General features: G+C 33.0%; 44 protein-coding genes (1 of these 44 running past the window's edge). 21 read left to right on the top strand and 23 right to left on the bottom strand.

The window, feature by feature from the left end:
* Positions 1-1,669, bottom strand: a 1,669-nt coding sequence (locus IRZ83_RS18650) for a SusC/RagA family TonB-linked outer membrane protein (RefSeq protein WP_194570670.1), incomplete at its 3' end; no start/stop codon positions are given.
* Positions 1,670-2,364: 695 nt separating this feature from the next.
* Between IRZ83_RS18650 and IRZ83_RS18655 the strand changes: the two genes are divergently transcribed.
* Positions 2,365-3,024: a ribonuclease HII gene (locus tag IRZ83_RS18655; RefSeq protein WP_194570671.1), complete on the top strand. Its 660-nt coding sequence runs from the start codon at positions 2,365-2,367 to the stop codon at positions 3,022-3,024.
* A 106-nt stretch (positions 3,025-3,130) separates the two neighbouring features.
* Here IRZ83_RS18655 and IRZ83_RS18660 read toward each other — a convergent pair whose 3' ends face one another.
* The 6 genes from IRZ83_RS18660 to IRZ83_RS18685 all read right to left on the bottom strand — a co-directional run bounded on the left by IRZ83_RS18660 (position 3,131) and on the right by IRZ83_RS18685 (position 8,015).
* Entirely contained in the window at positions 3,131-3,982 is an 852-nt protein-coding gene (locus IRZ83_RS18660; RefSeq protein ID WP_194570672.1) for a nuclear transport factor 2 family protein, read from the bottom strand.
* A gap of 166 nt (positions 3,983-4,148) precedes the next feature.
* Positions 4,149-4,748: an NAD(P)H-dependent oxidoreductase gene (locus tag IRZ83_RS18665; RefSeq protein ID WP_194570673.1), complete on the bottom strand. Its 600-nt coding sequence runs from the start codon at positions 4,746-4,748 to the stop codon at positions 4,149-4,151.
* Positions 4,749-4,829: 81 nt separating this feature from the next.
* On the bottom strand, positions 4,830-5,645 hold the full coding sequence (locus IRZ83_RS18670) for a DUF6597 domain-containing transcriptional factor (protein ID WP_194570674.1): 816 nt from the start codon (positions 5,643-5,645) through the stop codon (positions 4,830-4,832).
* Between the two features lie 18 nt (positions 5,646-5,663).
* Positions 5,664-6,365 (bottom strand): lipoyl(octanoyl) transferase LipB, encoded by a 702-nt coding sequence (gene lipB, locus IRZ83_RS18675; protein ID WP_194570675.1) that lies wholly within the window; start codon positions 6,363-6,365, stop codon positions 5,664-5,666.
* A gap of 5 nt (positions 6,366-6,370) precedes the next feature.
* Positions 6,371-7,126, bottom strand: a complete 756-nt coding sequence (locus tag IRZ83_RS18680; RefSeq protein WP_228520734.1) for a hypothetical protein — start codon at positions 7,124-7,126, stop codon at positions 6,371-6,373.
* A 172-nt stretch (positions 7,127-7,298) separates the two neighbouring features.
* On the bottom strand, positions 7,299-8,015 hold the full coding sequence (locus IRZ83_RS18685) for a hypothetical protein (protein ID WP_194570676.1): 717 nt from the start codon (positions 8,013-8,015) through the stop codon (positions 7,299-7,301).
* 285 nt (positions 8,016-8,300) lie between these two features.
* On the opposite strand from IRZ83_RS18685, the gene lysS reads away from it, so the two are divergent.
* The gene (lysS, locus tag IRZ83_RS18690) at positions 8,301-10,001 is read left to right on the top strand and encodes a lysine--tRNA ligase (RefSeq protein ID WP_194570677.1); all 1,701 of its coding nucleotides are present in this window, start codon (positions 8,301-8,303) and stop codon (positions 9,999-10,001) included.
* 80 nt (positions 10,002-10,081) lie between these two features.
* Here lysS and IRZ83_RS18695 read toward each other — a convergent pair whose 3' ends face one another.
* Both IRZ83_RS18695 and IRZ83_RS18700 read right to left on the bottom strand, forming a co-directional pair.
* The gene (locus IRZ83_RS18695) at positions 10,082-10,684 is read right to left on the bottom strand and encodes a hypothetical protein (RefSeq protein WP_194570678.1); all 603 of its coding nucleotides are present in this window, start codon (positions 10,682-10,684) and stop codon (positions 10,082-10,084) included.
* A gap of 27 nt (positions 10,685-10,711) precedes the next feature.
* On the bottom strand, positions 10,712-11,737 hold the full coding sequence (locus tag IRZ83_RS18700; RefSeq protein ID WP_194570679.1) for a 2-hydroxyacid dehydrogenase: 1,026 nt from the start codon (positions 11,735-11,737) through the stop codon (positions 10,712-10,714).
* A gap of 191 nt (positions 11,738-11,928) precedes the next feature.
* On the opposite strand from IRZ83_RS18700, the gene IRZ83_RS18705 reads away from it, so the two are divergent.
* The gene (locus IRZ83_RS18705; protein ID WP_194570680.1) at positions 11,929-12,366 is read left to right on the top strand and encodes a hypothetical protein; all 438 of its coding nucleotides are present in this window, start codon (positions 11,929-11,931) and stop codon (positions 12,364-12,366) included.
* Between the two features lie 164 nt (positions 12,367-12,530).
* On the top strand, positions 12,531-13,277 hold the full coding sequence (locus IRZ83_RS19570) for a hypothetical protein (protein WP_228515192.1): 747 nt from the start codon (positions 12,531-12,533) through the stop codon (positions 13,275-13,277).
* 46 nt (positions 13,278-13,323) lie between these two features.
* On the opposite strand, the gene IRZ83_RS18715 is transcribed toward IRZ83_RS19570, so the two are convergent.
* The 5 genes from IRZ83_RS18715 to IRZ83_RS18735 form a co-directional block, all read right to left on the bottom strand.
* On the bottom strand, positions 13,324-15,804 hold the full coding sequence (locus IRZ83_RS18715) for a zinc-dependent metalloprotease (protein ID WP_194570681.1): 2,481 nt from the start codon (positions 15,802-15,804) through the stop codon (positions 13,324-13,326).
* A 176-nt stretch (positions 15,805-15,980) separates the two neighbouring features.
* Positions 15,981-17,267: a glutamate-1-semialdehyde 2,1-aminomutase gene (gene hemL / locus IRZ83_RS18720; protein ID WP_194570682.1), complete on the bottom strand. Its 1,287-nt coding sequence runs from the start codon at positions 17,265-17,267 to the stop codon at positions 15,981-15,983.
* 73 nt (positions 17,268-17,340) lie between these two features.
* Positions 17,341-18,228, bottom strand: a complete 888-nt coding sequence (locus tag IRZ83_RS18725) for a glucosaminidase domain-containing protein (protein ID WP_194570683.1) — start codon at positions 18,226-18,228, stop codon at positions 17,341-17,343.
* Positions 18,221-19,117 (bottom strand): 1-aminocyclopropane-1-carboxylate deaminase/D-cysteine desulfhydrase, encoded by an 897-nt coding sequence (locus IRZ83_RS18730; RefSeq protein ID WP_194570684.1) that lies wholly within the window; start codon positions 19,115-19,117, stop codon positions 18,221-18,223. Before IRZ83_RS18730 ends, IRZ83_RS18725 begins: the two co-directional genes overlap by 8 nt.
* 6 nt (positions 19,118-19,123) lie before the next feature.
* Positions 19,124-19,459 carry a hypothetical protein gene (locus IRZ83_RS18735; protein WP_194570685.1) on the bottom strand — a complete coding sequence of 112 codons (336 nt, stop codon included), beginning with the start codon at positions 19,457-19,459 and terminating at the stop codon, positions 19,124-19,126.
* 115 nt (positions 19,460-19,574) lie between these two features.
* On the opposite strand from IRZ83_RS18735, the gene IRZ83_RS18740 reads away from it, so the two are divergent.
* From IRZ83_RS18740 to ilvA, 4 genes are all read left to right on the top strand, one after another.
* Entirely contained in the window at positions 19,575-19,751 is a 177-nt protein-coding gene (locus tag IRZ83_RS18740) for a DUF5522 domain-containing protein (RefSeq protein WP_162789336.1), read from the top strand.
* 321 nt (positions 19,752-20,072) lie between these two features.
* Positions 20,073-22,049 (top strand): urocanate hydratase, encoded by a 1,977-nt coding sequence (locus tag IRZ83_RS18745; RefSeq protein ID WP_194570686.1) that lies wholly within the window; start codon positions 20,073-20,075, stop codon positions 22,047-22,049.
* Between the two features lie 52 nt (positions 22,050-22,101).
* Positions 22,102-22,641, top strand: a complete 540-nt coding sequence (locus tag IRZ83_RS18750; RefSeq protein WP_029273411.1) for a DUF4136 domain-containing protein — start codon at positions 22,102-22,104, stop codon at positions 22,639-22,641.
* A 270-nt stretch (positions 22,642-22,911) separates the two neighbouring features.
* Entirely contained in the window at positions 22,912-24,156 is a 1,245-nt protein-coding gene (gene ilvA / locus IRZ83_RS18755) for a threonine ammonia-lyase IlvA (protein WP_194570687.1), read from the top strand.
* Between the two features lie 79 nt (positions 24,157-24,235).
* Here ilvA and IRZ83_RS18760 read toward each other — a convergent pair whose 3' ends face one another.
* A complete protein-coding gene (locus IRZ83_RS18760; protein ID WP_194570688.1) occupies positions 24,236-26,383 on the bottom strand; it encodes an RICIN domain-containing protein in 2,148 nt (715 codons plus the stop codon).
* Between the two features lie 379 nt (positions 26,384-26,762).
* On the opposite strand from IRZ83_RS18760, the gene IRZ83_RS18765 reads away from it, so the two are divergent.
* Together IRZ83_RS18765 and IRZ83_RS18770 are read left to right on the top strand one after the other, a co-directional pair.
* Positions 26,763-27,173, top strand: coding sequence for a group III truncated hemoglobin (locus IRZ83_RS18765; protein WP_194570689.1), 411 nt, complete (start codon positions 26,763-26,765; stop codon positions 27,171-27,173).
* A gap of 150 nt (positions 27,174-27,323) precedes the next feature.
* Positions 27,324-29,099: an aromatic amino acid hydroxylase gene (locus IRZ83_RS18770; RefSeq protein ID WP_194570690.1), complete on the top strand. Its 1,776-nt coding sequence runs from the start codon at positions 27,324-27,326 to the stop codon at positions 29,097-29,099.
* Positions 29,100-29,288: 189 nt separating this feature from the next.
* On the opposite strand, the gene IRZ83_RS18775 is transcribed toward IRZ83_RS18770, so the two are convergent.
* The 4 genes from IRZ83_RS18775 to IRZ83_RS18790 all read right to left on the bottom strand — a co-directional run bounded on the left by IRZ83_RS18775 (position 29,289) and on the right by IRZ83_RS18790 (position 38,651).
* Entirely contained in the window at positions 29,289-29,918 is a 630-nt protein-coding gene (locus IRZ83_RS18775) for a DUF4230 domain-containing protein (protein ID WP_194570691.1), read from the bottom strand.
* A 103-nt stretch (positions 29,919-30,021) separates the two neighbouring features.
* Entirely contained in the window at positions 30,022-32,340 is a 2,319-nt protein-coding gene (locus IRZ83_RS18780; RefSeq protein ID WP_194570692.1) for a BamA/TamA family outer membrane protein, read from the bottom strand.
* Positions 32,324-37,426, bottom strand: a complete 5,103-nt coding sequence (locus tag IRZ83_RS18785; RefSeq protein ID WP_194570693.1) for a translocation/assembly module TamB — start codon at positions 37,424-37,426, stop codon at positions 32,324-32,326. Before IRZ83_RS18785 ends, IRZ83_RS18780 begins: the two co-directional genes overlap by 17 nt.
* Before the next feature lie 265 nt (positions 37,427-37,691).
* Complete coding sequence (locus IRZ83_RS18790; protein WP_194570694.1) at positions 37,692-38,651, bottom strand: GSCFA domain-containing protein; 960 nt, start codon at positions 38,649-38,651, stop codon at positions 37,692-37,694.
* Between the two features lie 194 nt (positions 38,652-38,845).
* Between IRZ83_RS18790 and IRZ83_RS18795 the strand changes: the two genes are divergently transcribed.
* Positions 38,846-39,994 (top strand): matrixin family metalloprotease, encoded by a 1,149-nt coding sequence (locus tag IRZ83_RS18795; RefSeq protein WP_194570695.1) that lies wholly within the window; start codon positions 38,846-38,848, stop codon positions 39,992-39,994.
* Between the two features lie 47 nt (positions 39,995-40,041).
* Here IRZ83_RS18795 and IRZ83_RS18800 read toward each other — a convergent pair whose 3' ends face one another.
* Together IRZ83_RS18800 and IRZ83_RS18805 are read right to left on the bottom strand one after the other, a co-directional pair.
* Positions 40,042-40,800: a hypothetical protein gene (locus tag IRZ83_RS18800; RefSeq protein WP_194570696.1), complete on the bottom strand. Its 759-nt coding sequence runs from the start codon at positions 40,798-40,800 to the stop codon at positions 40,042-40,044.
* Between the two features lie 332 nt (positions 40,801-41,132).
* Positions 41,133-41,918, bottom strand: coding sequence for a hypothetical protein (locus IRZ83_RS18805; RefSeq protein ID WP_194570697.1), 786 nt, complete (start codon positions 41,916-41,918; stop codon positions 41,133-41,135).
* A gap of 187 nt (positions 41,919-42,105) precedes the next feature.
* Here IRZ83_RS18805 and IRZ83_RS18810 point away from each other — a divergent pair, with 187 nt between their 5' ends.
* Positions 42,106-43,851: an ABC transporter ATP-binding protein gene (locus IRZ83_RS18810; RefSeq protein WP_029273399.1), complete on the top strand. Its 1,746-nt coding sequence runs from the start codon at positions 42,106-42,108 to the stop codon at positions 43,849-43,851.
* Positions 43,852-44,287: 436 nt separating this feature from the next.
* Here the strand turns inward: IRZ83_RS18810 and alaS are convergent, their stop codons facing one another.
* A complete protein-coding gene (gene alaS, locus IRZ83_RS18815; RefSeq protein WP_194570698.1) occupies positions 44,288-46,924 on the bottom strand; it encodes an alanine--tRNA ligase in 2,637 nt (878 codons plus the stop codon).
* A gap of 282 nt (positions 46,925-47,206) precedes the next feature.
* Here alaS and IRZ83_RS18820 point away from each other — a divergent pair, with 282 nt between their 5' ends.
* The 9 genes from IRZ83_RS18820 (at position 47,207) to IRZ83_RS18860 (ending at position 55,938) form a co-directional block, all read left to right on the top strand.
* The gene (locus IRZ83_RS18820) at positions 47,207-48,184 is read left to right on the top strand and encodes a peptidoglycan DD-metalloendopeptidase family protein (protein WP_029273395.1); all 978 of its coding nucleotides are present in this window, start codon (positions 47,207-47,209) and stop codon (positions 48,182-48,184) included.
* A gap of 47 nt (positions 48,185-48,231) precedes the next feature.
* Positions 48,232-48,564, top strand: coding sequence for a MerR family transcriptional regulator (locus tag IRZ83_RS18825; RefSeq protein WP_026985753.1), 333 nt, complete (start codon positions 48,232-48,234; stop codon positions 48,562-48,564).
* Positions 48,565-48,601: 37 nt separating this feature from the next.
* Positions 48,602-49,192 (top strand): LemA family protein, encoded by a 591-nt coding sequence (locus IRZ83_RS18830; RefSeq protein ID WP_194570699.1) that lies wholly within the window; start codon positions 48,602-48,604, stop codon positions 49,190-49,192.
* Positions 49,193-49,301: 109 nt separating this feature from the next.
* Positions 49,302-49,739: a TPM domain-containing protein gene (locus IRZ83_RS18835; RefSeq protein ID WP_029273393.1), complete on the top strand. Its 438-nt coding sequence runs from the start codon at positions 49,302-49,304 to the stop codon at positions 49,737-49,739.
* A 3-nt stretch (positions 49,740-49,742) separates the two neighbouring features.
* The gene (locus IRZ83_RS18840; protein ID WP_029273392.1) at positions 49,743-50,579 is read left to right on the top strand and encodes a TPM domain-containing protein; all 837 of its coding nucleotides are present in this window, start codon (positions 49,743-49,745) and stop codon (positions 50,577-50,579) included.
* 96 nt (positions 50,580-50,675) lie between these two features.
* The gene (locus tag IRZ83_RS18845; protein ID WP_029273391.1) at positions 50,676-51,089 is read left to right on the top strand and encodes an RrF2 family transcriptional regulator; all 414 of its coding nucleotides are present in this window, start codon (positions 50,676-50,678) and stop codon (positions 51,087-51,089) included.
* Between the two features lie 246 nt (positions 51,090-51,335).
* Entirely contained in the window at positions 51,336-53,897 is a 2,562-nt protein-coding gene (locus IRZ83_RS18850) for a TonB-dependent receptor (protein ID WP_194570700.1), read from the top strand.
* A 165-nt stretch (positions 53,898-54,062) separates the two neighbouring features.
* Entirely contained in the window at positions 54,063-54,806 is a 744-nt protein-coding gene (locus tag IRZ83_RS18855; protein WP_194570701.1) for a DUF2490 domain-containing protein, read from the top strand.
* 115 nt (positions 54,807-54,921) lie between these two features.
* Positions 54,922-55,938 (top strand): hypothetical protein, encoded by a 1,017-nt coding sequence (locus IRZ83_RS18860; RefSeq protein ID WP_194570702.1) that lies wholly within the window; start codon positions 54,922-54,924, stop codon positions 55,936-55,938.
* Here IRZ83_RS18860 and IRZ83_RS18865 read toward each other — a convergent pair whose 3' ends face one another.
* Positions 55,939-57,671, bottom strand: partial view of an outer membrane beta-barrel protein gene (locus IRZ83_RS18865; protein WP_194570703.1) — the 3' portion only. It continues 1,018 nt past the right edge of the window; 1,733 of the gene's 2,751 nt are visible here — the last part of the coding sequence; its start codon lies beyond the right edge, outside the window — the gene reads right to left on this strand; its stop codon occupies positions 55,939-55,941.

Raw genomic sequence — 57,671 nt, forward strand, 5'->3', positions numbered from 1 at the left:
TTGTTACAAGGTTTTGATCGTAAAAATCACTTAATAAATCTGTTCCTTGTCCAAAGAAATACTGATATTTTTGTTTTTGATACTCAGCAACAGCTGTAGCAGCTAAATTATGATTTTCAGCAAAAGTGTGCTTGTAGTTCAAAATATTTTGCCAGTTCCATCTTAAATATTCAGTATTGTCATTCAATAAATAACCATTTCTTGAACGTCCATCACCGTGGATTGGATTCCAATATTGGAAACCACCAGTAATTGAATTATCCGAACTTACTTGTAATTTATAACTTAAGTCTGAAGTAATTTTTGCATTTGCAAAAACATTTGCCAATGTTCTATTTACTTTAGAGTAATATTTATTATGATCTAATACATAAACAATGTTAGTGATGTTATCCCCTACTGGATCTGTATTATCCCATTTTCCAACTGTATTGGCACTTAATGGTAATGTCAAGTTATATCCTGTTGGATTGTTTGCATCATAAATTGGTACGTTAGGCAACTGTCTTGTAGTATTAAAAATATTACCAGAAAGTGAACTACCACCTGTATTTAATCCATTATACTCTGTTCTTGTAACACTTAAATTTGTTCCAATACTCAACCATTTGTTGATATCCTGATCGATATTAGCTCTGATAGAATATCTTTTCATATCATTAGCTTTATTAATACCTTCTTGATCTGTTAATCCTAATGACAAGTAGTATTTCGTTTTATCAGAACCACCACTAAAAGATACATTATGATTTGATTGAGGAGCATTTCTTAAAACTGCACTTTGCCAATCTGTATTGTATGCACTACCAACAGCCCAAGGAGCTTGTCCTGCATTAGTTCTTTTTTCATTAGAAATTACTAAAAAGTCAGGAGTTTGTAATAAGTCATACTTTTTAGCAGCACTAGCTACACCTAAAGTACTAGAAAAGTTAACTTTTAAAGTTCCTTTTTTTCCACTTTTAGTTGTAATCAAAATAACTCCATTTGCAGCTCTAGAACCGTAAATTGCAGTTGCAGCACCATCTTTCAATACATCAAATGATTCAATATCAGCAGGGTTAATATCTGCTAAACCATTTGTATTTGCTACACCTCCAATATCTCCACTAAGAATTGGCATACCATCAACAACAATTAAAGGATCAGTTCCACTAGAAATAGAAGCAATACCTCTAATTCTAATTTTTGGAGCAACACCCACAATACCTGAGTTAGTTACAACTTGAACTCCCGTAGCTCTACCTGCTAATACTCCTTCAAAACTTGGTGTAACTAAGTTAGCAATGTCACTACCCGCAATTTTAGAAATAGAACCTGTTACTTCTTTTCTTTTCTGAACACCGTAACCTACAACCACAACCTCATTCATTAATTGAGCTTCAGACTCTAAAGTGACACTTACTGTATTAGAAGTACCAACAGTTACTGATTTGCTATTCATACCTACATATGAAAAAACTAATACATCACCTGTTTTTGCTTTAATAGAGTAACTTCCATCAAAGTCAGTTGCTGTATTTACTTTTGTTCCTTTTACAAGAACATTAACTCCTGGAATAACGCCTGTTTGGTCAGACACCTTTCCAGTTACAGTTCTCTCCTGAGCAAAAGAAAACTGCATAGACAACGCTACTAAAAGCGTAAAAATCCATTTAAATTTTAATTTCATTTTAATTTATTTTGAATTAGTATGCGACAAACATCTTAATTATTTCTTAAAATAACAAACTATTTCAATTTAAATTTTCTTTAGATTATTAACAAAACCTTAATATATCCCTTAAAAATCTAACTAAATATAAAATTTAACACTACTTTTCATTCTATTTTAATCTTAAAATTATTTTTGACCCTATTAAAATGTTAAACAATTTTAACATTTTAAAAATTCACCTAATTAAACCGATAAAAAAAGTCGACTACTTTTATCAACTTCATTAAAATAACCGACTTTTTTGAGGTTTTGATAAAACCAAGCTTAAAATCTCAGAAAAACATTGATTTTTGTTTTCCTTTGATTGATTTGGTTTAAAAAAACCAAAAAAAAAAAATATGCCGAATAAATTTTATTAAGATAAAATTTAAAAACTCTGACAAAAAAACTAATTATACAGTTAAATCTTTAGCGATAATGCCTTATTTTTTGAACTTAAAACATGAAAAATAATTTGAAATTTGACAGCAAAATCAAAATGATTTGAATTTTATGTTGAAAACATATTAAAATCTATTAAGAGTGAATTGAAATTTTCTAAAAACTCTTGCTTTTGCTTGATTTTTGCTAAATCAAATAATTTCATTTGTTAATCATTGTTGATTTAGAAGAAAATTTTTAATATTTGTCAATTAAAAAATTCAACATAAATGCTTGAAAGAAATTTTTCTGGATTTATTTTAGAAACTGGAACAGATGAAGCTGGCCGTGGCTGTCTTGCCGGGCCTGTAACTGCCGCAGCTATAATGCTGCCGGCAGATTTTGAACATGAAGTTTTAACTGACAGTAAACAATTATCTGAAAAAATAAGATTTCAATTAAAACCAATTATCGAACAACATGCCGTTTGCTTTTCAGTTACTCATTTATTTCCTGATGAAATTGATGAAATAAATATTTTGAATGCCTCGATGAAAGGAATGCAGGAATGTATTTTAAAACTAAAACATGTTCCTGAATATATTATTGTAGACGGAAACCGATCGTTGAACGCGAAATTAGGTTTAAAAAATAGTTTTGGAAAACAATTTTCTGTCGAAGAAATCGAACTGTTAAAATCGATACCAAATCAAAGTATTATAAAAGGTGACGCAAAATTTTTGAGCATTGCAGCTGCTTCCATTTTGGCAAAAACCTATCGAGACGAATATATGGATCAAATTCACGAAGAATTTCCAATGTATAATTGGAGACAGAATAAAGGCTATCCCACAAAAGAGCATCGTGAAGCTATTCAAAAATATGGCACGACAAAATACCATAGAATGAGTTTTAGACTTTTACCCGAACAATTAAAACTGGAATTCTAAAACAACACAACAGGCTTTTCAAAATTGAAAAGCCTGTTGTGTTGTTTTACCTATATAAATATATTTAGTGTCAAAATAGGAAAATCAATGTAATTATGATTACATATTATTTTCTGCTTTTTAAAAATTCTGCAAATTGTTTGGTATCAAAATAAAATGGTCTGATTGCAGTTATTTTTCCATTTTTTAAATCAAAATGTTCTGAAATTGGCATTGAAAGTGTTTTCCCAGATTTTTTTGCTTTGCATTTTATGGTGAAATAAATAATCACTTCATTTTTTACTGCATTGCTAAAATAAGTTGGTTCTTTTTCTATTTCTAAATCAAAAAACTCACTAGATTTTGTATACATCTTTGTCCACTCATTAAAACCTACATAAGTTCCTCCGTACGGCAATCCTTCAGCTTGACTGTAAATTGCTCCTTCCTCAATTATAGATGCTATTCCAGTAAAATCTCTAGTCTTAAAAAGAGATTCAAAATATTTTGCTACAACTTTATAATTATCATTTTCTAAATTTTGTAAAATTTCAGATTCAGTTAAACTAACTTCCGAATTCCAAAAACTAATAATTTTACTTACTTGACCTTTGCCATTTAATCTGGCAAACTCACGTCCTCTCATTATAAGTTTGTTTTTTGAATCTTGAATTTTCCAATCCCAGCTCACATAATTATCTTTCGTAACTTTTGGTCCCGAAATTAATACTGCATCAGGAAATTTTTTATAAAATTCATTGACCACATTATTAAATGCCACCGATCCTTTTATTGATGCAGAAGGATCTTCAAAAGTACTGTCTTCGAGCCAAATTGTTTTAATTAATTTTAACCTTGCATCACTATTGTGCTCTTGCCATACTTTTTCATAAACCTCTATTGGAGTTAATTTATCCTTCTTTTGAGAAAAAAGAATATTCATCATAAGAAGGAAGCAAATAAAGTAGATTTTTCTCATAAGTCATTAAATTAGATTTAGTTAAGCTTTCAATAAAAGTATATAACCAAATTTAAGATAAAAAACGCTACAAAACCATCAATCTTCCATAATTTGCTGTCAATTTAAAATCTTGATTCACGACAAATCATTTTTACATTTTCTACATTTTATTTTAAAATAAATTCTATCCAACAACAGAGACTTCATCTTTGAATTTAAAAGCCAATTTAATTTGATCTTCCCATTCTGAAATATTTTCTGCCGAAGCTCTATCTGCTTTATCAAAATAAAAATGCTTTTTGATTTCTAATCCGCAATAGTTGAAAATCCCAGTGTCTGAAGTTAAAACCAAGGCTTTATCCATTCCCATGGCCTCATATTCTGCATTCGATTTTCCGTGAGAATTTATGATAATAGTCTGTTTTGCGGTTAGCAAGCCTTTCTGAATGCCTTGATCGTATCGATAAGCAAATCCGTAACTAAAAACGCGATCAATATAACCTTTCATAATTGCCGGCATTCCTGTCCACCAAATTGGGTAAATAAAAATAATTCGATCTGTCCAGCTAATAAAATCTTGTTCTGTTTTTACATCAGCGCTAACCTTTCCCATTCTTTGTCCGTTCATATCTTCGAGAGATAAAACCGGATTAAAATTCATTTCATTTAAATCACGAACAATAACTTCTTGTCCAGATTCCTGAAGACTTTCTAAAACCGTTTGTTTAAAAAAATAATTTAAACTTGCTGGATTTGGATGTGCGTAAATAATCAAATTTTTCATGTTTTCTATTTTTAAGATTGAACATGACAAATGTAAAACGAAGCTTTTGGCAACAATTGTAAGAAAACGAAATCGCTATAATTATCCTTTTGAGCTGCAGATATCGCTCTGGAATTTCAGGAATTTTGTTGGTGAGATATTCATGTAATATTTAAAATCATGAATAAGCTGACTTTGATCATAATAACCAAATTGATCCACAATCGTCAGCCAATCCGTTTTTGAATCGTTAAGTATATTTTGCTGTATTTGATTGACTGTTTTTAAAAACCGATCATAGCGATTGATTTCTTTAATGGTATAACCAAAAATCTTTTTTTGGTGAAGCTGAATATTTCTTTCCGTCTGATTTATCTGCGAAGCGATCACTTTAATAGGATCTAAACTCTCATCCTGAAAATCCTTTAAAAGCATTGTAATTGCATTTTGTTCTCTTAAATAAGGCTTGCAGAAATTTAAGATATAATCGACACGTTCTTTCGTATCAGAAAGCTTTTGAAGATCTTCCCATAAAAGAGTAAAACAATTTTCATTTATTAAATCATCTGGATGAATGGGCAATGAGTCAAAAAGTGCATTTCCAAAGAATCTATAGAAAGCATCTTCTTTGAAATTAGCCACTAAAATCTCTGAATTTGGTTCTAAAGTATAGCTAAAAGCATGTTTTATTGGTCCTAGAACAATGCATTTTTCAACTTCAAGAATACTATTTTGATTCGATTTTAACGATGATTTTGTTCCGAAGTTAAAAACCAAAATAGTTTGAAAACTCGGTAATAATGTTTTAGTTATTGGAAGTGAAGTTTTATTTTCGGCGAAGTAAAAATGAGAAAAAACAGTTTCAAATGCTGAAGGAACTGCAATTCTGTAATTGTTATTTTCTTCAGCATTTTTCATACTCTATCTCCTAAAAGCTTATTTAATAAATTCAGCTTCAAATAAATTAGTTAAATGTTTTATGATTTTAGATTTCACTTCTTCTTCATCAACTTTTTCTACACCAAGTTCAACTTGCAAAGAAGTTACGCCTTTTCCGCGAATCCCACACGGAATAATATTATCAAAATAACCTAAATCTACGTTTACATTTAAGGCAAATCCGTGCATGGTTACCCAGCGTGAAGCTCTTACTCCCAATGCGCAGATTTTACGCGCAAACGGAGTTCCTGCGTCAAGCCAAACACCTGTTTCGCCTTCGCTTCTGCCACATTTCAATCCGTATTCTTCTAAAGTTAAAATAATAGATTCTTCTAGAAATCTCAAATATTTATGAATATCAGTGAAGAAATTTTCTAAATCCAAAATCGGATATCCTACAATTTGTCCAGGTCCGTGATATGTAATATCGCCTCCTCGGTTGATTTTATAGAAAGTGGCTCCTTTAGCTTCGAGCTGTTTTTCGTTTAATAATAAATTCTCTAAATCGCCACTTTTCCCTAAAGTATAAACATGCGGATGTTCTACAAAAAGCAAATAATTAGGTGTCGGCAAGTCTAGTTCTTCTCTTCTATTTTTGATTTTTAGGTCGACTATCGATGCAAAAAGTTGTTCTTGGTATTCCCAAGTCGATTTATAATCTTTACTTCCTAAATCTTGAAGTTGAATTTTTTTGTTCATTTTAATTATTTTTCAAACTCGACTTCAAAGTTGAGTTTGTCAGGATTCTCCATATAATCCGTGAAAGGGTATTGAATTGTAATTGATTTTCTATCGTCGCTAAACAAAGCATTTGGGTTTGATACTTTTTTGATTCGTTTAGGAAAATGATATTTGATAATATAATTTGACGATGCAAAAATCATTTTAGACATATCTGCAGAATCTTTTACTTTTTCTGCCAGTTTTTGTTTGTCAATAACGGCTTTACGTGTAAATTTTTTTCCATCATAAGTATAACTCAATTTACTTTTATTATCTCCCAAACCAGCAGGAAGAGGTGTTGATGGATTACTGCCAGTTTCTAGTTTTTGAATTGCATTCATCGATTGCAATATATCTTGAAGGTCGCCTACACTTTTAAAATCAGTTGCAAGCGTCATTAAAAATTGCTTTTTTTCAGCGTCCATTTTAGTATTAACTACAAAATTTTCAAGCTTTTTAAGTTCTTTTTGGGCTTCAGGAGACATTTTTGCAATACTGTCTTTTTTATCTGCAAATAATTGTTTGAAGGTAAAAGTAGAATCGATTGATTTTTTGCCATCGGCTCCCATTTGACTTCCTACTTGATCTCCAGCCATCTCCATAAGTGCGGAACCATCTAGATCGATAGCATACTTTCCAGTTCCGTTATCGTTTACATAAATATTTTCGGTAAAAGTACAGCTTGTGAGCGCAGCTAATAAAAAAGAAAAACTAAGTACTTTATATAATTTCATCATGGTTAATTTTTTATCAAAGATACGAAGTCTTTTCAAAATGTTTAATTGTTGATTTCTTTAATCTTTATGCAAACATTGCCTACTCAAATAAATCATTTAAATGGAATAGTGCAGGTTATTTAGATGGAACTTTTTCAAAGTTTTTATTACAAAAAAATCTGTAAGCCATAATTTATTCTAAAACCACTTCGAGATTTGATATTTCAGGATTTTGTACACAATCTGAAAGCTGAAATTCTATCGTAAGATATTTTTTATCAGCACTGAGAATTGCTTTTTCATTTGAAACCGATTTTATTTTTTTAGGAAAGAAGTATTTGAGCGTATAAGATTGTGTTAATTTATATTTAGAATATACTTTTTTTCTTTCCTCAATTTCTTTTTTTTCTTGATCGAATTTTTCTTGATCAAGAATCACAACATTCCTTTTAAAAACAGTTCCGTCAAAAGTGTATCTTATTTTAAAAAACCGACTTGATATCGGATAATTTTCTTTCAGAGAATTTGATAACCCGAGACTTTCATAAACATTTGGTATTTCATCTAATTTCTTGAAATCAAAAGAAACAATATTGTAATTTTCCATTTGAACTGGATCTGCTTTTATGTGCATTTTAACATTGGCATGTTGCTGAAATAGGGCTTGGTCAGCTTTACTATATTTAACAAAAGTTTCGTGATACTTTGTAATATAATCTTGAAAAGCAAATGTTGTATCTCTAAATTTTTCAGATCTGAAATTTGCTCTTCCTAGCTGTTCAACACTATTTTCATCACGAAGGCTATAAATTTCAATATTGCCGCTTCCGTCTGGATTGAGATGGAGCGTTTCGGTAATCTGACAGCTTGAAAGGAGAATTAAAAATAAAAAGATTGCTAGTTTATTCATTTTTTTGAAAGATTCTAAGATTCTGAGTTGCTAAGATACTGAGGTTTTTTATTTAATCAACATTCAAGCTAAGTCATCTTTTAAAACAAAATTTTCTAATCTAGCTCCGATAAAAGCCGTATCATTTTTGTTTTTTCTGCAAAAAAGATACATTGTCCCGAGGCTTTGGGAGCGGGACTGAACGTAATTGAAATCCCGTAAATTACTGCTATAAAAAATCTAAAATCTCCATTCTAAAATCTGCATTCTTTTCTTTATCTTTGCACACTTAAAAAAGAGCACAAAATGGCATTATCAGAACAAGAAATCATCCGAAGAGAAAAACTTCAAAACTTACGCAACTTAGGAATCAATCCTTATCCAGCTAATCTTTTTCCTGTAAATCATACTTCTAAGCAAATTAAGGAGTCTTTTGAAGAAGGTAAGAAGGTTATCGTTGCCGGACGTTTGATGAGTGTTAGAGATCAAGGAAAAGCTTGTTTTGCTGAGTTGCAAGATAGCGAAGGACGTATTCAATTGTACGTGAATCGCGATGTTTTGTGTGAAGGTGATGATAAAACTTTATATAACACGGTATTTAAAAAACTAACTGATTTAGGTGACTTTATTGGTATTGAAGGTGAATTGTTTACTACACAAGTTGGTGCTAAATGTATTCGTGTTAGCGGCTTTACTTTTTTGAGTAAAACGCTTCGTCCGCTTCCTTTGCCGAAAGTTGATGAAGAAGGAAACGTTCACGATGCTTTTAATGACCCAGAATTACGTTACAGAATGCGTTATGTAGATTTAACAGTGAATCCGCAAGTAAAAGAAAATTTTATCAAACGTACAAAGTTATTTAGCGCGATGCGTGGTTATTTTAATGATGCTGGATACCTTGAAGTTGAAACTCCGGTTTTACAGCCAATTGCAGGTGGAGCTGCAGCGCGTCCGTTTATCACCCACCATAATTCGCTTGATATTCCGCTTTATATGCGTATTGCAAACGAATTGTATTTAAAAAGATTAATTGTTGGCGGTTTTGAAGGTGTTTATGAATTCTCGAAAAACTTTAGAAATGAAGGTATGGACAGAACGCATAATCCTGAATTTACTGCAATGGAAATATATGTAGCCTATAAAGACTACAACTGGATGATGGAATTTGCAGAAGGTTTATTAGAACATTGTGCAATTGCTGTAAACGGAACAAGCGAAGTTACTTTTGGTGAACACCAAATTAACTTTAAAGCACCATATGCTCGTGTAACTATGACCGATTCTATCAAACATTTTACTGGTTTTGATATTTCTGGAAAAACCGAAGAAGAATTGTTTGACGCAGCAAGAGGAATGGGAATTGACGTTGATAAAACAATGGGTAAAGGAAAATTGATTGATGAAATTTTTGGTGCTAAATGCGAAGGAAATTACATTCAGCCAACTTTCATCACGGATTATCCTAAAGAAATGTCGCCTTTATGTAAAGAGCACAGGGACAATCCTGAACTTACAGAACGTTTTGAATTAATGGTTTGTGGTAAAGAAATTGCAAATGCTTATTCTGAATTGAATGATCCAATTGATCAGCGTGAGCGTTTTGAAGATCAAATGCGTTTGGCAGCAAAAGGTGATGATGAAGCAAATGGAATTATCGATGAAGATTTCTTAAGAGCGCTTGAATACGGTATGCCTCCAACATCTGGAATGGGAATTGGAATGGATCGTTTGATTATGTATTTGACAAACAATGCATCGATTCAGGAAGTTTTATTATTCCCGCAAATGCGTCCGGAGAAAAAACAATCTATTGAATTATCCGATGAAGAAAAAACAATTATCATTTTACTAAAAGGAAACGAAAATAAAATGGATTTATCGCAGCTAAAGGTTACAGCTAATTTAAGCGGTAAAAAATGGGATGCTGCCATGAAAAATTTATCTAAACACGGTTTGACTAAAGTTGCTGTTGAAGGCGAATTTAAAATGGTTGAATTAGTGGAATAGTTGATCGTTTGGAAAATTCCAAATGATATTTATAATATTTAAACCCGACACGTTTTTTTAAACCAGTCGGGTTTTGCATTCTAAAACGAATATTTCTCGAATTTCTTCTCATTAATATCTAAGACTGAAGTGCTTTCTTTTGGATTTTCACCTCTCCAAACTTCCTGAACAGATGGATTTGAAGGATATTTTCCGTTTTTCATTTTTAAAAGATGAAATTTTCCTCCAGTTTCAAATACAAGATCATAAAATTTCTCAGACACTGAAGCTGTTACTAAAATCGGAAAATCGGTTACGGAGAAACGATTGATTACACTTCCGTCGTTATTTAAAATAAAGCCTGAACAGCCTCCGCTTCCGCAGAAATAAGAATTAGAAAAACCAATAAAGTATTCGTTTTTCTTGTCATTATTTAAATCAAAAGCTTCATAATAAAAAAATCGATCATTTTTTGTCATTGCAGGCAAATCTTTCTCAAGCAAAACATTTAATTGCTTGCGAATCAGCTCGACTGCTTTGTCATCTTTTGGAGTAGCCTCACTTACGTCTGCAGTTCCTGCAACAGTTTTTGATAAAGTATCTTCGGCAATTGTTTTAATTATATTTTTCGATTCGGTTTTGTCTTTATTTTGACAAGAATATAAAACCAGAATAGCAGATGCGATTAAAATTTTAGTCTTCATAATTTCTTATTTTTAAATTCGTAACATTTAAACTAACAATGCGGCTTTATTTTCAATATCATTCTCTATCAACAAAGATTTAATATTATTAAAAGTAACCAGAGCAATCTGGGTTAAAGCTTCATTGGTAAAAAATGCCTGATGTGCAGTAACCAAAACATTAGGAAAACTCATTAAACGCTGAATAGCATCGTCCTGTATAATATCAGCAGATAAATCTCTAAAGAAAAGTTTTTCTTCCTGCTCATAAACATCGATTCCCAAATAACCTATTTTCCCTTCTTTTAAGCCTTCAATTACACAGGCAGTTTCTATCAGTCCGCCTCGACTGGTATTGATGATCATAACGCTTTCTTTCATCAAATCGATAGAATTTTTATTGATTACATGTTTCGTTTGATCGTTTAACGGACAATGAAGAGAAATTATATCACTGGATTTAAAAATTTCTTCTAAAGAAACAAATTTAACTCCGTCCTTTTCCATTTCGTGATTTGTTACAATATCGTATGCCAATACTTTACAGCCAAAACCTAAAGCAATTTTTGCAAAAGCTTTTCCGATATTTCCTGTTCCAATAATTCCAATTGTTTTTCCGAATAAATCGAAACCTAATAATCCGTTTAGAGAGAAGTTTTGTTCACGAACTCTATTGTAAGCTTTATGAGTTTTTCGGTTTAAAGTCAAAATCATCGCCATCGCATGTTCTGCAACTGCTTGTGGTGAATACGCTGGTACACGGCACACTTTTATATTGTACTTTTTGGCAGCTTCCAGATCAACATTATTGAAACCGGCGCAACGTAATGCTATAATTTTTACATTTTTTTCTGCCAATTGTTTAATTACAGCTTCATTGACAATGTCATTTACAAAAACACAAACAATATGCGAATTTTCAATTAAAATGACGGTTTGCGAGTTAAGTTGCGTTTCATAAAAATCCAATTCAAAACCAAAATCAGCATTGTATTTATTAAAAAAAGTCTTGTCGTAAGGCTGGGTTGAAAAGAAAGCGATTTTAGTATTCTGTAATGTAGCAATTGCACTCATAATATTTTTTCTAAATTGTTAACTTCTTGATACCCTAAAAATACGCAATTAATTCTATAATTTTTTTATAACCAAAAGCGTTTTAATTAATTACGCTTCAATTTGTTAAATAAATTATAATTCTCGCAATTCAATTAAACCTAATTAATCTTATAAAGTCTAATTCGTATAACAATTAAAAAACTTACCTCATGAAAAAATTATTTATCGCAGCTTTGTTATTCGTTGGAATGGCAAGTTTTGCACAAGACATGGATCAGCCATCTCGCGATCAAAGAGAAAGATTAACTCCTGAACAACGCAATGAAAAACAGTTAAAAAAACTAACAACTGATTTAAGTTTAGATGCAAATCAGCAAGCACAGGTAAAACAGCTTTTAGCAGAAAGAAGCGCTAAGGCTGAAAAACTTAGAGACGCTCGTAAAGCTCAAAAAAACAGCGATGTAAAACCAACTGCTGATCAGAGAGAAGCTTTCAAAAAAGAAATGATTGCTGAAAAAGAAGCAAATGACGCTAAAATGAAAACGATACTAACTGCAGACCAATATAAAAAATGGACTGCTATTCAGGAAGAGAACAAAGACAAAGCGAGAGAGAGAATGAAAGAGTACAGAAAAGAAAATCAATAATTACAATTAAAAAGAGGCACTGAAAAGCCTCTTTTTTTATTTCCTAATACAAATTATGCTTTCCTTAATACTTTCTGTTAAATAAAAGATAAACCTTAAAAACGCATTAAACTTATCCAACTCGCCGAAGTCTAAATGGTATAATCATTTAAAAAAAACGAATTATGAAAAAATTATTTATCGCAGCTTTATTATTCGTTGGAGTAGTAAGTTTTGCACAAGACATCAATCAGAAACCGGCACGTGATCAAAAAGAAAATTTAACTCCGGAACAGCGAAATGAAAAACATTTACAAAAACTGACTTCTGAATTGAATTTAGATAAAAAACAGCAAGAACAAGTAAAACAGCTTTTAGCAGAAAGAAGTGCCAAAGCAGAAAAGTTTAAAGCAGCAAGAAAGGATAATAAAACAAAACCTACTGATGCAGAAAAAGAAGCTTTTAAAAAACAAATGACTGCTGAAAAAGAAGCTAATGATGCTAAAATGAAATCGATTTTGAATGCAGATCAATACACAAAATGGACTGCGCTTAAAAAAGAACATAAAGGTGATTTCAGAAAAGGTGATCATAAAAGAAAAGATCACAAAACGCCGCAAGAACGTGATCAAGCACATTTGCAAAAATTAACAACTGAGTTAAATTTAAATGCAGCGCAGCAAAAACAAGTTGGAGAACTTTTATCTGACAGAAGTACCAAAATGGAAATGCTTAAAAAAAGCAGAAAAGATGCTGATGCAAAGCCAACTGATGCTGAGAAAAAAGCCATGAAAAAACAAATGGAAGAAGATCATAAAGCAACAGATGCTAAAATGAAATCGATTTTGAATGCTGACCAATATAAAAAATGGACTGCGATTCAAAAAGAGAATAAAGATAAAATGAAAGATCACCGAAAAGATAAAATGTAATTGAGATCAAAAAAAAGAGGCTTTTAAAGCCTCTTTTTTGTTTTTATTATTTTATCGGATTTAAAATCAAATCAATTCTTTTGATACAATCTTCATAATGGTATTTTGTTTCTGTATTTACACCCAACGCTTTTGCCGCTGTAAGTGATTTTTTCAGAGCGGTTAATTCACCTCTAACTAAAGCTCTAAGATCAGATTGAGAAACATTATAGTAAATGGTAGATCTGTCGTTAGGTTTAATTTCCTCCGTCATCAAGGCTCCCATCCTATCAATATACCCTCTCTGCAGATTTCTGCGGTAAATAGTAACGTTTGTTGCTGTTCCGGCTTCTTTCCAAATTCCTTTTCGGATGTCTTTAAAGAAATCCAATGCTTTGTAAGTATCTGCTCCTAGTATTTCATTATCCATTAATCTGCCTATACGTCCTAAACTCAACAAACTATTCAATTGTTTTACCTGAATATTTCTAAACGTTTCTGTATATCCTGCAAACTCAGTATTTTTTAAAGTATTTACATTTACAATCCAGGTTGGCGATGCAAAAGCATTTGCCTGAAGCCAATTCATTGCTTCAATTTGTCTTGCTTTTGGCACTGCTTCATAAACATTTCCAGCTTGATTTGGATTCTTTGTATTTTCATAAACACCTCCAACATTCGTTACAACATGACCTACATATCGGCTCCAAACATCTAGCATTTCTTTATACAACTCATCTAAATCATCGTAATTATTTGTGACATTACTCGTCCATTCACTTAAATGATTTGCCACATATTCTAGATTTTTAAGTCCGTATGTGCTCGCTTTCATTGAATTATTTCCAATATCTTCTGTTTGAGAAGAAGGATCAAATGCACTGCTTTGTTTTCCAAATTTATAAATTGGATTTCCAGCTTTTTCTAAAACCCATTTGTCTAAAGTTGGCGTTTCATCTTGTGGAGATTTCGCATTCGGAATTACTCTGTAACCCCAATTCAAAGCATAATGATCATATGCTCCCATTTTACGAATAAAACGAATATTTTGATCACCAGGCTGTGCAATATAATTGTAACGGGCATAATCCATTATACTTGGCGATATACCATTTTTCTGTGTAAATTCTCCATTTCTATAACTTTCACAATCATAAGAAGAGCTGGCGCCCATATTATGAGGAAAACCTAAAGCATGACCTACTTCGTGAGCAATTACCATTCGCATCATTTCGCCCATTTCTTCGTCGCTGGTCTGCAAAGTTCTAGCTTTTGGATTTGCAGCACCAGTTTCTAACAAATAACGGTTTCTATACGAACGCAAATGATTGTGGTACCAGATAACATCACTTTCGATAATTTCTCCTGTACGCGGATCTGAAACGCTTGGTCCCACCGCATTTCTAGTTGTACTTGCTACATAACGAATTACCGAATAACGAACATCTTCTGGACTAAAATCTGGATCTTCTTCTTTTGTTGGTGCATCCTTTGCAATAATTGCATTTTTAAATCCTGCCGTTTCAAAAGGTTTCTGCCATTCTTCAATTCCTTGTTTGATGTATTTTTTCAATTTCTCAGGAGTTGCCGGATCTAAATAATAAACAATAGGTTTTATTGGTTCAACCAATTCTCCTCTGTTATAAGCTTCAGGATCTTTCGGTTCTAATCGCCAACGGCGGATGTACGTTTTAAGATCTGATTTTAATTCATTGCTCCCATAATCGTATTGACTCACTGTAAAAAATCCAACTCTCGGATCTGCTAATCTTGGTTTCATCGGCACTTCTGGCAATAAAACCATCGATTGATTCATTTGAATACTTATCGATTCTGTGTCTTCTAAAATTGAAGGTTTCGAAGCATTATAAGTCATATCCTGAATCACTTCGATATTCATCGGAAAACTTTTGATTGTATTGATAAAACTTCTCGAATCATCAAGCCCTTTTACTTTATAGGTTTCACGCATTTCTGCAGAAATGCCGCTGATTGCTTTTACATCTGTACTATAAAATTTAGTTACATCGATGACAGTATTTGCTGAATCTTTACTGAAAGCAACAATATCAAAAGCAAATAAAGTTGGCTCATAATTGTTTGATTTAACCGAAATGCTGATCGGCAAAGTATCATTGGCAACTGAATTATATGATTTTGATTTGATAAGGATTTTATCCTGAAAGCGCTGCCAGACAATTAATTGTTCATTTGTTTCAGAACCCGCATTTACATATCCTCCTCCTAAATTAGAAGGCAGTTTAGAAAGTCGGCTTACTAAAAGCATATCCTTGTTCAAATATTTATTCGGAATCTCGAAGTAATACTTTTTATCTACTTTGTGAACTGTAAAAAGTCCTTCGTCAGATATAGCATCTTTTGTAATTACTTTGCTGTATTCTTTAATAGTTGATTCTGATTTTTTCTCTGGCGGAGGAGCAACAGCTGTCTCGTCTTTTTTAGATTTTTTCTTTGTAGATTGGGCAAATTGATGGGTTGGAAACAGCACAAAAGCGGCCATTGTAGATAAAATGAAAAATTTCTTCATTTACTGTAGGTTTAGTGGTTATTTGATAAACAAAAATAATTTTTGATTACAATTATACAAGTAAATAACCGCTCATTAACTTTTTATTAACTAAAAAAAATCAAATTTAAAGCAATAAAAAAGGCTCAACTTTAATTAAAAAGTCAAGCCTCAAAGTAAATTATTCGAATTCTATATTAAAATGTTTTTGAAACTTTATCAATTGCATTAATAGTAAAATCTAAATCTTCGTATGTTAATGCATCTGTAATGAACCAAGTTTCATATGCTGATGGCGCGATATAGATGCCTTCCTGCAACAATCCGTGGAAGAATTTCTTGAATGTTTCATTATCTCCTTTTGCAGCTGTTTGAAAATCTACAACAGGATTTTCATCAAAATGAACAGAGATCATAGACCCTACTCTATTGATGGTAAAAACAACATTATTTGCTTTTAAAACGCGATCGATTCCAGCTTCTAAATAAGCTGTTTTTTCCTCCAAACGCGTAAAAATTTCACGATCATTATTTAAAGATTGCAGCATCGCTAAACCTGCAGCCATAGCCAAAGGATTTCCAGATAATGTTCCAGCTTGATAAACTGGACCAAGAGGTGCAAGATAATTCATAATTTCAGCACGAGCTGCGAAAGCACCAACTGGCAATCCACCGCCAATTACTTTTCCAAAAGTTACAATGTCAGCATTAATATTATATAATTCCTGAACGCCGCCACGCGCCAAACGGAAGCCGGTCATAACCTCATCAAAAATCAATAAAATTCCGTTTGCTGTACACAATTCTCTTAAACCTTCTAAAAAACCTTTTTGAGGCGGAATACAGCCCATATTTCCGGCAACTGCCTCAATAATAATAGCTGCAATTTCTCCTTTATTAGCTTCAATTAAAGTTTTTACATTTTCTAAATCATTGTATTTCGCCAATAAAGTATCTTTTGCGGTACCTTCTGTAACGCCTGGACTATTTGGAGATCCAAAAGTTACAGCTCCACTCCCAGCCTGAATCAAAAATGAATCCGAATGTCCGTGGTAACAGCCTGCAAATTTGATGATTTTATCTCTTTTTGTAAATCCTCTTGCAAGACGAATCGCGCTCATGCAAGCTTCTGTACCTGAATTTACGAATCTGATTTTGTCAATATTTGGAACCATAGAAACGGCCAAAGCTGCGATTTCTGTTTCTAGTTCTGTTGGCATTCCAAATGAAGTTCCCAATTTTGCTTTTTCGATTACGGCATCAACCACTGGCTGATATGCATGACCCAAAACCATTGGTCCCCAAGAATTGATATAATCGATTAATTTATTTCCATCTTCATCATATAAATAAGCACCTTTGGCACTTTTTACAAAAATAGGAGTTCCGCCAACTGCCTTAAACGCTCTTACTGGTGAATTTACTCCTCCTGGAATTACTTTTTCTGCTTCAGCAAAAAGCTGACTACTTCTTTTATATATCATTTTTTATTTTAGATTTCTGATATTAGATTTTAGATTGTTCCGAAACTGGAAAACTGTGACTGAGACTTGAAAACTACTTTACTCTCAACTTCTGCCCTACTGAAAGTGTATTATCTAAAAGATTATTTTTCAGTTTTAGGTCATCAACTAATAGATTGAATTTTTTTGAAATTGAATACAGCGTATCGCCTTTTTGAACTTCATATATATTAGGATCGTTTGAACTTGAGTTTGAGTTTGACGGTGAATTTTTTACTGAAGTTGATTTATTAATGGGAGTATAATCTTTTCCCGTAACCTGACAATCGTATTGATGCAAATTATAACGCTCAATATAGCTGATTAATTTATCTGGATAATTCGGATCTGTTGCATAACCTGCCGTTCTTAAACCTTTTGCCCAAGATTTGTAATCGTCTTTTTCATAAGTAAATAAAGTGGCATATCTATTCTTTCCAACTAAAAACAAGGCGTGATCACGGTATGATTCTGCTGCTTCTTTATATTTTCTGAAACATTCCTGAGCTGAATCGTCATCATGACGAACACTTTCTCCTAGCCAGTCTTTATGACATTTTATTCCGAAATGATTATTAGCCTCTAAAGCCAAATCTCCTTTTCCAGCACCCGATTCTAAAATTCCTTGTGCCAAAATTATACTTGCAGGAATACCATATTTCTGCATATTTCCCATTGCAATATCTTTGTACTGCAAAATATAATTATTAATTAAATCGCTGGTAACAACAGTTTTTGAAGTAGATTGAATAACCTCAGTTGTAATATTTGTAGAAGGATAATTTTTGCCGATTGGCTTAACAGGAGTTTGCTTTTTCGTCGCGGCCGTCCTGGGTTTCTGCACTGCAGCTGCTTGCTTTTTGGTTGTTGCAATAGCAGGTTTGCTAGAAGAACAGCTTGCCAACGTTGCAATTATGAAAACTATTATAATTTTTTTAAACATTCCTTTTGAGTATTGGTAATTTTTTCTGCTTCAACTTCATATTCATTCCTTCAATTCCCTGTAATCCGCCAGTGTGAATGAGTAAAATTTTTGAATTTGCCGGAAAATAATTTTTATCGATTAAATCTATAACGCCAAAAACCATTTTTCCTGTATAAATTGGATCTAAGGGCACTTTATTTTCTTCAAAAAAAGCATTAATAAATTCAATTAATTCTAAATTTATTTTTCCATAACCTCCAAAATGATAGTCAGAAATTAAATTCCAGTTATCTTTTTTGGCAAAAATACGAATTTCATCGTTTAAAAAGTCACCTTTTAACGCCGGAAATCCTAAAATTTTCTGATTTGCATGCGCACTATTAATCAATCCAGAAATCGTGCCACCAGTTCCAACTGCACAGCAAACATAATTAAAAACGGCATCTTCATCGGTTAAAATTTCTTCACAGCCTTTTACAGCGAGTTCATTTGTACCGCCTTCAGGTACTAAATAAAAATCGCCAAACTTCCCTTTTAGTTTTTCAATAAACGAATTTTCGCTTTTTAAACGATACTCTTCTCTCGAAACAAATTCAAATTGCATTCCGTTTTCCTGAGCAAATTTCAAAGTAGGATTTTCTTCAATTTTATCAAAAAGCTCATCACCACGAATTATTCCGATGGTTTTAAAACCCTGCTCGTTTCCAGCATATGCAACAGCGGCAATATGGTTGGAAAATGCACCGCCAAATGTTAAAACAGTTTCTTTATTTTCGGCTTTTGCCTGAAGCAAATTATATTTCAATTTCCTGAATTTATTCCCAGAAATAAACGGATGAATTAAATCTTCGCGTTTTATTGCCAATGTGATATTATTGGCGAAATTGATATGAATTTCTTGGTTCAAAAGGTTTTATTTTAAAGTGATGTATTTTAGAAATTGAAAAAATGATCGGTTTTTCAGATAATTCAAATTGGTTTCGTTTGCGTAAGCTTCTCTTTCAAAACTAATATTTCGATAGGCTAAAGCTGCATTTTTATATTGAATTAAACGCACTACATACTCTAGAAAATAGAACACAAAAAACGGAATTATCAAAAGTTCTAACTGCTGTCTTAAATGAATTTTTTCATGATTAACAAAAACTTCATTTTTTTTATCCAAATCATATTTCATCAATACAAACGGAAATACAGCCATTCCACGATATCCTTTCGGAATTAAATATTTGGCAACAATCAGAAACATTGGCTGTAAAAATTATAAATTTGTAGCTATAAAATTGTTCGATTTCAATAAAATCATAATCAAATATTATATTTTTGATTTTTAAGTTTATTAAAATAGAACGCGAAGCAGATTTATGAAAGAGCAAAGTAATGAAAATAAATTAATCGAAGGTGAAGATTTTTACTATACACCCGAAGGTTATAAATGCTTTACAGAAAAACACCATTTAAAACGTGGTTACTGCTGCAAAAGCGGCTGTCGCCATTGTCCGTATGGATTCGACAAAAAAACAGGCAGGATTAGGAAATAGTATAATTAGAAAATGTGTCAATTGAAAATTAGATAATTCAGCAATCTAAAATATTCCGTCCCGAGGTTTCGGAATCGGGACTAAAATCTAAAATATTTACATGGATATTCGTTCAAGAAAATTTAGGATTAAAATCCACAAATCCTATCATAGGTCGGATATTCGTTATCCTTAGTTTTTTTTAATTATGAAATGTGTCAATTTGAAAATGAGATAATTCTTCAAAATGAACTTAAAATTAACTTTTAAAATAGCTATATGATTTGTACTTCTAAAAATCTAAGAAGTCTAACGATCTAATATCTAAAAATCTAAAAAAAAATGACTTTCAAAGAACAAATACAAGAAGGAATTCCTTCCATCTTACCTCCAAAAAAAGAATACGATTCAACTATTAATCATGCACCAAAACGAAAAGATATTCTTTCGGCAGAAGAAAAAAAACTGGCTTTAAAAAATGCTTTGCGTTATTTTGAAGCTAAACATCATGCTGCATTAATTGTTGAATTTTCAGAAGAATTAGAAAAATACGGTCGTATATATATGTATCGTTTTCGTCCTGATTACAAAATGTACGCGCGGCCAATTGATGAATATCCGGGGAAATCATTGCAGGCAAAAGCCATTATGCACATGATTCAGAATAATTTGGATTATGCCGTGGCACAACATCCGCATGAATTGATTACGTACGGCGGAAACGGTGCTGTCTTTCAAAACTGGGCACAATATTTATTGACAATGCAGTATTTGTCTGAAATGACAGATGAGCAGACTTTAACGATGTACTCAGGACATCCGATGGGATTGTTTCCATCGCATAAAGAAGCGCCAAGAGTTGTGGTTACAAACGGAATGGTAATCCCGAATTACTCCAAACCTGACAATTGGGAAAAAATGAATGCTCTGGGCGTTTCGCAATACGGACAAATGACCGCAGGAAGTTATATGTACATTGGCCCGCAGGGAATTGTACACGGAACTACAATTACGGTTTTGAATGGTTTTAGAAAAATAAAATTAAATCCAGAAGGAAATCTTTTTGTAACTTCCGGACTTGGCGGTATGTCTGGCGCACAGCCAAAAGCAGGAAATATTGCCGGATGTATTACGGTCTGCGCCGAAGTAAATCCGAAAATCACTAAAATTCGTCACGAGCAAGGATGGATTAATGAAATTGTAACTTCGACAGAAGAATTGGTTAAAAGAGTAAATTCGGCGAAAGCCAATAAAGAAGTAGTTTCGATTGCTTATTTAGGAAATGTGGTTGATGTTTGGGAATGTTTTGACAAAGAAAACATCAAAATTGATTTAGGATCTGATCAGACTTCATTACATAATCCGTGGGCTGGAGGTTATTATCCGGTTGGAATTACCTTTGAAGAAGCTAATGAAATGATGGCCAATAATCCTGAATTATTCAAAGAAAAAGTACAGGAATCGTTGCGCAGACAAGCAAAAGCCATTAACAAACATACCGCAAAAGGAACTTACTTTTTCGATTACGGAAATGCCTTTTTATTAGAAGCTTCACGCGCCGGTGCAGATGTAATGGCCGAAAATAATATCGATTTTAAATATCCGAGTTATGTTCAGGATATTATGGGACCAATGTGTTTTGATTATGGATTTGGACCTTTTCGATGGGTTTGTACGTCTGGAAAACCCGAAGATTTACAAAAAACAGATACGATTGCAAGTCAGGTTTTAGAAGAATTGGCAAAAACGTCTCCAAAAGAAATTAAGCAGCAAATGCAGGATAATATTAAATGGATTAAAGGCGCGCAGGAAAATAAATTGGTCGTAGGTTCTCAAGCCCGAATTTTATATGCCGATGCTGAAGGCCGAATTAAAATTGCAGAAGCTTTTAACCAGGCAATTGCCAAAGGCGAAATTGGAGCCGTTGTTTTAGGACGTGATCATCACGACGTTTCAGGAACTGACTCTCCTTACAGAGAGACTTCTAACATTTATGACGGGTCGCGTTTTACAGCCGATATGGCGATTCAAAACGTAATTGGAGACAGCTTTAGAGGCGCTACTTGGGTTTCTATTCACAACGGCGGTGGCGTTGGCTGGGGAGAGGTTATAAACGGTGGTTTTGGTATGGTTCTTGATGGATCTAAAGAAGCTTCAAAGCGTTTAGCATCAATGCTTTTCTGGGATGTTAATAACGGAATTTCAAGACGAAGCTGGGCTCGAAATGACGAAGCTATTTTTGCTATAAAAAGAGCGATGGAAGTTCAGCCTTTACTAAAAGTAACTTTGCCTAATATAGTTGACGAAAGTCTGCTTTAGCCCAAAGATTTCTTATTTAACTAAAAATGAGAACATTAAAATTTTTAAATATATGAAAACATTCAAATTAGTGCCCGTTTTTTTGCTTTTATTACTTGCCTCATGCAGCACGGTCAGTGTTTATTCTGATTATGATAAAAACGTAGATTTTGCGCCTTATAAAACTTATGCTTTTTTTAAGCCTGGAATCGACAAGGTTGAAATTTCTGATTTGGATAAGAGACGTATTTTACACGCAATAGACGCCCAAATGCAAGCCAAAGGTTTTACTAAAAGTGAAAACCCAGATTTATTAGTAAATATTTTTACAAAATCAAGAGAACAAGTTAATGTAAACCAATTTAGCGCCGGATGGGGTTACGGTTGGGGATGGGGATGGAATCCTTACATGATGTATGGAGGAAATCAAACTACTGTCTCAACTTCTACAGAGGGAACTTTGTTCATCGATTTGATTGATGCTAAAAAGAAAGAAATGATCTGGCAAGGAGAAGGTGTTGCAACCTTAACTAAAAACGTTGATAAAAAAGACGAGAGAGTTAACGAAATTGTAACGAAAGTTTTAGCGCAATATCCTCCGGTAAAAAAATAATTAATACATTTGTTTTTCAAAAAACAAAAAATGACAAACTTTAATAACATTATCATCGCTATTATCAGCATTATTGCAATTCAGCAATAATGGCGAGGTGTTATATAAATAAGTAAAAATATAATTTATAAGAACCTCCCAAGTCGGGAGGTTTTTTTATTTTTAAAAGATTAAAAAACAATATATTTTTTGACGCGGATTTGCACATTCCACAGATTAACAATCATTATAATCCTTTAAATCTGCGGCAAAAAAATAAAAACAAACACCATGAATTTATTTAACGAAGTACTCGCAGCTAAAAAACAGCTCGAAAATGTAGTTGCTGCTACTCCACTCACGCAAAATTTAAATCTTTCAGACGAATTTAAAGCCACTATTTTATTAAAAAGAGAAGATTTGCAAATTGTGCGTTCGTATAAGATTAGAGGTGCTTACAACAAAATTTCTTCGTTAAACGAAAAAGAAAAAGCTAACGGAATTGTATGTGCCAGTGCAGGAAATCATGCGCAAGGTGTTGCTTATTCTTGTAATCTACTTCATATACAAGGCAAAATTTATATGCCAAAAACCACTCCAAAACAAAAAGTAAAGCAAGTACAATTATTCGGAAAATCGTTTGTTGAAATTGTACTGACTGGAGACACTTTTGATGATGCCTACGCATCTGCAACTGCTGATGCCATCAAAAATCACAAAACATTTATTCATCCTTTTGATGATGAAAAAGTAATTGCTGGACAAGGAACGGTTGGGTTAGAAATTCTAGAAAGTTTTAAAGAGCCAATTGACTATGTTTTTGTGCCAATAGGCGGCGGCGGGCTTGCTTCTGGCTTATCTGAAGTTTTTAGACATTTAAGCCCGGATACTAAAATCATTGGCGTTGAGCCAAAAGGTGCTCCTTCGATGAAAACTTCTATTGAAGAAAACAAAAATACCGCGCTAACTACAATCGATAAATTTGTAGATGGCGCTGCTGTCAAACAAGTGGGTGATAAAACTTTTGAAATCTGCCGAGAAAATTTAGAAGATATTATTTTGGTTCCCGAAGGAAAAGTCTGTACTACAATTTTACGTTTGTATAATGAAGAAGCAATGGTTGTAGAACCTGCAGGAGCTTTGACGATTGCTGCTTTGGATTTTTATAAAGACAAAATTAAAGGCAAAAATATCGTTTGTGTTGTCAGCGGAAGCAATAACGACATCGAAAGAACTGCCGAAATAAAAGAGCGTTCCTTGCTTTATGAAGGTTTAATGCATTATTTTATGATTCAGTTTCCACAACGTCCAGGCGCTTTAAAAGAATTTGTTAATAATATTTTAGGCCCAGATGATGACATCACTTATTTTCAATTTGCGAAGAAAAACAGCCGCGAAGTTGGTTCCGTTGTAGTTGGTTTAGAATTAAAAAACAAGAAAGATATTTTAGCAATTAAAATGAATATGACTAAAAATGGTTTTGAGTTTCACTATTTAAATGACAATCAAGATTTGTTTACCCAGTTAATTGGATAAAACAAAAAGGCTGTCTGAAATAAAATCAGGCAGCCTTTTAAATCAATATAAAATTACTAATTGAATTCTAAATCTGTAATTATTGTTTTACTATTTTTTTAGAATAAGAACCTTTACTGTCATTCACTCTCACAATATAAACTCCTTTTGGCAATCTCGAAATTTCAATTTCAGATTGATTTCCTTTTACAAAATTTACCGTTTTCTTTAAAAGACTTTGTCCGCTAATCGAGAATATTTCTACTTCTCCATTTCCTTCGTGATTAGTGTCAATTTTTAAATAATCGTTAGTCGAATTTATAAAAATCGCCATATCGTTCGGACTTTCATTTTCTGTTATTGTCAGAGCTTTTTTGGCCGTAGCTTCAACTTGAACAAATTGCCATTGCTGATTTAATCCGCCTGTATAACTCCAAACCTGAATGTTAGCACCGTTTGCAGTCGAAACATTTTCAACATCAAGCGATTTACCACTGTTTACGTTAATTATTTTATAATAACCGCCACCAAGATCTGTCACGGTCCATTTGAATTCATTAGATGCCGAAAAAGTTTTTTGCTGTACTTTTAATCCATCGCCAGTTCCGTTATTTTCTACCGCTAAATACATTCCCGTTGATTTTACAATGATGTAGTAATTGCCGCTTCCGTCAGAAACAAATTTCCATCGCTGGTTATTTCCACCGCCGCCTGTTATATCGTATTGCTGAATACGGCCTCCGCTAGTTGTCGAATTATCTGCAACATCTAAACCTTTATTGCTGTTTCTTGAAATAATGTTATAATATCCTGGAAAACCAGAAGCAGGCGGTGTACCAGCGCTCCAAGTAAATGTAACAGCAGCATTTGCCGGAACCGCATAATTAAATGCAGATGATCCTGAAACAACTTTTATAGTATTTGATGATCCCGCAGAATTGTATACTACAAGTACGCTTGATCCGTCCGGATTTTTAAACCCAACAGATAGAATACTGCCACTAGTACTCGAAGACCCTATTCGTACGGCACCCGGCTTTACAAATTTTGAGATTTGACCAATAATATAGTACGCAACATTTTTAGTATAACTTGTACTGTTATTAATTGTCACCGCGCCTAAACAAGTATTACATCCTCCAGGAGTATGAGGTCCTAGGCTAGAATTGTTAGCAACATTCCATTCTAAAACTGTTTTAGCCCAGTTATTTGTTCCTCCAATCACTATATTTTGCATGTGCCAGCCAAAATCGCCACTAAAACTTCCACCTGAGCCAGTGTATTGTTCTGTAAAATAAACATTTTTATTAGTTGCATTTCGAACTGTTGACATTGCTGAAATGTTTCCTAAATACATATGAAAAGCTGCCCCATCTACATAACTGCTGTTATTTAAAACATCAATAGGATATGTTGTATTATCACAATTATGATCAAAAGCAATAATTTTAATATTTCCAAAACCTGCAGCTGCCATTTGTGGGCCAAGTTGCTGATTAATGAAATTTTTCTGCTCTGTTGAATTCATCAGCATGCTTGGTTCGTTATTCGGATTTTCTGGTTCGTTTTGTGGTGTGATTCCCCAAATAGAAATTCCCTGTGCCTGCATTGCTGTAAAATATTTCACAAAATATTTAGCATAAGCCGCATAATATTGGGTCTGCAAATTTCCGCCAAACCAAGAATTGTTTGTTTTCATCCAACGTGGCGCCGACCATGGCGTGGCTAGTATTTTTATATTGGGATTAATGAGCAGAATCTTTTTTATAATCGGAACTAAATAATTCAAATCAGGACCGTTCAAGCTAAAATTATTCATATTCACATCGCCTGCAGTTTCATTATAACTATAAGAAGAACTGCTTAAATCTGAAGCTCCAATACTTATACGAACTACATTTGCGTTTAAACCTGTAGTCGGATTATACAAGTCATTTAATAATTGATTTTGCTGCGTTGTAGCCATCCCGCTAATTACTTCACAGCTTCCTTCAGTAAGTGTATAACCAAATCCATCCATCGTCTGGTAGGTTGTTCCCGCATTAATTGTAACTGTAGATGGATTGGATCCGGAATTCGTTCCGAAATTTACAGTTCCCTGCTGTTGCAGTAATTTTGTTTGATCGCTTGTGGTTATCCAGGGCGTAACCGTTTGAGCATTCATCTTAGTAATGAACAAAAACATAATAAGGATAACCATTATTATTGTTTGTATTCGATTTGTAGGTTTTTGAGTAATTTTGTGCATCTTTTTGTGGTTTTTGGTTTGTAGATAGTTAAATTTTTCTCATTTTATTATGATTAATTTATTAAAACGAATCGAAATTAGATCAATTTTCACGAAATCGATATAATTAAAACTTTACAAATACACATCATTTGTAAAAAATAACTTAACAAAAACTGATCTTTATTTTTATTAAACAACTATATTTCAAACACTTAAATATTAAAAATCTCAACAAAAAATTATTTTAATATTCTTCTATTTAAAAAGATTTAAAATTCAGTTTTTAAGAAACTTATTCGCATAAAAATATTCGCATAAATAATTCATAAATGACAAATATCATGGAAACAAAAAGCAGTTATATTGTATTTTTGTGTTTATATTTATAGTAGGAAACATGGAAAATCTTAAAGACATTTCAAACATAGAAGACATAAAACAAATGGTTAACAGCTTTTATGGCAATGTTAGAAAAGACGATCTTATAGGGCCTATTTTTAATGAGAAACTCCAAGATCGATGGGAACCGCATTTGCAAAAAATGTATAATTTTTGGCAGACTATTTTATTTGATGTTCGAGCGTATTCTGGAACTCCTTTTCCGCCACACAAACAATTGCCTGTTGATAAAACGCATTTTAATCGCTGGATTGAAATTTTCAATTCTACTATCGATTTACAATTCGCTGGAGTAATTACTGAAGAAGCCAAAATGAGAGCGGCAAATATGGCCTTCATGTTCAGTCATAAAATTGAATATTTTAGGAATGCTGAAAATGAATTAAAGAACAGAGGCGAACAGTTATAAAAATCGAACATTCGATACAGCTGGATATACTTATAAGAATCTCACGAAAAACGCAATAAAAAACTATTTCGAATAAAAATATTGTCATGAATAACAAAAAATAGCGCCTTAAATTCGTAATTTTACATTCTAATCTACAATGTTTTTGAAATGAATCCAACTATTGAAACAAATCCGTTATTAGAGCGATTGCCTAAACATTTAAAGCAATTTATTAAACCTCAAGATTATAATGATTACACACCAATCAATCAGGCGGTTTGGCGTTATGTGATGCGTAAAAATGTAGATTATTTAGCAAAAGTAGCACATCATTCGTATTTGGATGGTTTGAAAAAAACCGGAATTGAGGTTGACTCTATTCCAAGTATGTACGGAATGAACCGAATTCTGACTGAAATTGGCTGGGCTGCAGTTGCCGTAGACGGATTTATTCCGCCTAATGCTTTTATGGAGTTTCAAGCGTATAATGTTTTAGTTATAGCATCAGATATCAGACAATTAGAACATATTGAATATACACCTGCACCAGATATTATTCACGAAGGTGCCGGCCACGCTCCTATTATTGCCAATCCTGAATATGCCGAATATTTGAGACGCTTTGGAGAAATTGGATGCAAAGCTATTTCATCTCACAAAGATTATCAGATGTATGAAGCGATTCGGTTGCTTTCTATCTTGAAAGAAGCCGAAGATACGCCTCAGGAAAAAATTGACGAAGCCGAAAAAGCGGTTGCCGATTTGCAAAACAATATGGGTGAACTTTCTGAAATGGCTCAAATTAGAAACTTACATTGGTGGACAGTTGAATATGGCTTAATTGGCACAGTTGAAGACCCTAAAATATATGGCGCAGGATTACTTTCATCTATCGGAGAAAGTGCTTGGTGTATGACAGATAACGTTAAAAAAATTCCTTACGACATTTCTGCCGCAAATCAAAATTTTGACATTACGCAGTTACAGCCGCAACTTTATGTAACGCCAACATTCTCTTATTTGAGTTTGATTTTAGAAGAATTTGCCAATAAAATGGCTTTGCGCACTGGAGGAATTTCAGGAATTAAGAAGTTAATTCATTCGAACGCTTTAGGAACAATTGAATTAAGTACTGGTTTACAAATCTCTGGTGTTTTTACTAATGTTTTGGAAGAAGAAGGAAAACCAGTTTACATTCAGACAACTGGAAAAACGGCTTTATCATATCGTGAAAAAGAATTAGTAGGTCACGGAACTTTAACGCATCCGCAGGGATTTGGAAGTCCGATTGGGAAACTGAAAGGCTTTAATCTTGCAATTGAAGATATGAGTCCGAAAGATTTACAAGCCTATAGTATTGTTGAAAACGAAACCGTAAAATTAGAATTTGAAGGCAATATTATTGTTGAAGGAGAAATTATTACTGGCTCAAGAAACTTACACGGAGAGATTATTTTAATCAGTTTTAGAAATTGTACTGTTACGCACGGCGAAACAATTTTGTTTCAGCCTGATTGGGGAAATTATGATATGGCAATAGGTAAAAAAGTAGTTTCAGCTTTTTCCGGTCCAGCCGATGTAAATAGCTTCGATCTAATTAATTCTGTTCCAAAAACAACTACTATAAAAGCAAAACATACAGACGAACGTGATGACTTAGAAGTTTTATATCAAACTGTGCGAATGATTCGAGAAAACAAAGATGCTAAAACTGAACTAAAAACTGTTTTTGAAAAACTCAAACAAAACCATTCTAATGATTGGCTGTTATCTGTTGAAATTGCTGAACTTTTAAAAGATTCTGATGAAAAACAACTTTTACAAGAAGTTTTGGTTTATTTGGATCAATTGAAAGTAAAACGTCCTGAAGTCGCGCATTTGATCTCTGGTGGTTTGGATTTGATTTTTGATAGCTCTTTGCCTAATTTGCCACAAAGACACTAAGGCGCGAAAGTTTTTATTATTTGAGTTTTTTAATTTATCATTTCAACGGAGGAGAAATTACACTCGGGATTCGACAAAGATTGAAGATACACTATGCGGAGTTTCTAGTGTGATTTCTCGTTCCTCGAAATGACAAGATTGAGAAAAAACCTTTGAACCTTTGCTACTCTGAACCTTTGTACCCTTCCTCTATAACTTCAAATCTTGATTTAACTCAGTCTCAGATTCAATAACTTTTCCGTTGTATTGTAACTTCCAGCCCATTGAATTTGTCATGATTAAAATCTTAGATAATTCGCTGATTAACCTGTTTTGAGCATTTGTTTTAAGAGAAGATTTTTCGATTTTTTTAGCCAAATTCGCTTTTACAGATTTATTTATTTTATTGTAATCATCTCCCGTAAAAGGGTTTAGTTTACTTTGTTCTACATCATAAAACTGAATATCTGGATTGATGGTAATTTCTTCTTTTGGAATATTTAAAATCGTAATTGTCTTGTTTTTCTCATCGATGTCATATTTCATTTTATGCAAATCATATGCTACAGTTACATTCGCATTGACCACAATAAGTGCTTTCTTCTCAAAAGAAATCATATCCATCAAATACTTCTGCTGATTTTTATAGGTGATAACTTCTGAAAAATGCCCTTCGGTTACAACCAGTTTGCCAACATTTAAGATCTGCTGCTGAATTAAATTGGTATTATACTGAATATCTGAATCATCTTCTTTTTTGAATTGGCAATATTTAAAAGCCAAAACAATTACAAGTACGACTGCAGTTAAAACTAGTATTCTTTTTATTAAGTTTTGCATTCCATTAATTTAGTAGACCAATTTACTTCTTTTTTCAAGAGCTTAAAAGTTTTTCGCAATGAAGTTTTTTCATTATGAATTCGTATTGCCACAAAAAACTTTTTTAAAATGGATATCCAATTGCAATATTCAAAATCAGATTGTCTTTTCTCCAAGGTCCGCTTCCAAAATTAATATCATCAATTACCCATCGTTCGCCTTGTGGCAAATAAGGTTTACGAAGTGGAAAAGCCAAATCCGTTCTTAAAATCAGGAAAGATAAATCAAAACGCAATCCTGCTCCAGCTCCAACGGCAATATCTTTCATAAAATCTTTGGTGATTTCTCCACCAAGTTTATTAGGATCAGCGTTCATCAGCCAAACATTTCCTGCATCTACAAAAAGAGCTCCACGCACAATGCTAAAAAGCTTAGCCCTGTATTCTGTATTAAATTCTAATTTTAAATCACCCGATTGATCCGGCAGATAATTGTTTGCCGTTTCTGTATTTAGATAACTTCCGGGACCAATAGAACGTGCTCTAAAAGCTCGAATACTATTTGTACCGCCAACTACAAATTGCTTAGCAGTTGGAAGCGCACCTGAATTTCCGTACGGAATTCCAGCTCCAACAATAACTCTGCTGGCCAATTCGCTTTCTTTTCCAAGTTTTAAATAATGTCTAAAATCTGCTTTAATTTTTACAAATTGACTAAACGGGACATCAAAAATTTTGATCGTATCGTTTTTCTTTACGTTTGCTCCGGTAACCAAGCCTGTAATATTTCCCGCCAAATCTAATTCGCCATTAAAATAAAACGTATTTTTTTTACGCTTTTGCATAGTGTTCGTATAAGTATACGAATAGGTTGGTCCAAAAATTAACTGCTTTTCAATCACTTTTCCAAGTGCAGGATCATCTTTAATATCTGCCAGATATTCATCAGTAACATTATTCGGACTAACATAAGTAACATCTAGGATATTCAATTGATGTTCCTTGCGAATATTTTCTTTCCATAAATAACCAAAAGAGGTTTTAAAAGAATTCAAAGCATACAATTGTGTTCTGTTTTGATATTCATATCGTAATGAAGCTTTGGTTCTCGGCACATATTCACTTGCACCTTCCACATGAAAAAATGGAACAATAAATCTTGGCCATGTCAAACTTGTTTCTGTTCCTAATTTGTAAATATTTTTTCCATTATTCGTTCCTGAAAGCTGGAAATCGGCACCACCAAAAACAGATACAGTCAGCAATTCTGCGCCGCGAAATAAGTTTCTATTATTCCAGTTGACGTTAACTTCGGTACCTGTATAACTCGCTGAATTGGTTTTTCCTAAAACCTCAACTCTAATAAATTTTTTAGGCAGTAAAGTAAGATAATAGTAAGAATCTAACGCATTTGGTATGCTGTCAGAAAGTTTAAATTCATTTTTTACGAAACCGAAAGTTCCCAAATTTACAAATCGATTTAAAGTAAGATTATGATCCTTTCGATTGTACAAATCTCCCTTTTTAAAATAAATTGCTCGGTCAAAAACTCTTGGCTTAAAGGTATTTGCAGTATCTATAATCGTAAAGTCTTTGTACTGAACAATGTCTTCCTTTTTATATTTTACAGTGTCTTTTGAAACCGTAAAATTAGGATAAACTACTATTTTATTGATTTTATATGCTGTAAGCGCTTTTGGCGGTGTATCTGGTTTTATTACCAGTCTTACTTTTACTTCGTGATCGCCTTTACTGCTGTCTACCTGAGCCAAAATATAATCGGGATTGAAGTAGAAATACCCTTTTTCCTTAAGTCTGGCATCAATTCTTTCTCGTTCTGCTTTTATAATATCTAAGTCATACGGTTTTCCAACCTTCAATAAACTTCTTCGGCTTGATCGCCCAATTATTCTTGACATTGCCAAAGAGTCATCAGGAAAAGTGACACTTTTGATGATGTATTGCTTTTTAGGAACAACGATATATTCTGCTGTCACTCTTTTATTTCTTACGGTTGAATCGGCACTTACTCGCGTTTTAAAATAACCTCTATTTTCTGTAAAATTTCGTAAGACTGATGCGTTATAATCTAAATCGACTTTGCTAAAAAGTACTGGTTCCTCACCCACTTTTGTTCGAAGCCAATTTCTTATTCCTTTTTCTTTTTTAGGCTGTCCGGCGATATTGTAAATCCACAACTTTGGGCGCAGTCCAAAAATTTGTTTATTTGGTTTTGGCCGCAATAAATCTTCCAGTTCTTTTTCTAACGCTTTTCGATCCTTCTTTTTAATGATTGAATCTTTAACTTCTACAGAACCGCCTGTATATAATAAATCGCCTTCGGGTAAATATTTTGTATTACTGCATCCAAAAACAAAAAATAAGGACAGCGTAATAAAATATTTTATATATCTGTTTTCCATATTATTATGTTTTTTGCTCATTACCTTCAATTTGATTTTCCTCATTCTCCTTTTTTTCTTTCTCTGCCTTTTCTTTTTGTTTTCTTTTTTCTTTACGCAGTTTTTCTTCTTTTATCATTTCTTTTTCTTCAGCACTGCGATGAAAAAGTTCGCGGAATTTATTGTAACTCATCGTTATAATAAAAGCAACGCCAGTTTCTACAACCTGACCTTCTACTGCAACCTGATATTCGTTTTTTCTATAAGCACGAACCATATAACGGCCGTCTTTTGTAAGCTGATAATCTAATGCTACGTCGCCGGCAATATTGGTGCTTTCTTCATTGGCACGTTCTTGTCCTTCGACTGCAAAACTGCTTCCAACAGTTACTTTTAATCTATCGTCTAAAAGTTTTTTCGAAACACCAACATTCAAATCGGTTCTGTTTTCCATAGTTCCAGATGTATAATCATCTGTAGATTCCAAATCAAATTCTAATTGAACTCCGGTAATTAATTCACTTGCAAAATCATTTAATTGCTGCGAAAGAATCTTGCTCACACTTTGTCTTGCCAATGATTCGGCACTTGTACCGCCACTTTCACTTGCAAACGGATTCTCGCCAACAAACCTGTTTAATAATAACAAAGCAAAAACTTGTTTGTTTAATTCAGCCGGCTCTTGTCTTAATTGTTCTAATTTTTGTTGTGAAGCTGTTACGATATCTGATGAAACATTATAATTCCCGTCTGGCAATACAATATCAAATGTAATTTCTGGCTTTAATAATTCGCCACTCATTTTTAAATGCGTTTCAAACGGAATCTTCTGTTTATAAGTATTTTTTATTGTTGGACTCACAGTACCCAACTGATTTCCTAACAAATCTATTGGAGCAGTTTCTACCTTGTAAATAGCTGTGATATTTAAATTTGCCATTGTAGGTTCGCCATTCCAAATAATATAACTTCCTTTTTGAATGTCGAATTTTCTTCGGATCATATTGAAATTCATTTCATATGCACCTTCTGAAAATTCATATTTACCAGTTAAAGTTGTTTTTCCAGAAGGATCAATTCCCCCTGTCAATTGCGCTTCTCCTTTTAGATCCAAATAATCTCCATTTCCTTTATCGATTATAAGTGTCATTTTTGCTTCTTTATCGATCGAAATTTCAACACTGACATCCATTCCAATCAATGGCGACTGATTCAGTTTTTTCTCCATTTCTGCCGTTTGTTTCAGATATTGATTATCTTCATCAACAAACTCTACAATTCCTTCTCTGTCAGCAATTGACGGATCTGACTGCGGTAAAACAAGTGTAAACTTAGTGTCTTTATTTATTTTAAGATTTCCTCCAACCACAGGATTTTCCAGCGTTCCTTTTATATTTAATTTTGTATCAATAAATAAATCTCCATAAAACAAATCATTGTCAGCCGCTTTAGAATGCATTGCTCTAAAATCATCTGCTGTTATTGTCAAGCCAAAATTATAATTTTTAAAATCTGGCGATTGTATTGTTCCGTCTATCGATAATTCATTGTCATTTTCGTCGTTAAGTGTAAATTTATCAAACGTGATAATATCATTATTAAAAGTGATTTTTTCCTGATCTGTTTTGAAAAATGAGTTCAACTGCGTGATTCTAAAACCTGTATCATTAAAGTTTAATTCGCCAGAAACTTTTGGGCTTGATGCTTGCCCAATAATTTTGAAATTTCCAGATAAATAACCTGTTCCTTCTGTAACATTGCCCATCGTAAAACCTTGAATACTTTTGATATTCAGCTTTTTCAAATCTAAATTAAAATCAAGATTTCCATCCTTCATACCATAATTTCCGGTCAGATTCAAGTCATTTCCTTCTCCGGTCAATGTAACATTTGCCACCAATAAATTATTGGTTTTGTTATCTACTTTTATAGCAATGTCACCAACTGGTTCGCCTCTAAAAGCAAAATCATCAATTTTTAGATCAGAGGTAAAAATTGGGTTCGTCATGACATTTTCTACCAAAGCGTTTCCGTTGATCAAACCTTGCATTAGTAATTTGTCTTTTTTGACCATGTTCATAATGGTCTCAATTTTAAAGTTTACAAAATCGACCTGCAATGGCGCATTATTTTGATTTCCTTGCGATTGAATTTTAAGTTCATTTCCTGAATTTGCTAAATTAAACTTGTTGATATAAAGTCTTTTTCCGCCAAATTCAACTGCATTTTCTGGATCAATACTCCATTTATCATAATTCAGAATAAAGTTTTCAGCATCGATTTTAAAAATGTTTTTAGAATCTTCTGTTTTAAATTCTCCTGCAATAAAGTATTGTTGTTTGTCTTTTGTATCTTTTACTTCGAGTGCATAATCCAAGATGTTGTTTTCGACTTTTCCTGATAAACTTGTAAACGGAATTTTTAAAGAACCGCTTTCAATCGTCGCTACAGAAATTTGATATTCTAAAGCGCTTTCTTTGGCTTCGATGTTTATTTTTCCGTCGGCAATCGTATTATCTGCGTAAACAATTCTCGGAATCGTTCCTTTTATTTCTAATGAATCGGTTACGTTGTTGTATTTTCCGGTGATTTTAATTGGCTCTAAACCTGTCAATTTTGGAATCAATTTAAACAGAATCGGATCGTTATCAACCGTTAATGTAAACGCTAATCTTTGTTCATCTGATTCTCCGTTTCCTTTCGGATTTTTTAAGTCGATGTATTTTGACAATGATTTTTTTATTGCCGATGCTAATGTGGTCAATCTATATTTTCCGTCAACTTCAGCTTTTAAAAACTGAGATGAGATTTTAATATTGTTACGTGTATTATCTGAAAAAGCAATTACACGAACCGAATCTAAAACAATTGGTTCTGCATCTTGCAAAATCTGAATGTTCGAAAGAAATACTTTTCCGTTTAAAAAATCAGGATTACTGTTGGCAATATCGGCATCAACATTCCCGCGTAATTTCATTGGCCCGGCATGAAGATGTAATTTTTCTAAATCAGCAATATCCAAGTTTAATTTTAATTGAACAGATGGATATTTGTCTTTTGTATTACCGCTTGCCGTTAAATTGAAATTCAAATTAGGATCTTTCATTCCAGATTTTACGGCAAAAGATCCGTTTTCGATATTTCCTTTTAAAGCTAAATCTCTGTAAGTATATTTATTAAAAACGGCTTTTTGAACCAAACCGTCAAATTGTGCTTGAGCTGTTTTTGGATCTAAACCTTTTCCTTTTACTTTCGCTTTAAGCGTAATTTTTCCAATTGAATCGTTTTTTTTGATTAATCTTCCTAAATCAAAATCTAATAAATAAACGGTTGCATCATATTTCTCTCTTTTTTTAACGCGCTGATCAAATAACGCATCAATTTTAGCATTTCCGAAACTGCTGTTTAAAGCTAAATTAGTTCTGAAATTTTGAACAGAACCTTTAAATTTTCCTTGTAAATTAAATTGAGAAGGCAATTGAATGTTTTTCGGAATCGTTCCCGCCGGCACAAAAGAATATACGTCTTTTGAAGTGCTTGATAGTTTTTTGATGTCTAAATCGTAATACGCTTTTTGAGCATCGGGCAAGCCTGTTATTTTCCCCGAAAGGGAAACCTTTGTAGTTCCTATACCGCTCATTTCGAACTGCGGAATAGTTAAATCTTTTATTTTTCCGCTTAAGCGAGTATTCAAATATAAAATAGCATTTGGGTTGCTTTTAAACGGATTTGTTTTTTGTAAATCTGGCGCGAACAATAAAATGTCTTTAAAGCCAATTTTCGATTGTTTTAAATTAGCATCTAAAGCAATATTTGCAATATCTTTTTTTAATGCATCAAGCGACGCATATGTAACTTTAATTTTATCTTGAACAAGCGTTTGCGGCGTTCTTAAATACAAATTATTTAAAGATGCATTTTTAGGCCCGTAAAAGAAATCTGTTTTTAAGGATTGAATGTTTAAACCGCTTTTTTCGTTTACAGCAAGCGATTTTATATTTCCTGAAATCGTATCGTTTCCGTAATACAATTTCTCGGCTTTAAAATTGAACTTATTTAAATCTAAATGGCTGTAATCAATTCCTTTCTGAACTTGTTTTGATTGCATATCGTCAAATTTGAAAGCGATATTTTCTAAATTAACATCATTCAGTTTTACTTTCCAGCCCGTTTGTTTGATTGCAGTTGAATCTAAACTTGGCGTGTGAATTTGCTTGTCTTTTGCGCCTAATCTTAAATTACCGCTAAGATTTTTCAACTCAAAAGAATCAAAATCTAACAGCTGATTGTTCAAGTCGATCTTATTCACAGACAAATCAAGATTGCCCAGTTTTATGCCAGAATCTAATTTCGAATCTTTGTTATCGTATGCAATATCAATTTTCGACAGACTAATTTTTCCTAATTTTAAACTAAAATCCTTTCGTTTTGAAATTGTATCAACTGTTTTTACTGAAACCTCAGCAATTTTCTCTACAACATCCTGATCCAGAACCAATTTTAATCCGTTTAAATTAATATTAGGAATATCGAAATTCATTTTATCCAAATCAAATTCCTTAAATCTGGTATCAAAATGCGTTACATTTACCTTGATATCATTTTTCGCGAAATCGTCTTTAAAATTAAACTTGACATTATCCAGATTTACTTTTACAACCGAAATTTTAAAAGGTTTGCTGTCCGGATCTTCGACTTTTGGCTCTTTAGATTCAAACGCTTTTATGATATAATCGAAATTGAAAACGCCGTCTTTATTTCTTGAGATGTTTGCTTTTACATTTTCAAGCGAAACAGAGTTGATCTCCAATTCGCTGCTGACCAACTTAAACAAATCGACATCCACTACTAATCGCTTACCAGCCAACAAAGTATCTTTGTTTTGGTCTTCAAAGTAAAAACCTTCAAGAACTACATCTTTAGGAAATTTGATCGAAATATGATTTAAGGAAACTTTGGTTTTGATTTTATCATGCAGATACGTAATTGCCTTGTCTTTGGCAAAATTTTGGATAGACGGAACCTGAATTAAAATAATTAGAAGCAATAAGAGCGCAACAATTGAACCCACGCACCAAAGAAGTACACGTAGTGTTTTTTTAAGAAAATGAACTTGTTTCTTATTCATACGTAAATAAACACGATTAGATTAAAGCTGCGTTATGGCAAGGCTGTATTTATACAGTTTACAAAATTGGAAAATTTAAACTTTAACAATTTACATAATTACAAGCAATTATTCTAAAATTTTACTCCCAATAGTTAAATTGTTGCCTTAAAAAAGACAAGAAAAGACTTTCGATTTTTGCCATTTTGCGAGTTTTCTACCAAGAAGTTTTCAAGGTATTAAATCTCAATTTTAGTCTCGCAAAAGCGCAAAAAAACTTTAAATCTTAAAATTTAATGTGAGGCTGTTTAGCTGATAGAAGATTTATTTTCTGCTGCAGTTTTTCTAAGAATTTTTGATGCTGCTCAGAATCGGGATTGAAACTTCTGTGGCGAAGACTTTTTTGAATCTCATCTACTTCTTGCATAATCGAAATACTGTTCTCTGATATGTAATTTTCACTGAAACGATTCCAAATATAATCTATCGCAACTTGGTTTGGATGAAGCATATCTTCGGCGTAAAAACGATAATCACGAAGTTCATCCATCATGATTTCGTAAGAAGGGAAATAATTATGAGGGATTAGTTTTGAATTGTGAGTTTTTAAAACTTGATGCAACGCCGAAAATAAATGTGATTTACTCAATTGATTTTCAGCAAAACCATCTTTTATGTGGCGTACTGGCGAAACTGTAAAAATGAAATTTACCTTTGGGTTTATGCTTTGAATCACATCAATTGTATTTTGAATACTTTTTTGGATAACATCAACCGATAATAATTCTTTTGAAAATTGCTTTTGAGGCACTTTATGGCAATTGGCCACAATTTCATCGCTTTCTATATTTCTATAAATCCAAGATGTTCCGTAGGTAATAATGATATGTGTGACTTCTTGTAACTGCTTATTGGTTTCTTCAATAGCCTTGTTTAAAGTTTCCAGTAATTCTTCTCGATCTGAATTACTTAAATCAGAATGCACTTCAAAACTGTGCCAGCGTTCGTTATAAAAGAAAACATCTTTCTCTGTAAACAATTCTTTTCGAACCGTTCTCGCAATTATCTTTTCGATCGAAACCGGATTAAAGATAATACCAAACGGATTTGTTTGATTTTGAAACTTAAAATAATCGAATTTCTCTGCCATATTTTCTGCAAAACAGGATCCAAAAGACAGTAATTCCGAATTATAATCGATAGTTGCACTGCTTTTTGAAATTGGGATTTGGGTTCTGAATTGCATGGCTTGTCATTTTACACAAATTTCATCCATTTTTTACTAAGAAAAAAGCATTCTTCTTAATAAGTCTATTCTTCGTATTTCATTTATAATTTCATAAGGCATATTTGTATCAATATAAGCCACATTCGAATGCTGTTTAAAAAATGGAATTCTTTTTGTATTTAAATTGCAAGCTTACTTTAGCAGCACTAATCATGAAAAAATTAAAACTTGCAATAGTCAGTTTTATCTTCGTTATATCTTCTTGTGACCAAAACAATAAAGATTTTCCTTATTCTGATGAAAATAAGATAACCGTTTGTACTTACGAATTTCACCAGCAAAACAATGCGACAGAAAAGCCAGATGCGGCGATTATAACTTGGCCACGATGGAATCCTGGACAAATTGTTAAAATTAAATTTTTGAATGGAAATGCTGCGCTTGAAGATAAAGTTAAAGAATTTGCTTCAGAATGGACTATCTATGCAAATATCAAATTTGAGTATGTTCCTGTCAATGAATATGCTGACATTCGAATCAGTTTTAGATGGAAAAATGACGGCAGCAGCTGGTCTGTATTAGGAATGAACTCTACTAATGCAACCACTAATTATCAAAACGAGCCATCAATGAATTTTGGATGGACAACTCTCGGAAACGACACAGCAACAAAAAGAGAAGTATTACATGAATTTGGGCATGCATTAGGATTAATTCACGAGCATCAAAGTCCGGCAGCAAACATTCCTTGGAATTTGCCAAAAGTATACAAATATTATAGCGATTTAATGGGCTGGTCGAAAGAAGAAGTCGATGAGAATGTTCTTTACAGCAGTGAACAAACCAATTATACTGAGTATGACAGCTTATCGATTATGAATTATTATATCGATCCGTCACTAAGAACTGACGGGGTAAGAAATCCTATAAATGATGATTTATCTATTACAGATATGACATTTATAAACCACTGGTATCCTTTTCCGATACGATCAAGTATTGAATCAGGAGAACGAATTGATTTTATACCCTGGACAAATGCTATAAGATCTGCGAATGGAAAATATATGCTAAAATTTGAATCTGGCCTACTCCACATTTTTGATCTTGCAAACAATACAATAATTTGGGAAGCTGGAGATAGAAGATATAATTACAGCACTTCTTGTTATTTAGAACCTAACGGAAATTTGGTAATTAAAGGAACGACTGGAGGTGTTGGAGGCTCGCCAGAACGGATAACTTGGAGCAGTAATACAGCTGAATTCTCTGGAGCAATTTTACAATTGCAAGATGACGGCAATCTTGAATTAATTTATAAGGGGGTTGTTAAATGGTCATCAAAAATGGGAAAAATTTAAAAAGAAAACCCAAACAATAGGAACTGTTAGGGTTTTGCAATTTTATTTTAGTAAAAATACTGAGTTGTTCCTTCTGTTTTTCCATCTTTATCAAAATGTTTTGCTTCCGTTGGAAAATCATTTCCATCATAAGTAAAAGCAGAACTATAAATTAGATTAGATCCAGGAGAAGATGTAGTAGTTTCTTTTGTTTTATTATGTTTAGAGTACCCTAATTCTGCATTATCAAGCAAAAATTCTACTCCCAATACATTTTTAAATGGATTATTTTTTGTGTCATACTCATAAACAATTGTTGAAGTTTCTGAAGTATTAGTGGTTTCCTCTTTTACAAGATTCCCGTCTGTATAGCTTAACTTTCCTGTACTTAAAGCGGTTTCAGCTCTTGTTACTTCATCTATGTGTACTTTTCTAAAAGAAATACTGCCATCAAAATTATCTTTATAGTATGTTTTTGTCAAATAATGATTTTTACCATCCATTTCGTCCACAAGAACGGCGAGTAAATTGGTTGCATTATAAGTCAAAGTAGTTAAAATATCTACATGTCCACCGCTTACCTGAGTTATTGAATTAATTAAATTTCCATCATACGAATACATTATCTTATATGTACTTGCGCCATCTTGCACTGTTTCTTCTGAAATTTTATTTCCTTGATCGTAAGTATAATTTACAGTATAATCATCTCCATCAATATCTTTTTCTATAATTTTTTTAATTAATACTGAAGAAGAAGCATCATCACTTGAACAAGAGCTAAGAGCTAAAGTCAAAGCACAAAACAGGTAAAGGATTTTTTTCATTTTTGAAGGTTAACATAATTAATTATTAACCTAAATTTAAATGAAAGTCAATTTCAAAACCAAATAAATTCTGACTTATTTTAATACTAAAAAACCTTATTATGTATCAAAATGTTATTTTTTAAAACATAATAAATCTTAACTCTTTACAATTCAACTTGTAAGTAAATTATATCAATAATTTTATCAATATCTTTTATTTAAAAAATAAAGTAATCTTTTTCCTAAAATATTTTTAGCATACGCAAAAAATAGTATGGAATATTTATATAATTTTAAACAAAAAAAGCCAAATACTTTTGCATTTGGCTTATAAAATTTAACTTTTTTACTTAGTAAATATATTCGTATATTTTATTTACTGTTCCATCTGGATTATTTAATGTTTTTTTGATTGGATAGCCTTTAGTATCATAATCATATTTGCTTGTATAAATAGTTAAATCAGAAACTACGGTATCATAAATATTAAATGACGTTTGCTTTATAATATTATTTGCTGAAAGAATATTTAGTTGAGAAGATATATCAACTCTATTTAGCAAATTAAAGCCTTCAATATTTTTAAAAGGATTGCTTTGAGTATCATAGTCATAAACATTTGTTTCAACAGTATTTCCATAAGTTAAAACTGCTTTATTTAAATTTCCATTTGAGAAAGTAAGTGTTTCTACGTTATTACTTTTTGTTTTCACTCCTGTCTTTTGGTTTATACTGTATGATTCTACTTTAAAAGTTCCATCATTATTATCTGTATAAACAAGCTCATAAGAATAATTATTCGGCACTACTGTTAATGCTTTGGCTAATTTGCCATTTGCATAACTGTATGAAATTTCTTTTTGAATGCCAGTTGCCGTACTGCTATTTACTTCTTTTACTATTAAATTTCCATTATAAGTATATTCAGTTTTTCCACGTTCATTCGTGATGCTTACAATTTTGTTTCCGTCATACTTAAATGTGTTTGTCAAATTTTCAGAAGAATAATTTGGATCACTTAGTTTAATCGTTTTTGGCAAAATTAAATTTTCCGATTTCGAATTAACACTGTCATCCTTTGAACAAGATGCAAATAGCAAAGCAACAACACTAAAAAGGCTTACAATTTTTTTCATTTTATTTAATATTAATAGTTAATAATAAACCAAAAATATCTCAGACGAAAGAAAATAATTATCTCAAAAAGATACCTTTACAACAGAATAAGGTATTTTCATAAAATTAGGTTTTTAATAACTTAAATCAACTTTACAAAGCCAAACAATTCACTACTTTTGCATCTCTATAAATTTAAGTTCACTTATGAAATTACTATATTCTTATATAATCAAACACAAAATGCTATTGTTTTTTGCTTTGATTATGGCTACAATAAACATCTGTTTCAGCTTATCAGACTCGGTTATTACCGGAAAATTAATGCAGGATTGCGGTGTTGGATTACACAAATATGCAGGAAACGAAATTGGGTTTATTAAATCTTTATCTTTCTGGCTCGGACTTTCGCTTGGTGCTGCGATGATTTCGAGAATTACTAAAAACTTTCAGGATTATTTTACCAATGTCGTTATTCAGCGAACTGGAGCTCAAATGTATACTGATGGAATAAAAAAATCACTCGATTTGCCTTATGCTGAGTTTGAAGACCAGCGAAGCGGTGAAACGTTAAGCAAATTGACGAAAGTGCGCTCTGATTCTGAAAAACTGATTACACTTTCAATCTCATTAATCTTTCAAACCATTATCGGATTTATATTCGTAATTGTTTACGTTGCCCGAATTGACTACCGTATTTCGATTATCTTTTTGATTACTGCTCCAATTATTGCTTTGATCAGTTCGTATTTAGGTAAAAAAATAAAAATTGTCTCTAAAAAAATTGTAAACCAAACGAATGCATTAGCAGGTTCTACAACCGAAAGTTTGAGAAACATCGAACTTGTAAAAAGCCTTGGATTAACGTATCAGGAAGAAAAGCGTTTGAACTTAAATACGTTTAAAATTCTCCAGCTTGAGTTAGAGAAAATCCGCTTTATTAGAAGTTTAAGTTTTATTCAGGGAACAACAGTTCACTTTTTAAGAACTTGTGTTGTTTTTACTTTGTATTATTTTTTGTTCGGAAATAAAATTATTGTTGGAGACTTATTGACAATGGTCTTTTTTACTTTTTTCATATTTGGTCCTTTGCAAGAATTAGGAAATTTCATTATTGCATTGAATGAAACAAAAGTTTCTATGGAAAACTTTAAAACTCTATTAAGCGCTCCAAAAGAATTTCGTCCTAAAAACCCGAAGCATGTTGGTGCGATTCAATCTTTATTATTTTCTAATGTAAGTTTCAAACATAAAACGGCAAAATTCAAAGCGGTAGAAAACATCAATTTTGAAATTAAACAAGGACAGACTGTTGCATTTGTTGGTCCGTCTGGTTCTGGAAAAACGACTTTAGTAAAATTATTGGTGGGGTTATATACGCCTGCGGAAGGTCAAGTGCTTTATAATGATATTGATTCAACTGATATTGATTTACTTGATCTAAGAAAACAATTGGGTTTTGTAACGCAGGATGCACAATTATTCTCTGGAACAATTCGCGAGAATTTGCTGTTTGTAAAACCAAATGCAACTGATGAAGATTTATATGATGCTCTTAAAAAAGCAAGTTGTGATAAATTGCTAAGACGTGCAGAAGATGGCTTAAACACTACAATAGGTGAAGGCGGAATTAAAGTTTCTGGAGGTGAAAAGCAGCGTTTATCTATTGCAAGAGCTATTTTAAGAAACCCAAATTTATTAATTTTTGATGAGGCAACTTCTGCATTAGATTCTATTACCGAAGAAGAAATCAATGCAACAATCAGAAATATATCTGATAAAAACCGAATTACCGTTTTGATTGCACATCGACTTTCTACAGTACTGCATGCTGATAGAATTTTTGTACTAGAACAAGGTAAAATTATTGAGCAAGGCAAACACGAAGATTTAATTGTTGAAAAAGGTTTGTATTACGCTATGTGGCGCCAGCAGATTGGGGAAAGAAAATAGTTTTTTGAGGTTCTAAGTTGCTATCCCGAAGCCTCGGGACTAAGGTTCTAAGTTTTTTGAATAGCGTCCAGCTTTAGCTGGATGAAAAAATAAATTATAGTGAAAGGGCTTTAGCCAAACAAACAGTTTGGCTAAAGCCCTTTTCTTTTAAACTCCTATTGAGTTCTAAGTTTTTTTTTAAAATATCGATTAAACGCACTATTTGTCATTTCGACGAAGGAGAAATCTTCGCAAGTAACTCCGCAACAAGAATCAAATCTTTGTCGAGCTTCTCGCGAAGATTTCTCCTTCGTCGAAATGACATAAAATGAGAAAAATAAGTACTATAAACACAAAACCCGATAGGTTTTAAAAACCTGTCGGGTTCGCTTTATTGTAATTTCAAAGTCTTAGAACATCTTAGTCCCGAGGCTTCGGGATAGCAACTTTAAAAAAATTATTTCAAAAACTCACTTGCCTTAGCCAAAGCCTCCGCAATTCCGTTTGCATTTTTACCTTTTCCAGAAGCGAAGAAAGGCTGTCCTCCTCCGTTTCCTTCAATATATTTTCCTAATTCTTTGATTACTGCGTTTGCATTTAAGCCTTTAGCTGCAACTAATTCTTTAGCGATATAACAATGAATGTTCGGCAAACCGTCTTCAACAGAAGCTAAAAACACAAACGAATCTGGTTTTGAACTTCCTAATGCCGAAGCTAACTCTTTTGTCGACGCCATGCTTAAATCAACTTGTTTAGCTAGGAAATTAACTCCGTTTACTTCTTGGAAATCTTTCTCTAATTCAGTTTTTAATGCTCCTACTTTTTCTTTTAATAACTGCTCAACTTGTTTTTTCAATTTCGCATTATCATCTTGTAAAGAAGCAACTGATTTTAAAATATCCTGCGGATTTTTTAATGTCTCTTTTATTTCAGATAACGTATTTTCTTGATTTTGATAGAAGTCTTTTACTGCATCTCCTGTAATTGCTTCAATACGACGAATTCCAGCCGCAACCGCACCTTCAGAAATGATTTTGAAATGCCAGATTTCGGCAGTATTTTTCACGTGAATTCCACCACAAAGTTCTTTACTTTCACCAAACTCAATCATACGAACATTATCGCCGTATTTCTCACCAAATAAAGCCATTGCACCTTTATCCAATGCTTCTTTAATCGGAATATTTCTGTGTTCTACCAATTGCAATTGTGCTTCAATTTGTGCATTTACACTTGCTTCAACCTGACGTAATTCTTCATCAGAAACTTTGCTGAAATGAGAAAAGTCAAAACGCAGATAATTTGGATTTACCAACGATCCTTTTTGCTCCACATGAGTTCCTAAAATACTTCTTAAAGCTAAATGCATTAAGTGCGTAGCCGAGTGATTTTTTGATGTTGATGTTCTTAAATCAGTATTTACTTTTGCCACAAAACCCGCTTCTATATTTTCTGGAAGCTGTTTTGCAAAATGTAAAATCAGGTTGTTTTCTTTTTTAGTATCGATGATTTCAATCGTTTCATTTGCAGAAACTAAAGTTCCTTTATCACCAACTTGTCCTCCACCTTCTGGATAAAAAGGTGTATTATCTAAAACGATTTGGTACAAAATACCATCTTTTTTAGAATCAACTTTACGAATTCTTGTGATCTTTACTTCGTTTTCTGTTTTATCATAACCCACAAATGTTTCTACATTTCCAGGAATTAAAACATTCCAGTCTTCTGTAGAAACTTCAGAAGCCGCACGAGAACGAGTCTTTTGTTTTTGTAATTCAACTTCAAATTCCTCTTCTTTATATGAGAAACCTTTTTCTTTTAGAATAAGAGCTGTCAAATCTTTTGGAAAACCAAACGTATCATACAATTCAAAAACCTTAGCTCCAGAAACTTCTTTTCCTGTAGTTTCTGCTACTACATTTTCTAACAATTGTAATCCTTGATCTAAAGTTCTTAAGAAAGAAGCTTCTTCTTCACGAATTACATTAGTAACCAATTGCTGCTGTGATTTGATTTCTGGGAAAAATTCTCCCATTTGGTTTGCCAGAACTTCTACCAATTTATTGATAAAAGGCTCTTTAGTACCTAAAAATGTAAATCCGTAACGAATAGCACGACGCAAAATTCTACGGATTACATAACCAGCTCCTGTGTTTGATGGCAATTGTCCGTCAGCAATTGCAAAAGCAACCGCACGTACGTGATCTACAACTACACGAATCGCAATGTTTGTTTTATTTTGTTCTTCCGAGATATCTTTTACCTCATCAGATGTATATTTCAAACCTGTAATTTGTTCTATTTTTTCGATAAGCGGTGTAAAAACATCCGTATCATAATTTGATGTTTTACCTTGTAATGCCATACACAAACGCTCAAATCCCATTCCGGTATCAACGTGCTGTGCAGGAAGTTTTTCTAAAGATCCGTCAGCTTTACGGTTGAATTCCATGAATACGTTATTCCAGATTTCAACTACTTGCGGGTGATCATTATTAACTAAACTTTTTCCTGATACCAAAGCTTTTTCAGATTCTGGACGTAAATCAACGTGAATTTCAGAACAAGGTCCGCATGGTCCTTGATCTCCCATTTCCCAGAAATTATCTTTTTTATTTCCAAGGATAATTCTATCCTCGTCAATTAATGTTTTCCAAATATCCCAAGCTTCTTGATCAAAAGGAACATTATCTTCTTTGCTTCCTTCAAAAACAGAAACATATAAATTTTCTTTTGGAATTTTATACACTTCTGTCAAAAGCTGCCATGCCCAGTTGATTGCTTCTTTTTTGAAATAGTCCCCAAAAGACCAGTTTCCAAGCATCTCAAACATGGTATGGTGATACGTATCAAAACCTACATCTTCAAGATCGTTATGTTTTCCTGAAACACGAAGACATTTTTGCGTATCGGCTATTCTTTTACTTTTTGGAGTTCCGTTTCCTAAAAAATATTCTTTAAACTGGGCCATTCCCGAGTTATTGAACATAAGGGTTGGATCGTCTTTAAGGACGATAGGAGCCGAAGGAACGATTAAGTGTCCGTTGCTCTTAAAAAAGTCTAAAAATTGTTTACGTACGTCTTGTGATTTCATATTTTAATTAAGAAAATGAGTCAATTTGAAAATGTGATAATTTGATAACTAAACAATTAGAAAAAGTGTTAATTTGAAAATGTGATAATTTGACGATTTTAAATTAAAAAACTTTAAGTTAGCAACAATAAATTCTTTAATTCTTACATTATCTAATTATCAAATTGACGCAATTATCTAATTATTTTATTCTTGGAAAAAAAGCTTCGAACAACTGAAACATTTAGTAATTTTGTTCGACTAACTTATTTTACAAGCTGCAAAAATAGCGTATTTTAAAATATGGCGAAAGTAAAATATTATTACGACTCAGAAAATCTGGCTTATACAAAAATAAAAACCAGAAAAAGAATCAAAATTGGTTATGCATTGCTGTTTTTGCTCGCTTCAGCGCTATTTGGTTTTTTAGTTTTTGTGCTTTTAATAAATACGCCTTATTTCGAAACGCCAAAAGATCGTTTACAAGCACGAGAAATTGAAAATTTAAAACTTCAATATGCAATTTTAAACAAAAAAATGGATGAAATTGATGATGTAACTGAAGCCTTGGAAGAAAGAGACAATAACATTTACAGAGTTTATTTTAATAAAGCCGAGATTCCAGATTCTATCAGAAAAGCAGGATTTAGAGACCCTAAAAGATATAAGGATCTTGAAGGTTATAACAATTCGCAACTAGTTTTAAATACCACAAAACGAATTGATAAACTTTCAAAACAACTTGCCATTCAGTCCAGATCATTAGATGAAATTTTGAAGTTGGCGGGTGTAAAAGGGAATTTGTTATTGGCAATTCCGGCGATACAGCCTGTTCAAAATGAAAATTTAAAAAGAGTAGCTTCTGGTTTTGGATACAGGATTGACCCTTTCACGAAAGTGCGAAAAATGCATAACGGAATGGACTTTACTGCCAACACAGGTTCTCCCGTTTATGCCACCGGTGATGGCGTTATTGCAAGAGCTGACAATTCTGCGTCAGGATTTGGAAACCACGTAGTCATCAGGCATGGTTTTGGATATGAGAGTTTGTACGCGCATCTAAGCAGATACAATTGCAGACCAGGACAACATGTCAAACGCGGTGCTGTTATTGGATATGTAGGAAGCACAGGAAGATCAGAAGGCCCGCATTGTCATTATGAAGTGCATAAAGATGGAAAAGTCGTGAATCCGCTGAATTTTTATTACGGAAATATTTCGGCTGCCGAATATGTGGCAATTTCACATATGGCAAACCAAGAAAATCAGTCATTAGATTAATACTTTAAAAAGTGTTATTTTTGGATTAAAATAGAAAATAAAAAAACATGCATATTGAGCTTTCAAAGGATAAAAGATATTACAGCATTGGCGAAGTAGCCAAAGCTTTTAATGTCAATGCGTCATTGATACGGTTTTGGGACAGCGAATTTGACATCCTGAAACCTAAGAAGAATGCCAAGGGCAACAGAATGTTTACGCCAGAAGATATTACCAACCTGCAGCTAATTTATCACTTAGTTAAAGAAAGAGGTTTTACGCTCGAAGGCGCTAAAACACATTTAAAGGAAGGTCAAAAGAAAACATTAGATAAATTCGAAATAATACGTAAATTAGAGACCATAAAAACACAATTAAACGAAATTAAGAACGAATTGTAATATTATAAATTAGAAACAAACTTAAATTAAAACAAACATGAAGAAAGGATTAATAATTCTTGGAGTTGTAGCTGTAATAGTTATTGGATTATATAGCTGGGCAAGTGGTATTTATAATACTGCAGTAACACTAGACCAAGACGTGAAAGAAAGTTGGGGAAATGTTAATACTGCTTATCAAAGGAGAAACGATCTTATTCCTAATTTGGTAAACACTGTAAAAGGATATGCCGCACATGAAAAAAGTACTTTAACCGCTGTAATTGAAGCCCGTGCTAAAGCTACTGGGATTACTATTGATCCATCAAACGTTACTCCAGAACAGTTGGCGGCATTCAATTCAGCACAATCAGGCGTTTCCTCTTCTTTATCAAAATTATTAGTAAGTGTTGAGCAATATCCAAATTTGAAAGCTGATGCAAGCTTTATGAAATTACAGGATGAATTAGCTAGTACTGAAAATCAAATTTTAACGGCCAGAACCCGTTTTAATGAAGCAGTTAAGCCTTATAACAATAATATTAATACTTTCCCAAGAAATATACTGGCTGGAATGTATGGTCTTAAAGAAAAACCATACTTTGAAGCTTCTACAGGTGCAGATAAACCAGTTGAAGTAAAATTCTAAATTAGATTTTTAGATGAGTAGACTTCTCAGAATCTAAGTATCGTCTAAAATCTAATATCAATCCCGTCCCGAGGTTTCGGGATAGGGACTAAACTCTAAAATAATTCAAATGTCACAAGTAGAAGATTTTTTAACCAAGGAAGAAGAACTAACAATTGTTGAAGCTATTCGCGTGGCTGAAAAAAATACTTCTGGTGAAATTAGAGTACATATAGAAAAAACAACTTCTAAAGTTCCTTTTGACAGGGCTTTAGAAGTTTTTTATGAATTAAAAATGAATGAAACCCAACAACAAAATGGCGTTTTATTTTACTTTGCTGTCGAAGATAAAACTTTTGCTATCTGCGGTGACAAAGGTATTAATGATGTTGTAGCTTCTGATTTTTGGGATTGTACCAAAGATAAAATGGTGGAACAATTTAAATTAGGAAATTTTAAACAAGGAATTGTTGATGGCATTTTGAATGCCGGTGAACAATTGAAAAAATATTTCCCTTGGTCTGAAGACGATACAAATGAATTATCTAACGAAATCTCAAAAGGATAAATAATGAAAGTTTCCAAAAACAAAACATCAATTCTTAAAGGAATTTTTCAATTATCCTTTCTATTAATAGCCCTTTTTACTACCAATTGTATTTTTGCACAATTTACAATTCCAGAGAAACCAAGTTTCCAGACTTCGGTCTATGACTACGCAAATATTTTAAGTGCGTCTGAAAAAGCCCAATTAGAAGAAAAACTAATTCGTTATTCTGATTCTACTACAACACAAATAGTAGTAATTACTATTGAAAGTTTGAAAGGAGAAGATGTGAGTCAGTTAGCTACGAAATGGGGACAAACCTGGGGAATTGGAGGAACAGCAAAAGATGACAATGGTGTAGTAATATTACTGGCTAAAAATGAGAAAAAAATCGCAATCAACCCAGGTTATGGTGTTGAAGACCGCTTAACTGCAGGGATAGGCGGAACCATTATTAGAAATATTATTATTCCTGAGTTTAAAGCGGGAAGTTTTTATAATGGACTTGACAAAGGAACCGATGCTATAATTGATGTTTTTAAAGGCAAATTTAAGGGCGAAAGAAAACAAGCTAAAGGAAAAAGTTTTCCTATACTGCCGCTTATTGTAATTGTTGTAATTGTATTAATTTTACTGTCTCGAAACAAAAAAGGCGGTGGAGGAAATTCTGGCAATAATGGCGGAGGCCCAAGCCTGATGGATGTAATTCTATTAAGCAGTCTTGGCAGAAGCAGCGGAGGAGGATTTGGCGGTTTCGGAGGAGGATCATCTGGAGGTGGATTTGGTGGCGGAGGCGGTGGCTTCGGTGGCGGATTTGGCGGAGGCGGATTCTCTGGAGGAGGTTCTAGCGGAGGATGGTAGAATTTTGCATTCAGTCTCAGTTTACAGCTTACAGTCTCATTACAGATCAGATTAAAAAATTTATAATTCATAATTACAAATAATAATTCAATATAGATGTTATCACATAAAGCAAAATACGCCCTTAAGGCCTTACTTTATTTAGCAGAACAAGACGAAAATCACATTTCTAGAACTATAGAAATTGCTGATGGAGCCAACATACCAAAAAAGTTTTTAGAGCAAATTTTATTAGATCTAAAACGTGGCCGTTTTGTGAGCAGCAAGCAAGGAAAATTTGGCGGTTATTATCTGATAAAATCAAAAAATGATATTACTTTGGCAGAAATTCACCGTTTATTTGATGGTGCAATTGCACTTTTGCCATGCGCTTCTTTAAACTTTTACGAGCCTTGCTCAGATTGTAAAACTGAATCAGAATGCAGTCTGCGTCACGGTTTAATGCTTATTAGAGATAAAACTTTGAAAGCTATGGAAGGTATTACAATAGCCTCACTGGTGACGAAATAAAAAAATATTTTCTAATTCCTAGTAAATCGATAGAATTAATATTTATATTTGCAAAAAATAATTAACAAACCATTTACAAAATTTTAACTCATGAAAGTACATTTAAGTCAATCAAGTGTAACAAATCTTTTGCAAAACAATCAAATCAAATTCTTAACAACTGTGAGCAATTCTTCTTATATGTGTATGTGCTGATTTAAAAAAATTTCTTTTAAATTCTACTAATTACATATACTTAATATAAAAATGAAAAATTCAATCAAAAACATATTTACCTTATTAGCCGTTTTAACTTTCTCATTATCATTTGCACAAAAAATTGAAGGTGTGGTTAAAACAAATGAAAACATTCCCCTAGAAGCTGTTAATGTAGTTGTTAAAGGAACTACTTCAAACACCACAACAGATGCAAACGGAAAATTTACAATAGATACAAGAGAAAAACTTCCTTTAACACTTTTAGTACAATACGTGGGATATAAAACTGCACAGTTAGAAATTAATGACTTGCCTCCTGCTCCGCTACAAGTAACATTAAGCGAAGAAAATGAACTTGTTGAAGTGGTTGTTTCGTCAAGACGAAGAATTGAAAAAGTTCAGGATGTGCCAATTGCAATTTCTGTTATAACAGGCAAACAGGCAGAACAAACAGGAGCTTTCAACGTTAACCGTATTAAAGAACTTGTTCCTTCTGTACAGCTTTACTCTTCTAATCCTAGAAATACTGGAATTAACATTCGTAGTCTCGGTTCTCCATTCGGACTTACCAATGACGGTATTGACCCAGGTGTTGGCTTTTATGTTGATGGTGTATATTACGCACGTCCAGCGGCAACAACATTAGACTTTATTGATGTAGAGCAAATTGAAGTTTTACGCGGACCGCAAGGATCACTGTTTGGAAAAAATACTACTTCAGGAGCGTTTAACATTACAACTCGCAAACCAAGTTTTACTTCTCGTGCTGATTTTGAAGTAAGCTATGGAAATTATGCCTTTTTACAAGCTAAAGCTTCGGTTACTGGTGCATTAGGCAAAAAAGTAGCCGGACGCATATCATTCTCAGGCACACAGCGTGATGGTTTAATTGATAATGTTGCTACTGGCAGAGCAACAAATAGTTTAAATAATCAAGGAATTAGAGGTCAACTACTTTGGACTCCAAGCGTAAATACGAATGTTATATTAGCAGCAGATATTACCACACAGCGCCCTGACGGATATGCTCAGGTTGTTGCAGGTGTGGCACCTACAAAAAGAGCCGCTTATCGCCAGTTTGATGCTATTATAAAAGATTTGAATTACCAATTGCCAAGTCTTAATGCTTTTGACCGTAAAATTGATCATGATACACCATGGCGCTCAAATCAAGATATGGGTGGCATCTCTCTTAATATTGATACTAAAATTGGAACAGGAACGCTGACTTCGACAACAGCTTGGCGTTTTTGGAACTGGGATCCATCAAATGATAGAGATTTTACAGGATTACAAGTTTTAGCCAAATCACAAAATCCTACAAGACAAACTCAAATAACGCAAGAAGTTCGTTATGCAGGACAATTAACCTCTAAAATTAGCGGAGTTGTTGGTGTTTTCTTTATCGATCAAACTTCTCAAACTGATGGTACTGAAGAATCTGGAAATGCACAGTGGAGATTTGCACAAAGCTCAACAAGTGCATTATGGAAAACTCCAGGACTTTTTGAAGGATATGGTATTAAAACTGATGCAAACATTAGAGCATCAAGTGCTGCAACGTTTGGTCAATTAGACTGGGCTATAACAGAACGTTTTCATGTTTTACCAGGTTTAAGATATAATTTTGATAAAAAAGATGCTCGTTATTCTCGTACAACATACGGAGGTTTACAAACGACAAATGCTGCCTTAATTGCCTTAAAAAAATCGGTGTACTCTGACCAAGCCTTTAATTCAAGTACTGATAATACCGATTTTTCAGGAAACTTAACGGTAACTTATAAAGCATCTGATAAAATTAATGCTTACGGAACTTATGCAAAAAGTTATAAACCAGTTGGTGTAAACGTAGCTGGGCTTCCGACAAATGCGGCGGGTGACCCTTTGACTGATCTTGCAGTAATTAAACCAGAAAAAGTAAATCATTATGAAGTTGGAGTAAAAACATCTCCTTTCAAAAATTCAATATTCAACTTGGCATTCTTTAATACCGAAATTAAAGATTTCCAAACAAACGTTCAGGCTGCAGAATTGGGTGTAAATCGTGGTTATCTTGCAAACGCAGATAAAGTACGTGTGAGAGGTGCTGAATTAGATGCAAGCTTTGTTGTAAATCCAAACTTGACTATTAATGCCGCTGCAACTTATACCGAAGGTACATATGTCAAATTTACAAATGCACCACTTCCTTTAGAAGAAACCGGAACTACTGTTGATGGAGTTCAGGTAGCCTATAAAGATGTTTCCGGTACCGATTTGCCTGGTGTATCAAGATGGGCAGGATCTTTAGGTGGCGAGCTTTCTGACGAAGCAAAATTCTTCGGAAATAGAGGAAGAATTTTCGTTGCGGTAGATTCTTATGCACGATCTGAATTTTCATCTAGCCCTTCAGCTTCAAGATACTTAGTTGTTCCAGGTTATGCTATTTTTAATGCCCGTTTAGGTTTCCGTGCGGCAGATGGTTTATCTGTACATTTCTGGGGACGCAACCTTTTAAATAAAGATTATTATGAGCAATTATTGCCAGCAGGCGGAAATGCAGGACAATATGCAGGTGTCATTGGTGATCAAAGAACTTACGGAATCACTTTAAAATATTCTTTATAATATTTATTTAATTTTAAATATACTGAACGAGGTAGGTTATTAATTCTGCCTCGTTTTTTTATTGCTGAAATCACAAAATAAAATCTAAAACAAATTTAAAAACGATTGGATATTTTACAAAAACCTTCTGATTTATCTATATTCGCAACTTGATTTATGAATTAGATGAAATTTTTCAAATTATTGTTTTTGATTGCCTTTATTGGTCCATTCTTATCAGCGCAAAATGCGAAGAAAACTGATCAGCAAACCTTAACATGGATTCGGTACTATAACATTTTACCTATAACAGAGAAATTTGCAATACATTCTGAATTTGATAATCGCAGTTTTTTAAATCCAATTCACGAGAATTTATTTGTAATTAGAGTTCAAGGAAGATTTAGAGCAAATAAAAATATAGATTTAGGTGGCGGTTTTGCTTATTTCAATGTTAATACTCAAGACCCGAATATTGATCCAGATTTTTCAATTCCAGAATATCGGGCACAGCAAGATATCACTTTAATAAATGACATTTCTAAAATTACATTTCATAATCGTTTTCAGTTAGAAGAACGACTTTTTCAAAAAGCGAGTAAAACTGAATTACTTGACAATTTTTCTTTTGCTTATAGATTTCGTTACAGACTGCAGTCGACTTTTGATCTTTGGAAAAAAGAAAATCGAAGTTTAAAAGGAACTATTTCTGATGAAGTATTATTCAATTTCGGAAAAGACAACAAAAGAAATACTTTCGATCAAAACCGATTTTATCTTGCATTGCGTTATCATTTTAATTCAAACCTTGGTCTAGAACTGGGTTATCTAAAAAGTTTTCAGAGGCGCACAAGTGGTGTTGATTTTTATGATCGTGATATCTTTCGACTTACACTTTATCATAAAATAAACAGAAAAACAACAAAATAAGCCATTTAAGTTAAGAAAATATTTTAATCTTTATTGCCTTACTTTTTACAATTTAATTCTAATTTCAAAAAAGTTAATACTTAAATTCGCTTGGCTTAAATATAAACTCTTAGTAATGAAAATAATAAAAAACATCTTATTTATAATTCTTTTTCAATTTGCATTTGTACAAGCTTCGCACGCACAATTTGGAGGCTTAACAGATAAAGTACTGGAAGCAGGAGCTTCTTTGGCAAGCAAAAAATTAGGTGTAGATAAAATTTTAAAACAGCCTGCCGCTATAACTACTTCCTTTGAAGATGTAAATCAAGAAGGTTCAAAAATGCCTGATTTTTCAATAGCAGACAAAGCACAGCCTTTATACTTATTGCCAAAAGCACCAGATGGCGGTTTTGTCCTTTGTGCAGGTTTATATGAAATGACAAACAAAAGCTACTGCCTGCATGCAGGAACATTTGCTCCTTCTCAAGGAGATGGCTATATGTTTGCTCCTGTTCTGGGACCAAAAGAAGAAATTGTTACCGCGATTTTAAAAAGTGCCGAAAAACATCCTGAAATCAATCAGCATGATATTCAAGTTTTACTTTGGACCATCATTGCAAGAACTAAATTTGCAGATTATAACGGTACCGTTAAATTAACCGCCATTGCATTATTGACTCCATTACAGCTTACAAAGCTTGAAGGTGGTGTATTAGGTGTTTTGCCTGGCAACTTAATGGATAAAGCTATGGATAAGCTTCCGGATAATTTAAAAGCAATTTTTGAGGCCGAAAACAAAATTCGACAAATGGTTTCCTCAGGAAATTATACTTATGATGAAATGGAAAAATATGCTATTCTTGCCGGTATTGCACCTGCCAGAACTGACATTCCCAGCGGTATATGGACTTTGCATCCTGATGGTTATTATGTACGTTATTTCCCTTCAGGTTATTCTAAAACGCGAGTACAAGTATATGTTCCTAAAGAATTAATACTTTCCTTAAATGGAACAAAAATTATTTACGACGCAACTAATGATATTGCTTGTCCGGCTAATGTTGGTTCGCAAAGATTAGCACAAACCAACGAGCCTCTAGATCCAGATTATAAAATTAAACTGAAAACACTTTGCGCGGGAATCAAGTAATTATTCTTCTCTCTTTCTTCTTTTTGAACCTTTTTCTGCAGCAAAATTTCCAATTTTATAAGCTAGGGAAAACATAACATACCGTTTTAAAACTGTATTTTCTTCATCTCGAATTGAGGTTGCAGAAATAGTTCTTGTTGCGCTCAGGTTTTGATTTAAGACATCATACACTTTTATTTTTGCATACAGTTTTTTATCTAAAAATCCGTAAGACAAACTAGTATTCCATAAATAGAAATCTTTTTTGAAATCGCTCGAAATATTAGAGTTATATGTGTATCCAAAATCATTTCCGAAAATTAAATTTGCCGGCCAATAACTTGTTGTCTGTAAATTGATTCTGTGTACTACGTTTGAAGTTGCATCACGGGTGTAATTCTCATATTTTGTTTCATTATAAGACAAGCTGTAAGATGGAGAAACAGTCAATAATTCTCCGTATTCATACGTTAAATATACTTTTGGTGTAATTGCCGTTGCTTTTGCATTGTACAAAACAGCATTTGTAAATCCTTTATCAAAAGAATAACTTGCATTTATTCCTAAACCATATCGCAAAACATGAGCATCTTTTTTTATAGATTGGTTCCAATTCCCTCCAATTGAGGCAAGATAAGTTCCGGAAATGTTGGCGTAAGTTGTAGTTCTTTTTCCGCTTTCGTCATAAATCGAAGTCGAAACCACATCGTTGTTATAATAATCTCCTTTAATAAAAACGCTGTAACCAGAACGCGTACGGAAATCAAAGTTTTTAAAATCTATACCTGCACTATTTTTCTCGATCGGATCTAAATTTGGATTTCCAATTACGGTATTCAATGGGTTCATTAAATTTAAAACTGGCAACAATTGAGTTGAAGTCGGAAGCGAATTAGAATAATCATATCTAAAGGTCAAATTTTTAGAACGGCTGAACTTGTATCTCATTTGCGCATTCGCGAAAGGCAAAGCATACTTTTTATTCAAATCTGTTGCATTTCCTAAATACAAAGAGTGATTATCGTAATCGACAATAGACGTTTTTGTATTTAAGTTAAAGGTGTATTTGTTTTTTTGAAGCGTAATACCCACTTTCGGGCTAACCGAATTTTGTCTCGAAGATATATAGTTTGTCAGCGACAAATTCAGATCAGAATAAGATTGCGAAGCGGCATCAAAATCAAAAGTTTTTTGATCGTTTACAGTATTTGCCCAATCAAAATCAGAACCAAATCTTACGCGCAATGAATCTGTAATTGGTTCAGTATATTCAACATCTAGCGAATAACTATCAGCGCTTGTATCATTTTTGCTGTTCTGATTTCTCTCGTCATTTGGTTTGTTGTCCTGATAAAAAATAGTTTCAGAAAGATTTAGTGCATTCGAATCGCTTCTTGTATTATTGTTGCTGAAAACCAAACTTAAGTTGCGAGACTGTTTTTCAAAAGCTTTATTAAAATTAATACTGTTTGTAAAATTAAAACTGTTGCCTTCATTTTTTGATTGTGAAGTGCTCTCGTTCAGCTCCTGCCCGCTTTCATCTTCTGAAAAAGTATTCGATTTAGAATCACTGTTTGTTTTTGTTTGATTAAATTTTGGCGTAACCACAAGTGTTGTACTCGGATTAATTTTATATTCTAATTCTAGATTTACTTTATTTCCAGTATTTTCATTTCTTGTTTTAGCATCTGATGAAGTCAAAATATTTCCAGTTGGCAAAAAATTAATCTGATCTGATTTGCTTTCGTTATTAT

It is taken from the genome of Flavobacterium sp. JLP (assembly GCF_015350755.1).
Classification (GTDB): Bacteria; Bacteroidota; Bacteroidia; order Flavobacteriales; family Flavobacteriaceae; genus Flavobacterium.

Excerpts from the sequence above, each read along its gene's own strand:
- IRZ83_RS18700 (WP_194570679.1), bottom strand. The coding sequence starts at position 11,737 with ATGAGTGCAATTGCTACATTACAGAATACTAAAATCGCTTTCTTTTCA.
- IRZ83_RS18735 (WP_194570685.1), bottom strand. The coding sequence starts at position 19,459 with ATGTTTCTGATTGTTGCCAAATATTTAATTCCGAAAGGATATCGTGGA.
- IRZ83_RS18790 (WP_194570694.1), bottom strand. The coding sequence starts at position 38,651 with ATGCAATTCAGAACCCAAATCCCAATTTCAAAAAGCAGTGCAACTATC.
- lipB (WP_194570675.1), bottom strand. The coding sequence starts at position 6,365 with ATGAACAAAAAAATTCAACTTCAAGATTTAGGAAGTAAAGATTATAAA.
- IRZ83_RS18775 (WP_194570691.1), bottom strand. The coding sequence starts at position 29,918 with ATGCAAAACTTAATAAAAAGAATACTAGTTTTAACTGCAGTCGTACTT.
- IRZ83_RS18850 (WP_194570700.1), top strand. The coding sequence starts at position 51,336 with ATGAAAAATTCAATCAAAAACATATTTACCTTATTAGCCGTTTTAACT.
- IRZ83_RS18785 (WP_194570693.1), bottom strand. The coding sequence starts at position 37,426 with ATGAATAAGAAACAAGTTCATTTTCTTAAAAAAACACTACGTGTACTT.
- IRZ83_RS18855 (WP_194570701.1), top strand. The coding sequence starts at position 54,063 with ATGAAATTTTTCAAATTATTGTTTTTGATTGCCTTTATTGGTCCATTC.
- IRZ83_RS18780 (WP_194570692.1), bottom strand. The coding sequence starts at position 32,340 with ATGAGCAAAAAACATAATAATATGGAAAACAGATATATAAAATATTTT.
- IRZ83_RS18795 (WP_194570695.1), top strand. The coding sequence starts at position 38,846 with ATGAAAAAATTAAAACTTGCAATAGTCAGTTTTATCTTCGTTATATCT.
- IRZ83_RS18655 (WP_194570671.1), top strand. The coding sequence starts at position 2,365 with ATGCTTGAAAGAAATTTTTCTGGATTTATTTTAGAAACTGGAACAGAT.
- IRZ83_RS18740 (WP_162789336.1), top strand. The coding sequence starts at position 19,575 with ATGAAAGAGCAAAGTAATGAAAATAAATTAATCGAAGGTGAAGATTTT.
- IRZ83_RS18760 (WP_194570688.1), bottom strand. The coding sequence starts at position 26,383 with ATGCACAAAATTACTCAAAAACCTACAAATCGAATACAAACAATAATA.
- IRZ83_RS18845 (WP_029273391.1), top strand. The coding sequence starts at position 50,676 with ATGTTATCACATAAAGCAAAATACGCCCTTAAGGCCTTACTTTATTTA.
- IRZ83_RS18725 (WP_194570683.1), bottom strand. The coding sequence starts at position 18,228 with ATGTTTAAAAAAATTATAATAGTTTTCATAATTGCAACGTTGGCAAGC.
- IRZ83_RS18800 (WP_194570696.1), bottom strand. The coding sequence starts at position 40,800 with ATGAAAAAAATCCTTTACCTGTTTTGTGCTTTGACTTTAGCTCTTAGC.
- IRZ83_RS19570 (WP_228515192.1), top strand. The coding sequence starts at position 12,531 with ATGAAAAAATTATTTATCGCAGCTTTATTATTCGTTGGAGTAGTAAGT.
- IRZ83_RS18805 (WP_194570697.1), bottom strand. The coding sequence starts at position 41,918 with ATGAAAAAAATTGTAAGCCTTTTTAGTGTTGTTGCTTTGCTATTTGCA.
- IRZ83_RS18840 (WP_029273392.1), top strand. The coding sequence starts at position 49,743 with ATGAAAGTTTCCAAAAACAAAACATCAATTCTTAAAGGAATTTTTCAA.
- IRZ83_RS18665 (WP_194570673.1), bottom strand. The coding sequence starts at position 4,748 with ATGAAAAATTTGATTATTTACGCACATCCAAATCCAGCAAGTTTAAAT.
- alaS (WP_194570698.1), bottom strand. The coding sequence starts at position 46,924 with ATGAAATCACAAGACGTACGTAAACAATTTTTAGACTTTTTTAAGAGC.
- IRZ83_RS18745 (WP_194570686.1), top strand. The coding sequence starts at position 20,073 with ATGACTTTCAAAGAACAAATACAAGAAGGAATTCCTTCCATCTTACCT.
- IRZ83_RS18770 (WP_194570690.1), top strand. The coding sequence starts at position 27,324 with ATGAATCCAACTATTGAAACAAATCCGTTATTAGAGCGATTGCCTAAA.
- ilvA (WP_194570687.1), top strand. The coding sequence starts at position 22,912 with ATGAATTTATTTAACGAAGTACTCGCAGCTAAAAAACAGCTCGAAAAT.
- lysS (WP_194570677.1), top strand. The coding sequence starts at position 8,301 with ATGGCATTATCAGAACAAGAAATCATCCGAAGAGAAAAACTTCAAAAC.
- IRZ83_RS18765 (WP_194570689.1), top strand. The coding sequence starts at position 26,763 with ATGGAAAATCTTAAAGACATTTCAAACATAGAAGACATAAAACAAATG.
- IRZ83_RS18670 (WP_194570674.1), bottom strand. The coding sequence starts at position 5,645 with ATGAAAAATGCTGAAGAAAATAACAATTACAGAATTGCAGTTCCTTCA.
- IRZ83_RS18810 (WP_029273399.1), top strand. The coding sequence starts at position 42,106 with ATGAAATTACTATATTCTTATATAATCAAACACAAAATGCTATTGTTT.
- IRZ83_RS18695 (WP_194570678.1), bottom strand. The coding sequence starts at position 10,684 with ATGAAGACTAAAATTTTAATCGCATCTGCTATTCTGGTTTTATATTCT.
- IRZ83_RS18825 (WP_026985753.1), top strand. The coding sequence starts at position 48,232 with ATGCATATTGAGCTTTCAAAGGATAAAAGATATTACAGCATTGGCGAA.
- hemL (WP_194570682.1), bottom strand. The coding sequence starts at position 17,267 with ATGATATATAAAAGAAGTAGTCAGCTTTTTGCTGAAGCAGAAAAAGTA.
- IRZ83_RS18830 (WP_194570699.1), top strand. The coding sequence starts at position 48,602 with ATGAAGAAAGGATTAATAATTCTTGGAGTTGTAGCTGTAATAGTTATT.
- IRZ83_RS18860 (WP_194570702.1), top strand. The coding sequence starts at position 54,922 with ATGAAAATAATAAAAAACATCTTATTTATAATTCTTTTTCAATTTGCA.
- IRZ83_RS18660 (WP_194570672.1), bottom strand. The coding sequence starts at position 3,982 with ATGAGAAAAATCTACTTTATTTGCTTCCTTCTTATGATGAATATTCTT.
- IRZ83_RS18680 (WP_228520734.1), bottom strand. The coding sequence starts at position 7,126 with ATGATGAAATTATATAAAGTACTTAGTTTTTCTTTTTTATTAGCTGCG.
- IRZ83_RS18715 (WP_194570681.1), bottom strand. The coding sequence starts at position 15,804 with ATGAAGAAATTTTTCATTTTATCTACAATGGCCGCTTTTGTGCTGTTT.
- IRZ83_RS18750 (WP_029273411.1), top strand. The coding sequence starts at position 22,102 with ATGAAAACATTCAAATTAGTGCCCGTTTTTTTGCTTTTATTACTTGCC.
- IRZ83_RS18835 (WP_029273393.1), top strand. The coding sequence starts at position 49,302 with ATGTCACAAGTAGAAGATTTTTTAACCAAGGAAGAAGAACTAACAATT.
- IRZ83_RS18705 (WP_194570680.1), top strand. The coding sequence starts at position 11,929 with ATGAAAAAATTATTTATCGCAGCTTTGTTATTCGTTGGAATGGCAAGT.
- IRZ83_RS18820 (WP_029273395.1), top strand. The coding sequence starts at position 47,207 with ATGGCGAAAGTAAAATATTATTACGACTCAGAAAATCTGGCTTATACA.
- IRZ83_RS18685 (WP_194570676.1), bottom strand. The coding sequence starts at position 8,015 with ATGAATAAACTAGCAATCTTTTTATTTTTAATTCTCCTTTCAAGCTGT.